This window comes from Streptomyces sp. NPDC048590, from assembly GCF_043199535.1.
Classification (GTDB): Bacteria; Actinomycetota; Actinomycetes; order Streptomycetales; family Streptomycetaceae; genus Streptomyces.
In genome coordinates this window covers 799137-854560 of sequence record NZ_JBICWC010000003.1, presented here as the reverse complement: position 1 = coordinate 854560, position 55424 = coordinate 799137, and the positions used below count along the sequence as shown (strand labels likewise).

Below are 55424 nucleotides of genomic sequence, written 5' to 3'. Positions count from 1 at the left end.
CGGCGCGGGGGTGGGCGCGGGCGTGCGGTTGCGGGGCGCGGGAGGCGTGGTCCCCGACGAACGTGAAGCGGAGGCCGACCGGGCGGCCCGCTCACGGGCCCTGGCCTCGGCCGCCCGGAGACGGTCCGCGGTCTCCTGCTCGACGCGCTCCCGCTCCCTCCGCTCGGCCCCCTGCTGAGCCCGCTTCCGCTCCTTCTTCTCCTGCTTCCGCAGCTGCCGCAGGCGTTCCTCCTCCTGCCGCCGCTCCCGCTCCCGCCGGGCCTCCTCCTGACGCTCCCGGTCCTTCCGGGCCTGCTCCTGCCGGGCGGCCTCCTGCCGGGCCTGCTCCTGCCGGGCCTGTTCCCGCAGCAGCCGTTCGCGCTCGGCCGCTTCGGCCTGCCGGGCCCGTTCGCGCTCCGCCCGCTCGGCCTCCTCGCGCTCCCGCGTGTACTCCTGGGTGTCGCGAGGCGGCGGGAGGACGTCCGTGACCTCCTCGGAGCCCGCGGCCCCGGACCCGGCCGCTCCCGTGCCCACGCCCGCCCCGCGAGCCAGGTCCCGCCCGTGACGCTCGTACGCGCTGATCAGATCGGTCCACCGCTGAGGCAGCCAGCGCCGGCCCCCCTGCGTCACCGGGAGCCCCGCCAGGGACGCCCGGAAACGCGCCAGCATCTCGGCCGGTACGGGCCGGTCCGCCGGATCGGCCGCCAGGCAGGGGCGGATCAGGTCGGTGAGCTCCTTGGGCAGGCCGCCGAGGTCGAGTTCGCCGCGCTGCACCTGCGCCAGCAGGGCGAACGTGTCGCTGCCCGCCCGGTAGGGGGGTCTTCCGACCGCCAGGTGGAAGAGGGTCGCCCCGAGCGAGTACACGTCCGACGCCTCGGTCGACATCTCACCCCGCGCCTGCTCGGGGGAGGTGAAGGCGATCGTGCCCAGGGTGAGGCTCGTACGGGTGAGGTCGTTGGCGTGCGAGATACCGAAGTCGATCACCCGGGGCCCCGGCAGCGGGAGCAGGATGTTCTGCGGCTTGATGTCCCGGTGGATGATGCCCTCGCCGTGCAGGGTGACCAGCGCCTCCGCCGTACCGGCCGCCAGCCACCGCACGGCCGAGCCCGGAAGCACACCGGCGGTACGGACCAGCTCGGTCAGGGAGGGGGCGGCGATGTAGTCGATCGCCATCCAGGGAAGCGCCGCCCGCGGGTCCGCCTCCCGCACCCGCGCCGTGAACGCGCTGTCGATGCGCTGGGCGAGCGCCACCTCGCGTTCGAAGCGGCGCCGGTCGACATCGCTGACCGTGCCGTCGGCGAGCAGCGTCTTCACAGCCACCAGCTGTCCTTCGGCGCTCCTGGCGAGGTAGATCCTCCCCATGCCGCCGGAAGCGAGTCTCCCGAGCAGTTCGTATCTGCCGAGCGCGACCGGATCCCCACTCCCGAGTGGATCAACTTGCGCTCCTGCCATGCCACTTCCCCCGTCCAGCGCACCACCGTCCAGCGCGCCAAGCGTCCCACGGCCGATGGGGGAGTGCACGACCAACGCCTGTCACAGGACATCCACAGCTGTCGGCACCCGGGGTGGGCCTGACGGCGGTACGCCGCGCCCTCTTGTGCGATCCGGAACCATGCGCTTCGTTGATCGGCATGGCGGAGACAAGCAGAACCACAGGGGCGGGCGAGCTGGGGAACCAGCCCCGTAAATCCAGTTGGCGGTACATCGGCCCCGGCATCGTCGTGGCGGCAACCGGCGTCGGAGCGGGCGACCTGGTCGCGACGCTCATCGCGGGCAGCAAGTTCGGCTACACGCTGATGTGGGCGGCGGTGATCGGCTGCCTCGTCAAGATCTCCCTCGCGGAGGCGGTGGGACGCTGGCACCTGGCGACCGGCCGGACCCTCTTCGACGGCTGGCGCACCCTGGGCGGATGGACCACGGTCTACTTCGCGGTGTACGTCGTCATCTGGGGCTTCGTCTACGGCGCCACGGCCATGTCGTCGAGCGCCCTGCCGCTCGTGGCGCTCTTCCCGGACGGGCCCGGCCTCAAGGTCTGGGCGATCATCACCGGGCTGACCGGCCTGGTCTTCGTCTGGTTCAACCGGTACGCCGTCTTCGAGAAGGCCATGACGGTCCTCGTCGGCGTGATGTTCGTCGTCGTGGTGTACGTGGCGATACGGGTCGCCCCGGACATGGGCGCCGCCTTCGCCGGGCTGCTCCCCGTCCTCCCGGACGGCTCCCTCGTCTACACCCTCGGGCTGATCGGCGGGGTCGGCGGCACCATCACCATGGCCGCCTACGGGTACTGGGTGAACGCCAAGGGCTGGTCCGGACCGTCCTGGATGAAGGTGATGCGGATCGACAACCGGATCGCCTACATCACCACCGGCATCTTCGTGGTGGCGATGCTGATCGTCGGCGCCGAACTCCTGCACGCCTCGCAGATCGCCCTCACCAAGGGCGACAAGGGCCTGATCGACCTCGGGGACATCCTGGAGGACCGCTTCGGCGGTGCCACCGCGAAGCTGTTCCTGGTCGGCTTCTTCGCCGCGTCCTTCTCCTCGCTGATCGGCGTCTGGCACGGCGTGAGCCTGATGTTCGCCGACTTCGTCGAGCGGTTCCGTACGGTTCGCGGTGCCCCCGCGGAGGAGGCCGCCACCGTGGAGACGGAGGGCGCCGGGGCGGACGGCGCCGGGAGCGCGAGCACCGAGGCGGTCGTACGGCAGGAGCGCTCCCTGCCCTTCCGGGCGTACCTGCTCTGGCTGACGTTCCCGCCGATGGCGCTGCTGTGGCTGGACGAGCCCTTCGGCCTGGTCATCGGCTACGGCGTACTGGGTGCCTTCTTCATGCCGTTCCTCGCCCTGACCCTGCTCTGGCTGCTCAACTCCAGCCGCACGCCGAGGGAATGGCGTAACGGATGGCTCAGCAACGGAATGCTGGGCGCGGCGGGGCTGCTCTTCGTCGTGCTGTGCGTCCAGCAGGTGCGCGACCTGCCCTGGTGACGTCCGGGCCGACCGGCTGACGGCGGGAGAACGGCCGCGGGAAAACGGCAGCGCCGCCGGGGGAGCGGCGGCGCTGCGGTTTCGGTGGATCTCCGGGGACCGGCTGTCGGCTACGGAAGACCGTGGACGTGCGGGCCGACCGCGTTCGACCAGGCGTTGCCGGCGGTGGCGTCCCAGTTGGTGGACCAGGTCATCGCGCCGCGCAGGTCCGGGTAGGTCCGCGACGGCTTGAAGGAACCGCAGCTGGTGCCCTTGGCCAGGCAGTCCAGGGCCGCGTTCACGATGGACGGGGCGACGTAGCCGCTGCCCGCGCCACGGGTGGAGGCGGGGACACCGAGTCCGACCTGGGACGGGGCGAGGCCGCCCTCCAGCTGGATGCAGGCGAGCGCGGTGAGGAAGTCCACCGAACCCTGCGAGTAGACCTTGCCGTCGCAGCCGAGCATCGAACCGCTGTTGTAGTACTGCATGTTGACGACGGTCAGGATGTCCTTGATGTTGAGCGCCGTCTTGAAGTACTCACCGGAGGTGGACTGCATGTCGATGGTCTGCGGCGCCATCGTGATGACGAGGCCGGAGCCCGCCTTCGACGACAGGGAGCGCAGCGCCTTCGTCATGTAGGTGGAGTTGAGGCCGTTCTCGAGGTCGATGTCGACGCCGTTGAAGCCGTACTCCTGGATGAGCGCGTACACCGAGTCGGCGAACGCGGTGGCGGAGGCGTCGCTGTTGACGGCGACGGACCCCTTCTCGCCGCCCACGGAGATGATCACGTTCTTGCCGGCGGCCTGCTTGGCCTTGATGTCGGCCTTGAACTGGGCGACGGTGTAGCCGTTCAGCCCGGCCGAGTCCAGGTTGAAGGTGACGGCGCCGGGCGTGGAGGTGGCGTCCGCGAAGGAGACGGCGATGATGTCGTAGTTCGCGGGGACGTCGCTGAGCTTCTGGACCGTCGCGCCGTTGTTGAAGTTCTGCCAGTAGCCGGTCACCGCGTGCTTGGGCACGGAGGTCGTCGGCCCGCCGGGCTCGTTCGCCTTGGCCGTACGGCCGGTGACGGTGGCCGACTTCACGGACTCACCCGCGGCGTTGGTCGCGCTCACGGAGAACTGGTACGCGGTGTCCGCGGCCAGCCCGGTCACGGTCGCCGAGGTCCCGGTGGAGGTGGTGGCCTTCGTCCCGCCCCGGTAGACGGTGTAGCCGGTGGCGCCGGAGACCGCGTTCCAGCTCAGGCTGACCGAGGAGGAGGTCGTGGTGCCGACGGTCAGTCCGGCCGGGGCCCCGGGGATCGTGGGCTCCGGGTCGGTGCCCCCGCCGCCGTCGGGACCGCTCACCTGGACGTCGTCGGCGTAGTACGCGGCCTGGCCGTACCAGCCGTGGGTGTAGACGGTCACCGACGTGGTGGAGGGGCCGGTCGTGAAGGAGGTCTTCAACTGGGTCCAGCTGGAGGAGCCCGGGGACCAGGTGGAGACGTCCGTCGTACCGGTGCCGCTGGCTCCGATGTAGGCGTAGCCGCCCTGCACCCAGGAGCTCAGCTGGTAGGTGGAGTTGGGCTTCACGGCCACGGTCTGGGTGCACTTGGCGTTGTCCTGCCCGGCCGGGGTGGCCTTGAGCGCGGAGGTGCCGCCGTGCACGGGGGAGGAGACGGTGGCGCCGCTGCCCCCGGAACAGGTCCAGTTGGCGAGCCCGGATTCGAACCCGGCGTTCTTGGCGACGTTGACGTCGGCCGCCTGGGCGGTGGTCACGAGCCCGGTGACGCCCAGCGCCCCGGCCGCGACGACGGCCACGGTCCCGCCGAGGAGAGGCCGGACCCGGCGTCTTCTGTGCCTGCTGCTGCCTGCGGAACGTTCCACTTGCTGCCTCCGGTGGGGGAGTTGGGGGGTCCTGCGTGTGTCCTGGCGGGAAACGGTGGCCACCGTTGGCCGATAAACTGGTCCAGACCAATCAAGTTGTCAAGACCTCTGGTGGTGCGGATCCCGGGGGAACGGCAGGTCCGGCACCCCGGACCACCTCCGCGCCGCCCGGACCCCCTCTCCGGACTCCCTCTCCGGCGACCGGCGGCCGGTGCCGTCCATCGGTGATCCACTCGCCCGGGTGATCTTGCGGAGGGGGGCCGATCGTGACGGAGTGGAATCCCCGGAGCTCCGGCCGGAAGGCGTCATATCTGTTCTGACGTGGGTGAATGAATTCTTCCGGATTTCAAACATGGAAGCCCGCTGTAACTCTGCGCAGTGGTACAGAAGTTAACGACTCTGCTTTTGTTCCGATATCGCACGGAGATGTCCCGGGCGGGTGTGCCCACATGTCTTCGTACTGGGTTCCGATATCTGTTCTCCGCCCTGTATGACGTGGCTAAAGTGCAGGGGGAACAAGCACGGAGCAGGAGCGATTGCGGCCGAAGTCACCTGTGACGACGGCCGGAAGCGAACGGGGAAGAGCGTGCCGACCGCAATAGCAGTGACCAGTGCTGACCTGGTGCTACCGCCCACCGATCAGCAGACACCCACAGCGGCTCTGCTGCAGGCCCCCGGGGACCAGACCCTCGACCTCGCGATCGCGGACATGAGTGTGCTCCTGGAGCAGCACGGCTATGTGGTCGCGGTCTATCCGGCGGGCATCGCCCCCGCCCATGAACGCCGTCTGCACGCCGTCCGCTCGATGCTGGAGAGCGACCGGATCGCCCTGCTCAAGGTCGATCTGCCGCCCCTGGGCGTGGCCGTGCTGGTGCGGCAACTGCGCCAGCTGTCGATCTGCGACTTCAGCCCCGGGGTGGTCGCATCGGCGGCCCGGCTCCTCGCCTACTACATCCACGCGGGTGCCCTGCTGAACTCGGTGGCCAGACTCGACCGGGTCCCCGTCAGCCTGAAGACCCACGCGAAGTCCTGGGTCCCCGGTTCGCAGTTCCTCGTCCTGGCCGGCCCGAATCCGCAGCTGGTCAAGATCGGAACGGGGGTCGAGCCGCCGGCCGGGCCCGATTTCCTCTCCCATCTCCTGGTGGCAAAGGGCCAGCTGAACTCCGAATGGGTCCAGCAGACCCTCGCTCCCGCCTGGCAGGTCCAGGCGGTCCAGGAGTGCCCGCTGCCCTCCGGTTCGGCGGGGTGGTGGGGGACGGGGAAGCTGATCGAATTCGCCTCCTTCCTTCCGGACATCTCGGTGATCTACCAACTCGTCTCCTCCGTGCGGAGGGAGAACTGCCACTGGTGCGGAATGGAGCTCATCGGAGACCGCTGCGGATTCTGTTCCTCCCCGTTGGCCCCACCGGAGAACCGAACGCACTCCACAGGTGTCCTGACCCAAGGAGCGCCCGCGCCGCCCAGCACCTGACGGCACCGCCCGCTCCCAGACGACACCGCACACCCCTCTCTGTCCGCTGCTCCACGCATCCGATTCGAACGAGGTTGTCCGGCCCATGAACTCCCGCCAGCGCCGCGGCGTGATACTCCTGCTCCTGTCGGTCCTCTGCGCCTTCGGCGCCTTCGCCGGGGTGCTCTCGGTGATCAGCGACGTCAACTCGAAGGTCGGACCGGAGGTCGACGCGTACCGGGTCAAGAGCAACGTGGCGCCCTACACCGCCCTGTCCGGCGGCCAGTTCGAGAAGATCTCCATGCCGAAGCGGTGGCTCTCGGACAACGCGGTCACCGACATCCGCGAGGTCGACGGCAAGATCGCGGTCACCCAGCTGCGGAAGGGGTCTTTGCTCCAGGCCGACATGATGGAGAAGCGGCCCGCGCTGCGGCCCGGCGAGCAGGAGATCGCCATCATGATCGACGCCGCCACCGGTGTGGCCGGCAAGATCACCGCCGGTGCGACGGTCAACGTCTACGCCACGTTCGCGGGTGAGAGGGAAGGGGAGCCCGCACAGTCGAAGGTCATCGTCTCCAACGCCAGGGTGCTCGACGTGGGCAAGCTGACGGCCCTGGAGCCGGACAACGACAACAGGGCGAGCCAGGCCACCGAGGCGGTGCCGATCACCTTCGCGCTCAACACCCTGGACACCCAACGCATCGCCTACGCCGAGTCGTTCGCGGAGCACGTCCGTCTGGCGCTCATCGCCTCGGGCAGCGACAGCACGATCCGTCCGGGCGACCGCACCTACACGCTCGACAAGGACAAGTGAGGATGGGATGACCACCAGGATCCTCCCGGCCGTAGGTGACGCGGACGCAGCCAGATCCGTCACCACCCTGCTCAGCCAGCTCCCCGACGCCGAGCCCGCGACCCCGGTCGGTGACTCCACCCAGCTCATCGACACGCTCGCACGGTTGGCGGGCGAATCCCTCGACGAGCTGCCCGAGGTCGTACTGGTCCACGAACGGATCGGACCCGTTCCGGCTCTGGAGCTCATCCGGGAGGTGTCCCTCCGCTTCCCCGCGGTGGGCGTCGTGCTCATCACCATGGACGCGAGCCCCGGACTCTTCTCGGCGGCCATGGACTCCGGGGCGCGCGGAATCGCCACTCTGCCCCTCAGCTACGAGGAGCTCGCCAACCGGGTCCAGTCCGCCGCCCAGTGGTCGGTCGGGGTGCGGCGGCACCTCGGTTCCGGAGGGGATGTCTTCACCGGCCCGGGCGGCCAGGTCGTGACCGTGACCGGCGCCAAGGGCGGCGTGGGTGCCACGGTGACCGCCGTGCAGCTCGCCCTGGCCGCCCAGAAGTCGGGCAACACCGTGGCTCTCGTCGACCTCGACCTGCAGACCGGCGACGTCGCCTCCTACCTGGACGTCCAGTTCAGGCGTTCCATCGTGGACCTCGCAGCGATCACCGACATCTCCCCCAGGGTCCTCTCCGACGCCGTCTTCACCCACGGCACCGGGATGTCGCTGCTCCTGGCGCCGGGTGAGGGGGAGCGCGGCGAGGAGGTCAGCGACCGCTCCGCCCGGCAGATCGTGAGCGCCCTGCGGTCGCGCTACGAGGTGGTCGTGATCGACTGCGGCAGCCAGATGCACGGCGCGAACGCCGCGGCCGTCGAGATGGCCGACATCGCCCTCCTGGTGACCACCCCGGACGTGGTGGCGGTACGCGGCGCCAAACGCGTCGTACGGATGTGGGACCGCCTCCAGATCCGCAAGGCGGAGGAGACCGTGACGGTGGTCAACCGCTTCAACCGCAGCACCGAGATCCAGCCGCCGCTGATCCAGAAGATCACCGGGACCCGGATGGCGGGGATCGCCGTACCCGCGAACTTCAAGGAACTACAGGGCGCGGTGGACGCGGGCCGGATGCACGAACTCGACGCCAAGAGCGTCGTCAAGCAGTCCCTCTGGGCGCTGGCCGGTGAGCTCGGACTGGTGAAGACCCCGGCGGGAACCGAGGGCAACGGCAAGTTCCGGAACGACCGGGGCTCGATCGGGCGCTCACGCAGACGGCGTGACGGTGGTGCCCAGGGGCGCGGGACGACCGAGGGGGCAGGCTGACCGATGACGACCACAGAGAGAGAACGCCCCGCCATACGGGCGGGCGTCCACACCCTTCCGCGACCCGGTGAGCGGGACCGCGGCCAGACCGCCGTCGAGTTCGTCGGCGTAACCCCGCTCATCATCCTGCTGCTCGTCGCGCTCTGGCAGTGCGCGCTGATCGGCTACACCTTCAGCCTCGCCGGGAACGCCGCCGACGTCGGTGCGCGAGCAGGCACCGGCGCCCGCTGGAACCAGGGCGAGGCATGCAGGACCGCAGCCAAGGAGGACCTGCCGGGCGCCTGGTCCTCGGCCGCGGACGTCTCCTGCACCACGGACCGTGGCCTGTACCGGGCGAAGGTCCACCTCAAGGTCCCCGTCCTCGTGCCGGGCGTACTCGACTTCCCCATGACGGTCACCGGCGACGCCGCCTCGGTGAAGGAGGGCTGAGCGATGACGCGGAACACGAACACACCGCGACGCGACCGGGGCCAGGTCGCCATCGAGTACATGGGCTTCATACCGCTGCTGCTCATCGTGGGCCTCTGCGCCATCCAGCTCGGTGTGGCGGCGTACGCGGCCAACCAGGCCGGCACGGCGGCCCGCGCCGCCGCCCGCACCGCAAGCCTCGACCGCCCCGAGACCTCACCGGAGGACGCGGGGCGGCGGGCCATCAGCGGCTGGCTGGCGGATGAGTCCACCTTCTCGCCCAGCTGGGGCGGCGACCAGGTCACCTACACCGCGCGCGTCAAGGTGCCCTCCGTGATCCCCGGCATGGAGGACGCGTTCGGCTGGGCCGAGCGAAGCTCCACGATGCCCCGCGACTGAGCAGTACGACAGGAACCGGACCCACCCCGCACCACCGGTACGTCCAAGGAGTTGAGGAATGAGTCTGCGGGCCCGCATCACCGCCCCCGAGGAGCAACCCGGCGGGCGGGAGGACGGCCACCTGGTCGCCACCTACCGGGCCAAGCTGCTCGAGGAGATCGACCTCGCGGAGATGTCCTCGCTCGCGGCGGCGGACCGCCGGGCCAGGCTGGAGCGCGTACTCGGCCACATCATCAGCCGCGAAGGGCCGGTCCTCTCGACGGTCGAGCGCTCGCAGCTGATCCGCCGGGTGGTCGACGAGGCCCTCGGCCTCGGCATCCTGGAGCCGCTCCTGGAGGACGCGTCCATCACGGAGATCATGGTCAACGGACCCGACCAGATCTTCGTCGAGCGCAGCGGAAGGGTCGAGCAGCTGCCGATGCGGTTCGGCTCGCACGAGCAGCTCATGCAGACCATCGAGCGCATCGTCTCGACCGTGAACCGACGCGTCGACGAGGCCAATCCGATGGTCGACGCACGGCTGCCCAGCGGCGAGCGCGTCAACGTCATCATCCCGCCGCTGTCACTGACCGGAGCCACGCTCACCATCCGGCGCTTCCCCCGCTCGTTCACGCTCCAGGAGATGATCGGCTTCGGCTCGCTGGACGAGCACATGCTGCTCCTGCTCTCCGGCATGGTGCAGTCGAAGCTGAACGTCATCGTCTCCGGGGCGACCGGCACCGGTAAGACGACCCTGCTCAACGCACTCTCCGGGCTGATCCCGAACCACGAACGCATCGTCACCATCGAGGACTCCGCCGAGCTCCAGCTCCAGCAGAACCACGTGATCCGCCTGGAGTCCCGCCCCGCGAACGTCGAGGGCAAGGGACAGATCACCATCAGGGACCTCGTCCGCAACTCCCTGCGTATGCGCCCCGACCGCATCGTCGTCGGTGAGGTCCGAGGCGGGGAGTCCCTCGACATGCTCCAGGCGATGTCGACCGGTCACGACGGTTCGCTCGCCACCGTCCACGCCAACAGCGCCGAGGACGCCCTGATGCGGCTCCAGACCCTGGCGTCGATGTCCGAGATCAAGATCCCCTTCGAGGCGCTGCACGACCAGATCAACAGCGCCGTGGACGTCATCGTCCAGCTCACCCGCTTCTCCGACGGAGCCCGTCGCGTCACCGAGATCGCGGTGCTGGACTCGCACGGCCGGGACAACTACCGCATCGTGAGTGTCGCCCGCTTCAACGCGCAGCCGATGGGCGCGGACGGTCGGATCCACGGGGAGTTCCAGTACCTCCCGATCCCGCGGAAGGTGGCGGAGCGCCTCTACATGGCAGGCCAGCCCATCCCGCAGGCATTCGGAGTCGCCCGGTCCGACGAACAGCTCGCCACCCGAGAGGCCAAGTAGGTACCGTCCCATGACCAATCTCCCCCTGCTCACCGTCGGCGTCACGCTGCTGTGCTGCGTGCTCGGCGTCATGGGCCTGCACGCCTACTCCGGCGGGAAGGCCGATCGTGAGGCCCTCGTCCAGCGGCTCTCGCACACCGGTCAGATCGGCCCGGATGGCAGGCACCGCCGCTTCCGCGGGGTCGACCGCCGGCTGCGGACCACCGGCCTCGGGCGCAGGATCGAGCTCAAACTCGCCGCCACCGGGCTGGACATCACCCCCGGTGAGTTCTTCGTCTACGCGATCGCGGCGATGGCCGGACTCTGGCTCATCGCCTCGTCCCTGCTGGCCAACTTCTTCGGCCCGGTGGCGGCGCTGATCGGGCTCTGGGGGACCAACGCGTTCCTGGAGTGGCAGCGCACCAAGCGGACCGACCGCTTCATCAACCAGCTCCCCGAACTGTCCCGCATCCTCGCCAACGCCACCCAGGCCGGCCTCGCTCTGCGGACGGCGATCGGCATGGCCGCCGAGGAGCTGGAGAACCCGGCGGGCGAGGAGCTGGCCCGGGTCGCCCGGAGGCTGTCCGTCGGTGAATCCCTCGACGACGCGCTCAGCGAGCTCACCGACCGTCTGCCGTCCCGCGAACTCGTCGTGCTCGTGACGACACTCGTGCTCTCCAACCGGGCCGGCGGCACCGTCGTCAGCTCGCTGCGCAACCTCACCGAGACGCTGGAGGAGCGCAAGGAGACCAGGCGTGAGGTCAAGACCCAGCTGTCCCAGGTGACCGTCACCGCCTACGCCGTCCCTGGATTCGGCATCGGCGCGATGCTGCTGATGAACGCGGTCATGCCCGGCGCCCTCGACCGCATGACGGGCGCCCTCATCGGCCAGGCGGCCGTGGTCGTCTCCATCGTCCTGTACGCGATCGGGTTCATCGTGATCCGCCGCCTGTCCCGTATCGACGTCTGAGACGAGGAAAGCCATGGATCTGCTGCTCGCACTCGTCGTCGGCCTCGCGGTCTACGGGGCCATCGCAGGCATCCGGATGTACCGGGCCGACGCCAAACTGCCCGGCGACCTCGCCATCGCCCTGGAGGTCGGCTCCAGCCGCACCAGTGCGGTCGGATCGGGCATCGACCGGATGGGCATGCGCTGGGCCCCGACCGTACTCCGCCTCATGGGCCCCAAGGCGGTCAACAAGAAGCGCCGCCAGATCGACATGGCGGGCAACCCCGGCGGCCTCACCATCGACCGTTACGCCGCCCGGCGGGCCGTCTACGGGGCCCTGGGCTTCTTCGGAGCCTTCACCACGATCATCAGGGGCCAGATCTTCGTCTCGCTCCTCCTGATCGCCTTCGGGCTGTTCTGGGTCGAGGTCGGCATCTGGTCCGCCGTCCGCGTCCGCAAGGACCACATCGAGCGCACCCTCCCGGACTTCCTCGACGTCCTCGCGGTCGTCGTCTCGGCGGGGCTCGGCTTCCGCCAGGCGCTGGAACGCGTCGCCGAGAAGTACGAGGGACCGTGGGCCGACGAACTGCGCATCACCCTGCGCCAGATGGACATGGGGGTGAGCAGACGGCAGGCATTCGAGGAGCTCCGTAAACGCAACGACTCGGAGCAGGTCGCGATGTTCGTGACAACACTCCAGCAGGGTGAGGAACTCGGCGCGCCCATCGTCGACACCCTGATCCAGATCGCCAACGACATGCGGCGCACCGACGCCCAGAACGCGAGGCGCAAGGCGGCCAAGGCAGTGCCCAAGGCGACGTTCGCGGTGACCTCGTTCCTCCTGCCGGGGACGCTCGTTCTCCTCACCGTCGGCTTCGTCTACGGAGCGGACGTCGACTTCAGCTTCCTCTCGGGCTGATGGCCTGCGGGACCGCGCGGATACGGGAAGGATGGGTGCTGGGCATGACAAGCGAGGGGGGTGAGAGCGCCGGTGTCGTACCTACTGGGAAGCGGCCACACGGGACTGGACGGTGAGGTACGCCAGGCGATCGCCGATCCGGGCGCGCGTCCGGCCTTCGCGATCCAGGTCAACGCGCTTCAGGCGATGTGCAGGCAGGTGTTCGGGTTCCGACTGGCGATGATCGCCATGGCCACCCCGTTCGCCGTCGCCCGCACGGCCCCTGGACTGCCCACCTGGCTCGTCGGCTCTGCGGTCCTGGTCACCTTCATGGGCTCCTACGTGCTCTTCCGGGACTGGGAACGCTTCGGCCCGCTCTTCCTGCGCCACCCGTGGATCCTCGGCGTCGACGCGCTGTTCGGCGCGCTGCTCCTCGTCACCGCGACACCGCAGTCCACCCTCGCCTACGTCACGGTCTGCACCCCGCTGCTGGCGGGACTCGTCTACGGATGGCGCGGGGCCGCAGCCTTCGCCGTGCTCCAGGCGCTGATCATCTCCGGCGTCTACGCCACCGACGTACAGCTGGAGGCGACGCCCGGCAGCGCGCTGCTCCTCCCCGGCTTCTGTGTCATCGCGGGAGCTGTGGGCGTCACGCTGCGGAACCTGCTGCTGCGGTTCGGATCGGCCAGCCAGGCCCTCACCGAGACCCGCGCCCGCCTCGCGGTCAACGAGGCGGTGGAGGGCGAGCGCACCCGCCTCGCACGGGAGATGCACGACTCGGTGGCCAAGACCCTGCACGGTCTCGCTCTGGCCGCCGACGGGCTCGCCGCCTCCTCCGACCGGATGGATCCCCGTACGGTCAAACACCAGGCGGAGCTGGTCGCGCGGTCCGCGCGACGGGCGGCCGCGGAGTCGCGCGAGCTTCTCGCCGACCTGCGCCGGGACTCGGGTCTCGACGGCGGTATCGACGTCATCGCCGAACTCATGGCGCGAGCCGACGACTTCTCGCGTCGGCACCCGCTGACCGCCACTTTCCGCAAGTTGAGCGACCTCCCGGTGCCGCCCGTGCCGGCCCCGGTCGCCCGCCAGCTCCTCACCATCGCCTCGGAAGCCATGGAGAACGCCCACCGCCATGCCCAGCCCACCTACCTCGTCGTCCTCGCGGGCGTGAAGGGCGACGTCCTGCGCGTCACGGTGTACGACGACGGCAAGGGTCTGCCTGCCGGAACGACGCTGGACGACCTCAGGCGGGGCGGCCACTTCGGACTCGTCGGCATGGTCGAGCGAGCCGCCTCGATCGGTGCCCGCATCCGCATCGGCAGGGGCAAGGCCGCCAAGGGCACGGAGGTCCGTATGGAGCTGCCACTGGCCGCCCTCGGCACCACGACCGCAACACCACCCCCCGGCCCTCCCGACCGCCAGGCCGTGCCCGCCGCACCGCCTGGCTGGGGCACGACAGCGGCACCGCCGTCCCCATAGGCCCCGCCGGGTCCATCACCGTCCTGACCGATGAATGACCAGAGAACCGAGAGGAGGTCGCACCATGCCGGACGAAGTCTTCCGTACATCAGGCCAGAACTGGACCGCGCAGAGCCCTGCCTCCCAGCACACGTCCGCGAACGCGAACCCGTATCCCGCCGAGCTCAGCTCTCCCGGATTCCCCGCGCCCCGGGAGCCCGCGGCGGCCGAGGCGATGTCCCCCTTCCCACCCGGGGAGTTCCCTCCCCCGGCCCCCCTGCGGGTCGTCGTGGCCGACGACAATCCGGTCGTACGCGCCGGACTGGGCGTGCTGCTGACCGGGCGAGAGGACATCGAGGTCGTCGCGGAGGCCGTGGACGGCCGGCAGGCCTACGAGATGACCGTGCGGCACCGCCCCGACGTCGTGCTCCTCGACGTCCGGATGCCCGGCGTCGACGGCATCTCGGCACTGCCGCACCTGGTCAAGGTGGCGCCGGTGATGATGCTGACGTACAGCCGGGAGAGCGAGATCGTCCACGAGGCGCTGCGGCTGGGCGCCGGTGGCTACCTCGTGCACGGTGAGTTCACGGCGGACCAGCTCGTGCAGGCGGTCCGGGACACCAAGAGCGGCCGGGCCCACTTCACCGCAACCGCGGCGAACGCTCTGCTCGCCCACATGCGCCAGGGCGACGTGCCGCGAACGGGCCCACTGCCGGACGGGCTCGGATCGGCCCTGACGGCCGGGGCACCGGGGACGCAGGCTGGACCGGGGGCGGTGGGATCTCCGCACGGTGCGCCTGCACATGTGCCGGTTCAACCGCCTCTTCCACCTGCGGCGCGGCACTCCGTACCCGCGCAGGGTCTTTCGCAGATGCAACCAGTTGTGGGACAGTCGTCGCAGGGGAGTGACACCCAAGGGGCTGCCAACTCCGTTCAGCATGGGCTGAGTTCGAGGGAGGTGGAGGTCATGCAGCTGATCGCGTCCGGCATGAGTAATCAGCAGATCGCCGCCACCTGCTTCATCAGCGAGAAGACGGTCAAGAACCACATCAACCGCATCTTCACGAAGCTCCACAGCGGAAGCCGCAGCGAGGCCATCGCGAGATGGCTGGGCACGGCCCCGGGTGGCAGTCCGGGCCTGGGAGGCAGGTAGCCATGGCTGCGCGGGGGAAGCGTCACGCGATCGCACGGGTGTACGCGCCGGAGGGTCACCGGCCGCAGGCCCATGGCCCGAGGGGCAGGGCCCAACTGCTGCATTGGGCCCGTCTTTGGGCCCTGGGACCCTCTCCCGTCCAGGGTCTCCGGCCGTACGTTTCTCATGTCGCAAGCGGCACCGGCCAGGAGGAAGCCGGTTACGAGGGCGGCAACGCAGAAGCGAGTGAGTCGGCCGGCAGTCGGTCGGCCGGACCTGGAGGGGAACACCATGTCGAACATCACCCTGAAGACCGCCGTCCGCGTCAACGGCTGGGCGAACACCGCGGTCAGCGCCATCCAGAAGCGTTACGAGGCCAAGGACCGCGGTCAGACGGCCTTCGAGTACCTCGGCATCATCCTGGTGGTCGTGGCGATCATCGGCGGCATGGTGGCCTCGGGCATCGGCTCGGCGATCACGACCCGCATCACGGGTCTGGTGAGCTCGATCACCGCTGGCTAATGCGACAGCGCCAACGTAGCGAAGCAGGGCAGGCCTTCCCCATCTACATCGTGATGGTGGCGGGCCTGCTCTTCCTCGCGTTCGCGTTCTTTGCGGTCGGCAAGGCATCGGCCACGCGTAACGGAGCCCAGGGAGCCGCAGACGCGGCGGCGCTCGCCGCAGCTCAGGAAGCCCGCGACGAGATAGGGCCCGCATTTCTGGGATCGCTGCTTCTGCCCGGCGGCCTCAACGACTTCTTCGGCAATCACTACATCAGTGGAGCGCCCTGCGCCCAGGCTCAGAGCCTCGCGGCGAACAACAACGCCGATGTGATTGGGGGCTGCGGGTGGCAGTCCCGCTTCCAGCGCGACGAGGTCACGGTCAGAGTCGAAACGCGCAACACGGTGGGCGACACCGTGCTTCCTGGCACGGAGTCGCGGCATGCCACGGCCACAGCCACGGCAGTGATCGAGTTCCGATGCAGTTGGGAAGCCCCCGAGAAGCCGAGTGAGGGGTCGGAGCCTCCCCCGGGAGACGACGATGCTGAGGACGGGAAGCCCGAGAATCCTGGCCCCTTCACGTTTCACTGTGACGGCAGGGACAGATTCGAGATTGACCCTCTTCACCCTGACCCGTGGGAAGAGCTGGGCGAGTCCCTCTTCGCCGTGCACCTGACTGACGACTGACAGCGAACGACGAGTAAAGGAATCTGATCCATGAGCTTTCGGCGCACACTCAGGACTCGAAGGGGCGTAGCGGCTGTCTCGATGGCGGCCCTGATGGCTCTCGTCGTCACCGCGTGCGGTGGCGACGAGGGAGGGGAAGCGAAAGAGCCAGCAGCCTCTGCCTCTTCCAAGCCTGCCGAGGAAGGCAAGGGTCCTGGGGACGACACTGCTGCCGGCGAGAATGTCGACAGAAGCGTCAAGCTGGCCGAAATGCAGGGTCAGAATGACCTCACTCTGGTTATCAACGAGGTCAAGCGCGACTCGGGTGGGTTCGTCACCGTGCAGGGCGAGATCAAGAACGGCGGCGATCAGGGTCGAAACTCTGCTGGTTGGGCGGGGACCGAGAGCGCGGTTGTCGCTGCCAACCCGAACTCCGTCGCAGGTGCGACGCTCGTCGACAAGGTGGGGAAGAAGCGGTACTACGTTCTTCGGGACACCGATGCGCGGTGCCTCTGCACGACTGGCATCCTCCCGCTGCAACCGGGGAAGACGACCGCAGTGTTCATGCAGTTCCCCGCGCCGCCGAACACAACCACCGAGGTCGACTTCACGCTGCCGACGTTTGCCACCGCCTCACTGAAGATCTCTGGGTGAGGCTCGACATGAACCGAATGAGCGCAGGGCTGCCACGGCGAGTCCGCATGGCCCAGGTGGTTGCGGTCACCGTGCTGACGACCAGCTCCACCGTGTTCGGGCTGACCTCGGCGGTTGCCGACGACGGTCCCAGTGTTCCTCCCGGCACCGAGGCCTCAGCAGAGCCGCCGGTCAAGACCGATGGCAACGACCCGGACCTCAAGATGCCGGAGGGCGGCACGCTCGCCCCAGGCAAGGTCCTGGACATCATCCAGGTCGTGGAGGACGAAGGCGGCGAGGAGCGTCGCGAGGACACCAACGCGGACATCAAGTTCGCGCTCCAGGCCGAGGTCCTCTTTGGTAAGGACAGCGCGAAGCTGAGCCCGGAGGCGAACTCGCGTATCGCAGCCATCGCCGAAGAGATCAAAAAGCAGGATGCGGCCAAGGTCAGGGTCTTCGGGTTCACCGACAACCTCGGTTCCTCCGCCCACGGTGACGTGCTGTCCAAGCAGCGTGCCGAAGCGGTGAACGGTGTGCTGTCGAAGCAACTGCCGCCGACCGTCACGTTCGAGATCCGCGGTTACGGAGAGCAGTACCCGATCGCCGACAACAGCACGGAAGAGGGCCGGAAGAAGAACCGTCGCGTGGAAGTCTCCTTCCAGCGCGGTGAGGGATCCTGAGCTTGCTTCAGGACGTCGGGGCCGGCACCGAACGGTGTCGGCCCCGACGCATGTCATAGCAGGTGGTCCGCCTTGCCGGCCTTGATGTCGCGGATCATCTGCTGGAGGGCTTCGCGACTGTCGGTGAGGTAACGATCCTCCGCCCCTGAGATGGCTATGAAACTATTGCCCTGGGTGTCCGTGCCGAGCCGGTAGCAGCTCGCCCCCTCGCCGCAGAACGGCTCTTCCCAGGTGACGTCCTGCATGATGATCTCCTCAAAGTTCTTTTGCGACTGTCTGGATGAGATCTCTTGAACCGGCAGGTGGCAGCGAAATTCGCTCCATCCAGTCCAAGTGAGCGCGGTACTTTGCCAACTGCGCTTCTTCGTAAAGGAATTCCGGGCCGTGCGTACTGTCCACCTGCACAGTGTCCAGCTCCGGCACCGGGCCCTCCGAGTAGTTGACCGTCTGCCCGGAGCCGGGAAAGGCGCCTGCCGAGAAGGGGATGACCCGCAGGTTCACATTGTGGCGCTCCGACATGGAGGCGAGGTGCTTGAGCTGCTGCCGAGCAACCTTCCGTCCGCCGAACTGCATGCGGAGAGCGGCCTCGTGCAGGATTCCGCTGTACCTCTGCGGGGACGACCCCTCCAGCATCTGCTGCCGTTCCATTCGGTGAGCCAGACGCAGGGCGACTTCGTGCTCAGGCAACGGGGGGACGACGACACGGAAGACGGCCAGAGCGTGATCGCTGGTCTGGAGAACTCCGGGCATGTGCACGGAGTGTGCCGTACGCATCCGTGAGGCATGGGCTTCGATCTCCGCGATGTCCAGCAGGCCGGCAGGAAGGCTGCCGCGATAGCGGTTCCACCAGCCGCGCTGTCCGGGAGCGGCCATGGCCACCAGGGCCGTCACGTAGGCATCGTCAGCACAGTGGCAGGCCTGCGCCAAGACGCGTACGCGTTCCTCGCTGATGGCCCGTTGACCCTGCTCGACGTTCGACAGCCTGGAGCGATCAAGGCCGAGAAGACGCGCCACGGCCTCGGCCTGCATGCCGGCCTTCACACGCATCTTCCGGATCTCGCTCCCCAGCCGTCTCTGCCGCTGGGTGGGGGATGTGCGCTCTGCCATGTCTGGGTCCTTCCGAGGGGAGCCGCAATCAAGTCTGCCGTGAGAACGGCGCGCCGGAACACGTAAGGGTGGAATTGCATGGCTTTTGGTGGCCAATATGCCCCCACCGAGACTACCGTCTGTCTTGCAAGCATCACGCTGCGCACAGCCGAAGTGCATCGCGCCGTCCTGCCCGCACCTCCTTCCCTGGGAGGGGCGGGGCGGTGTCAGGGAGACAGGCCACAGCTCTGCCGCAGTGAGTGCGACCGCCGCAATCACGCGGCGACCGTCACCTACGCCACCACCTGGAGTCATTCGTGCACCCGTACACGCCTCCGCCCCAAGCCCCGGCCCTGTGTCCCGCCGTCCCACCGCTCCCGCCGGGGCCGTACCGGACCGCTGCCCGTACCGCCCCCGGTGCGGCGGAACCGCTTCGGGCGCGGCGGGAGGTCGCGCTCAGCCTCACCCTCCCCGGTGATCCCCGTAGCGCGGCGGTCGGGCGACGCGCGGTCGCGTCGGCCCTGCCGGCCTACGGGCTCCGCTCGCACGTCTGGCCCGCCACGCTCGCCGTCACCGAGCTCATCGCGCACGGCGCGGCCCTCACCCCGGGGCGTGAGCTCTACCTCTCCCTCCGGCACCGTGACGCCGCCCTCCGCCTGGTGCTCTGGGACCAGCACCCCGCCCACCCCGACGCGGACGCCCGCGCGCTGTGCGAGGTCTGGCGCAGGCGCGCCCTGTGGCTCCTCGCGGCCGTGGTGGACGACTGGGGTGGTGAGTGGGGGAGTTGCGAGGCGCGGCCACCCCACCAGGGCGTCAAGTCCTGGGTGCTGCTGCCGGAATGAGTAGACCGTCGCGGGGTGGCGTTGTTCACGAGGGCGAGGGCTGGCACGCCCTCTGTGGCGGCGTCACCGCGTGTGAGTGGCAGTCATGGCGTCGGCGAGCTGTGCGACAGGGTCCTCGGCAATCCGGTGACGGGACCGCTGGGTGGGCCAGGTGGAGAACGCGTCGTCCGGCCAGCGAGGGACCACGTGGAAGTGCAGGTGGGGTACTGACTGCTCGGATCCGGGTCCACTGGCGCTCAGGACGTCGACGCCTCCGGCCTTCAAAGCGGTCTGCATCGCCGCGGCCACCTGCTGGACCAGCGCCGTCGTGTGCGCCAAGTCCTCCGGGGGCACGTCGAAGATGCCGGCCCAGTGGGCAGTGGGAATCACCAGGGTGTGACCTGGCGCGAGCGGATTCAGCGGAGCGAACGCGCTGGCCACAGGTCCGCGAGCCACCCACCGTGCGGCATCGTCCCGGATCAGGCGGCAGAAGGTGCAGTCCATGCGTTCTGACCTTGCCGGAACCAGCACCGGCCGGCCACCGCTTCGGCGAGCTTTCCGTGCACCGCCTGCGCGGCCCGCATCAACGCGATGCCGTTGACCGGTCGCCGCGTACCGGTGGGGGTGCCCGCGAGCCGAGGGTGTGTCTCCCGAAGCATCAGGTCCGGATTTGGGCCCCCGGGCCCATGCCCGGAGGCACCGCCCCGTGGTCGGATGAGTGTCGTGGGTGAAATCCCGCGCTGAGACGACTGGTTGGGGGATCAGGGTGTCTGGCACAGGCGGACTCGCGGCTTTCGGCGGCTCCGGATGGATATCGGCGCCCACGGGAAGGGCGTCGCTGCCGCGACCGCTGCACGTGGTCCTGGTCCTCGTCCGGGTCCTGTTCGGGTTCACGGTGGCCGGAGGCGTCAGCGGGCTGATGCTGGCCGCGTCGGCCGGCGGTGTCGACGGCGAGCTGCTGGGACTGCTGCTCTGCGCGGCACTGCCGGGAGCCGTGGGCTTCACCCTCGCCTCGCACGTCCGCACCGGCGACGTCTGGATCTGGCGTGGGCTCCTGGGCGTCCATGTGTGGTTCCTGCTCGGAGCGCTGGCGACGCTGAGCGGCGGGCAGACCGGGCGCGGTCTCACCCAGCTGCTGATCCCGCTGGTCACCCTGGTCCTGCTGTGCCGCCCCAGCTCCCGTGGGTGGTTCGACCTGCGGCCCGAACAGCGCGCTCCGCACCGGCCGTTCAGTATCGCCAGGATGATCACCTGGCGTCGCGACGGCGGTCAGACCGCGCTGGAGTACCTGGGTCTGGTCCTGGTGGTCGTCGCCCTCATCGGCGGCCTGGTGGCCACCGGCATCGGTGGTCAGCTGACCGGCGGGATACGCGGCGCGCTCTGCGAGCTGACCGGAAGCTCGTGCCCTCCGCCCGCCCCAGGCGATGTGGTCGCCGGTGACGGCACCGACGGCGGGGTGACCGGGGGAGAGGACGGTGCGGACGGCGGAAGCAGTACGGGTTCCGACGGGTCCGCCACGGGGGGATCCGGCACCGGGGGCTCCGGTGCGGGCGGCTCGGACACCGGGGGATCCGCCACGGGCGGCTCGGACGCCGGAGGCGCGACCGGCGGAGGCTCCGAAGGAGCGTCGGGCGGCAGCACAGAAGGCGGCACCGGAGGCACATCCAACGGCGCCTCGGGTGGCAGCACCGGAGGAACGACCGGCAGCACCGAGGGCACCACGGGCGGGACCACCGGTGGCAGTACCGAGGGCACCACGGGCGGCGACACCAGTGGAGGGACCGGCGGTACGGAGGCCGACCCCGCCGTCAGCGTGCAGGAGGAGACCGACGAGGAGAAGACCGACGCCGCCGGCGACGAGCCGGGCTGGGAGGACGACGAGGCCGCCGCCGGTGACGACGGCAAGGATGACGACGACGAAGGCTGCTTCTCCGGCTTCGGAGCCTTCTTCTCCTGCGCGGGGGACCAGGTCAAGCAGGTCGGCGAGGGCCTCTTCGTCGACGGCATCTGGGGCGATGTCACCGGCATCTGGGACACCGTCACGGATCTCCCCGGCGCCTGGGACGGCATCAAGGACTACGGAAGCTCCCTCGGCGACGCCTGGTCCGAAGGTACGAAGGACGCCGGCGACAAGTGGAGCAAGGGCGACTACTGGGACGCCCTGACCGACTGGGGCGGCGCCTCCGTCGACACCGGACTGACCGTCCTCGACGACATGTTCATCGGTGACGAGGTCAAGGACCAGTGGAACAACGGCCAGAAGACCCGTGCCGGTGCCAACGTCGTATGGAACATCGGCTCGCTCTTCATCCCCGGGTACGGCGAGGCCAAGATCGTCCAGAAGCTGGGCAAACTCGGCAAGCTCGGCAAGCTCGGTGAGGCGGCCCAGAAGGCGGTCAAGGCCTCCGAGCGGGCGCGCAAGGCCGCGGACAAGGGTGACGTCGACGGGGCGAAGAAGGCCGCCGACGAGGCCCAGGAGCACGCCGACGACGCCGCCGACGAGCTCGCCGAGAAGGGCTGCCTGATCAGCTCGGGCCCCCTGGGCGGTGGCCCGCCCACGCCCTCGTACGCCGGCGGGGTCAACGCTGCGGGCCCGGCGACGGTGGCCTACCGCATCCAGGGCGCACCCGCCGTCCTCACGGAGAAGAAGTGCGACGGCGTCAGCCAGGAGGAGATCGACGCCGCAGAGCAGGCGCAGAAGGAGGCCGACGCGGCCAAGGAGGCCGCGAAGGAGGCCAGTCGCAAGCAGGTCGCCAAGTGGAAGAAGCCGTCCTGGTACGGGGACCTGAAGAACCCCCGCAAGGGGTCCAAGGACGCGGGCGACGGCACGTGGAAGGCCAAGAAGTCCGTGGCGTACTGGCCCAGCATGGAACGCTGGATGCGGTACCAGGAGCAGGTCTCCGGGGTGAAGCGCGGCAAGGAGTACGCCGTCAAGGACCCGAGGACCGGCCGGGACGTCGACTTCGACGGCTGGGACTCCGCGTCCCAGACGTACAAGGAGGCCAAGTTCGGCTACGGCAAGAAGGTCCGGCCCGATGGAACACTCGAACCGGCCCAGGCGGCGAAATTCGTCGAACAGGCGCAACGCCAGGTCCGCGCCGCCGGAGGCAAGCCGGTCGAATGGAACTTCTCCAACCCGAAGGTCGCCGAAGCGGCGCAGAAAGCGTTCGACGACGCCGGCGTGGACGTGATCGTGAAGCACACTGAGGTCAAGAACTGAGCGGCGGCAGCACACGCACAAGGGCGGAGATAGGCAGATGTCCGGCGAACTCGTAGTGAAGGTGTCCTGGGGCCCCCGCCCCGAGTCCCCCGAGGAGCTTGCGGTCCGCTGGCTGGCGGCGCTCGGCAGGCTGACGGAGCTCTCGGCGCCGGAGGTCGTCGAATGGCGCTGGGACACCGAGGACGGCAAGGGCGGTCCTGTCCCCTCCGACGCCAAGGAGTTCGCCCTCACGGTCGAAGCCGGTGGTCCCGAGGAGGACGCCGAGATCATCGGATGGCAGGCCGCCGTCATCGGCACCTGGCCCGACGGCGGATACGCCTACCTCAAAGCCAAGGGCGGCGGCAGCGACGAGTACACGCCGTTCACGGCCACCCTCCAGCTCTTCCCGGCGCCCGGAGCACCCGCCGGGACCGAGCCGCCGCTGTCCGGCCGGCTGCCGGAAGCCCTGGTCGCGCTCGCCGAGACCTGGGGCGCCGACACCGGACTCGTCTACGACCGTCCGCTGTTCAACGCCGTCAGGTCCGCCTTCGGCCTCCGCAACTCCCAGCCCCGCTGCGGCTGGGCGACGTACCTCTCCGCCAACCGCGCCGCCCTCGTGCCCGACGCGCTGCCCGGATCCCGGCACACGACGGGCGACGGAGGGCTCGTCCTGGACTCGGGGCGCTCCACGGAAGCGGTCGAGGCAGCACAGCGTGTCCTGGCGGACGCGGGAGCGCTGGAGAGCCTGCCGGTGTCCGATCCGCGCCCCGTCTGGTGACCGGTCCGCTGGAGTTCACGGCGCGGGTCACGGAGACGACCGCCGCACTGGAGGCCCTGCGGACCGCCCCGTACGCGCCGCCCTGGCCCTGGTGCGCCGACCCCGGCCGCTCGGCCGCCGGTGAGGGCTTCGCGATCGTCGCCCTCCGGGTCAGCGAGGACTTCCCACTGGGGCCGGGTGACGGCGACGAGGGCGAGAGCCTGGACGCCGCTCACGAGGCGTTCGAGACCGAACGCTGGGGAGCAGTGCTCGCGCTCGACGAACGCTGGGGGAGGCACCGGGAGCTGTCCACCACCGAGTACGAGCAGCGGGATACGGACGACGCCGACGTACCGCCGTTCTACGCCGCGCTGATCGAGCTCGGTTACTCCGGGGACCTGCAGATCTGGGACACGGGCGGCCGCACGGTCGGAATCGGCGTGGGGCAGATGGACAAGGAGGAGCCGGTCGTTCTGTACGCCGTCGCCCTGGCCCGGAGTGACGCGCGGGCGCCGGAACACACCGGACGGTGAGCGGCGCGGACTGGTCGGCGTAACTCCGGTGACAGACAACTGAGTACGCTCACATCTTCATCGTGGGTGGTCTGAACAGCCGGTACTACATGGGGAGAAGAGCGTGCGCCAGTCGCAAGGACGTTCCCAGGACAGGCTGTCCGCCAAGACACCCTGTGCCAGGGGCCCGTACGGCCGATGGCCGGCGGATACGGGCACCGTCCCGCTCATGGAGGCAGGTGCCGCGTGAGCACGACGACGCCTCCGGGAACCGGTTCCGTCGGTCTGCCCGGCCCGTTGGCCGGGGTGGACTGGGTGGCCGGGCGGCTGGGGAACCCGGGCCTGGTCCTCTTCGACGCTTCCGTCGGAGCCCACCGCGGGGCTTCCCCACGCATCCCCGGTGCCCGTCCGTTCGACCTCGACGGAGACCTGTCCGACCACACCTCGGCGCTGCCGCACACCATGCCCGACGCCCAGGAGATCACCGAGGCGCTGCGGGCGCTCGGAGTGCACGAATCCGACATGGTCGTCGTGTATGACGCCCAGGGCATCTATTCCAGCGCGCGTGCCTGGTGGATGCTGCGGGCCATGGGGTTCGACCGCGTCGCCGTACTCGACGGCGGACTGCCCGCCTGGATCGCCGCCGGTCACCCGGTCGAAGCCGACGCCGCCGGCTACGACGGCCCGCGCGGTACGTTCACCGCACGGCCCCGGCCCGGACTGGTCGTGGACGCGGACAGTGTCGCCGCCGCGCTCGGCGACCCGCGGGCCGCCGTGCTCGACGCGCGCACCCGGGGGCGTTACACGGGCACCGCCCCCGAGCCACGCCCGGGCCTGCGCGGAGGCCATATGCCGGGCGCTCTCAGTCTGCCCTTCGGGGAGCTCGTGAACGGCGACGGCCTGATGCTGCCGCCGGCCGAGCTGCGCACGACGTTCGAGTCGGTCGCCGGGCAACGGGAGCGGTTGTACTTCAGCTGCGGCTCAGGGGTCACCGCCTGCGTCCTCGCACTCGGCGCGACACTTGCGGGCTACCGCGACCTCGCCGTGTACGACGGCTCGTGGAGTGAGTGGGGCCTGCCCTCGGAGCGCCCGGTGGCCACCGGTGCGGACAGCGGGCCGTGAAGGCGGGACGTCCTCGTCAGCGCCTCGGTGTCTGTGCGACCGGGAGTTCCTCCGCTCGCTGACCGCGCCGGAGGACGACCGGCTGACACCGAGAAGTACCCCCCCCAGGCGGTATGACCAGGACTCGTCAGCCCTCGGGCTCGGCCGGCTCAGAGGGCTTCGACATGCACTTTCTCCCCGCAGAGTTTGATCATGTCGTCCGCGTCCGAGGCGAGGATGATCCGGGGGCCCTGATGGCTCAGCGCGGTGGCGGCCACCACGGCGTCGATCGCGTACTTGTGTCCGTGCAGCCCGGCTTCCCGGAGCAGGGAGATCGCGTTCCACGTGATCGATTCGGTCACCGGCAGCACCTGCAAGCGTGAGACGTACCAGCAGAAGCGATCCATCTGGATCTTGTCGTGCCACGCCTCGATCAGCGTCAGGTCGCTCACCGCGACCAGCATGTCCTTCGACTGGGCCATTTTGACGAACGCGGTCACCTGGGGGTCGGCGCGCACGGTCTTCGACAGGCCCTCGCTGTCGAGCAGGAGGATGCCCTGGCTCAGCCGGCCGCGCGGCCGCGCCACGTCGAGTCCTTCCGGGCGTCCTCGTCCGGGGTGTCCGAGCCACCCCACTCGTCGGATGAGGCCAATGCCTCGGCCCTGCGAAACGCTTCGGTCGCCCGGTCCGACATCGCCTGAGGGATCGGCCCGGTTTCGTCCTCGCTGGCCTGGAGCAGTTCGTCCAGCAGATCGCGCTGAATCTGCCGCTCCACGGCGGCACTGATGTATGCCGAGAAGCCCCGGCTGCCGACGCGGGCCTTGACCGCGGCGATCCGGCTGGCGGGCATCGAGACGCTGACCTTCTGCGCGGGGTCGTCCGCGTGATCGTTCTCCCGGTGAAACTCCATGAGGTCAAGGTAGCAAATGGAGTAGCAAAGCGCTCTCGGTCATGTTTGTGCAGGGACCCCGCCGACGCGGCCCCTCAGCCGCCCAGGCTCGCCGTGAACCCCGCCAGCAGACCCACCGCGAACAGTCCCAGCACCCCCGCGAACAGTGCCGGCATGAGTATCGGCCCCCACGCGCCCGGGCCCGCGACGGTCGCCCGCCGCTCCGGAGCCGCCGGGTCGTACGAGACGCGCACCGGCGCCCCGACCTCGAAGCCGAACGGGCCGGGGGCGTGGTCGGTGAACTCCACCTCCCGGCCGTCCGGGGTGCGGAAGGCGAAGACGTACTCGGTGCGGTACCGGTTCTCCGTGTCGCGGCCCCGGTCGATCACCCGCCGGTCCGAGCAGCGGCCCTCGGCCCGCTCCCCGGACCGCACCAGCCGCAGCACCCGGTTCAGCCTGAGCGCCGAACGGACCGCGAACGCGCCGAGGAACAGGCCGAACAGCAGCAGGAAGGTGGCCGTGCCACCCGGCAGTACGTCCATGAACGAGGCCCCGTCCAGCCTTACTTGACGGTGATCGATTCGACGAAGGAGTCGAGGTCCGCCGTGGACAGCTCGCCCTTCACCGCGTTGATCCGGATGGCGAACGGTACGTCCTTCGAGTCGACGCCCGCCACCACCACCCCCGTCATCCGCGTCCCCTTCACGGGGGTCGACTCCTCGCCGCTGGAGGTGAACTCGTAGTCGATCCTGCGGGCCTCCCGGGCGCTCTCCTCGCCCCCGAGGGTCACGTCCTCGGTGCCCTTGCGGGTCGAACCCAGCCCGATGCCAGCCCCCGCCGCGGCCGCCGCCTCATCGGCGTCGTCCACGCCGGTGGCGAAGTCCAGCTGGACCGAGACCATGCCCGTACGCAGCCCCTTCTCCACCTTCAGGGCGACGGCCGCGTTGGCCTTGCTGCGCTCCGCCGCCGGCTGGGGGGCGTACCCCTGGTCCTTCGGGTAGCCCACGGACACGCTCTTCGTGTCGAGCGTCCCCCAGCCGTCCGGCACGGACGCGGTCTCCGTGCCGCCGCAGCCGGCCAGCAGGGGCAGGCCGAGTGCGGCGGCCAGTGCCGCGCCGAGCAGCGCCTTGGGCTTCGTCAACGTCATCGCCTCTTCGTCGTCCGTCTTCACTGCGCGCAGTAGCTGTAAGGGAGGAGCGTGCGCTTGTCGCCCTGCGGAGCCCCGAGGAACTGTGCGTCCGTCAGGGTCTCGCTCTTGTGCTCGTCGGAGATCGAGAACCCCAGACTCATACCCAACGAGACCTCGAAGCCGAACTCCTGGGCGTCCGTCTCCCCGTGGTACCGCATCGTGCTGGACAGACCGTCCTGGAACATCAGTTGCTCGAAGGGGTCGGTACCGTCCGGCTTCTGCTCCAGGGTGTGGTCGCCGAACATGTACTCGAAAGGTGCGGTGTTGTTGCCGGAGCCGTCGAGCCACTGCTCGGCGATCGTCCGCTTCGCCTCGGTGTCCGGGTCGGTCTCCTTGCCGAAGACGATCGAGTTGGTCTGCACCTCGATACCGGTCTCGCTGGACGAGTCGGTGATGCTGCCCTTGCCGCCGCGCTTGTCGCCGTCCTTCTTCCCGTTGTCGCCGCCCGCCTCGGCCTTGTCGGACGTCGAAGTACCCTCCTGTGTCTGCGTCATGTCGATCCGGACGATCTTCCCGGTCTTCTGGTCGCGGGTGACGGTCACGGCCCCCGTACGGCTGTCCTTGGCGCCGGCCGTGCTGCCCAGCGGGCCCGAGGCGCCGCTCACCTTCCCCTCCAAGTCCAGCTTGGCGGTGTAGGTGTACGACTCGTTGCCGTTGACGTCGTCCTTGGTGATCGTCACCTCGGGCGAGAACTTCGCCTTGCCGCCCAGCTTGGCGCTCAGCTTCGCCTCGTCGGCCGGCTTCAGGGAGAGACCGCCGTCGGCGTACACGTCGAGTCCGATGGTCGAGTAGGAGATCTTCTTGTCACCGATCTTCTCCTCGATGTCCTCCTGCTTCTCCGCCCACTTCATGCCGGAGTACCAGTTGCCCCCGTAGCCGCCGCTGTGGGTCATCGAGGTCTCCCACATCTTCATCTCCTCGATGTCGTCCCGCAGTTTCTGGGCCTCCTCCTCGCTCTTGAAGACCCAGGTGTCGCCGTTGGTTATCTTGATGCCGCCGCCGATGTCGACGTCGGCCTTGCCCAGCTTGCCGAGCTTCACCCCGGGGGTGCTGGCGGTGGCTCCGACGGACGCGGCGTCGGTGAACGTCATGTAGACGAGCTTGTCGTTCTCGTCGACCTTCCCGTCCTCGTTCACATCGGTGTTGGCCTGGGCGACCTTCTGCTGGAAGCCGTACTCCTCGCCCCACTCGAACCAGGCGATCTTGACCTTGCCGCCGGCGGTGTCGGAGACGCTGGAGACCTGGCAGAGCTTGGGCTCGTAGTCGGCGTCCGTCTTCGGCGCCGCCGTGTTCTCGCCCCCGCTCGCGCAGTTCCCGCCGCCGTCCCCCGCGAGCGAGGTGATGGCGCAGCGGATGCGGTCCCCGATCTGCCCGCCGACGCCGGCCATGGACAGGGCCCCGACCAGCGCGACGACCACCACGACGACCCCGAGGTACTCCATGGCGGTGGCACCCTGGTCACGCCAGTCGTAGGAACGCTGGTACGCCGGTGGGGCGGCCTGATCCGAGCCCCGGTCCTCCAGCAGTCGGTCCACGGCCAGCCCGACGGCGGCCCCGGTCACCATCACCACCACCGGCATCAGCAGGCCCTCCGTGCCCACGACGTCCCAGGTGACCGCGTAGCCGTACGCGAGTCCGGCGACGGGGACGGCGAGCGCGGCCGACAGGCGGAGGAGGCGCGACTCCCGCTGCCGGTCGGGGAGAACGCGGGCCGAGGCCAGCACCGTGAGAACCGTGACCAGCACACCCGGCAGGTGGAGCAAGGCGAGTCGCCAGCCGAAGAGTTCGAGCCGCTCGTCGGTGGCCAGCGTCTCCACGAAGGCCTTGGCCACCAGATATCCGGAGGCGACGTAGACGAGAGCGCCGGCTGCCCAGCTACGGGTCAGGGGGAAGAACCAGCCGCCGCCCCCGCCGTCGGCGGCGGTCGGCGGGGCATGGCCCGGGACTCTGCTTCCCCAGTCGCTGCCACCGCTCACGGTTCACCCTCTCGCCGGCCACTGCTCTCCCTGTGAGCCGTGAGCGTAGGGAGGAACCGGCCGGGCGACCTGGGCCCCCGGCCCCAATTCCGGGCCCAAGCCGCCCGCCCCGGAACCGGTTCGCACGTGGTGCCGGTCCCGCGCCCCGGTGGCCGAGCCGTCGGCTACTCCACCGGCAGAGGCTTGGCGGGATAGCTCCGCAGCACCAGTGACGTCATGACCGGGCCGAAGCGGGCCAGGGAGTCCACGACCTGTTCGAGCCTGCCGGCGTCGGCGCAGTGCACGTCGAACAGCAGGCAGTCCTCACCGGTGACCCGTAGGGTCGTGACGACCTCGGGAATCCGGGCGGCCATGGCGAGCGCCCGCGCTAGCAGGGCGTGGGTGGTGCGCAGCCGGACGACGGCGTGGATGTTCAGCCCCAGAGCGGCCGGGGCGACGACGGCCCGGTACCCGGTGATGACGCCCTGCTTCTCCAGACGCTGGATACGGGCGCTCGCCGCGGGCTGCGACAGACCGACCCGCCGTCCGACCTCGGCCCCCGAGAGCCGGCCCTCGGCCTGGAGAAGCTCCAGGATGGCGCGGTCCGTCGCGTCGAGTGATTCCATCGTTTTCCTCCCCGGTTCCTTCGGAATCATCCGCCGGGAGGCAGTGCTGCCGACCCGCCCACCGAGAATCGGCCGTGAGCCCGTCGCGGACGGGCCACGGACGAGGGAAAGGGCGTTGGGCGATGGTCGCGTACGTCATCGTCCCCGGCATCGGGGGCTCGGACGAACGGCACTGGCAGAGCAGGTGGGAAGCCGGATGGGGAGCGTCCGCCACCCGGATCGCCCCGGGTTCCTGGACGGAGCCGGACCTGGAGGACTGGGTCGCCGCCGTGCGGACGGCGTACGAGCGGGCTGCCCGGCAGGCCGACGGGGACGGTGTCGCCCTGGTCGCGCACAGCCTCGGCTGCTGGGCAGCCGCACGCTGGCTGGAGGAGGCGAGGCCCGGAGGGGTCGTGGCCTTCCTGGCGGCACCCCCCGACCCGCTGGGGCCCGCCTTCCCGCACGAGGCGGCGTCGACGTTCCTCGGGGTCACCGCGCGGCCGTTGCCGTGTCCGGGCCTCGTGGTGTCGAGCGATGACGACCCCTACTGCGGGGCCGCCGCCGCGGCCGGACTCGCAACGGGATGGGAGTCACCCCGCACCTCGGTGGGGAAGCAGGGACACATCAACTCCGACAGCGGCCACGGCGACTGGGAGCGGGGCAGGGAACTCCTGCGCGTGCTCCTCGCCAGGACGCCCGCTGTCTGAACCTGGCAGGCATCCAGCCCGGCCACCGACGAGGGGCAGTTGGGTCCATAGGCCCAAGACCCTTTCGGAGCTCGGCCGTTACGGTCCCTCCCATGACTGTTCGGTGGCTTACATGACCAAGGACGCCCGGTCGGCGGACTCCCCGTCCGCCCGGACGGGCGCATCATCCGGGTGCCGCGCCCCGGCCCCCGGCCCCGTGGTCCGGGTGAACGACCTCGTCATCCGCGAGGAGGAATCAGCACCGGGACCACACGGCGGCACGGCCTGGCCGGACCCGCTGCGCGAGCCGGACGCGCTGCGGGAGGCGCAACTACTGGAATGCCGGGTCAGCCAGCTGACGTCCACGGCTTCCCTGCTCTTCGAACTGCGCACCGCCATGCAGATCGACGAGGGCAACGCGGCCCTCCTGGTGATGCGTGGCCTGCGCTCCCTCGACTGGACCGCGGGCACGGCACCCGAAGGCCCGACCGCGCGGACGGTCGTCTCGGGGGTGCCGGGACGCCTCGACGACCTCTTCCGCGCCGAGTTCTCGTTCTTTCCCGATTCGAGGCTGGAGATCCTCGGGGAGAGAGCCGAGTTCTACGTACTCGAGGCACAGGGCATCGGCGACGTTCCGCCCGACTACACGGAGCCCGACGCCACGGGGCCCGGCCGCACGGAGCCCGACGCCCCGGAGCCAGGCCGTTCCGAGAGCGGGACGGCCCCGCCGCGCGGGCTGCTCCCCTCGTGGGATTCCCGCTGCACCGTCCTGCGGGCATCCGGCTCGGACTGAGCGGACCACGCGCGGCGGCGCCGGAGCGCCAGGGTCAGGCGGGGAGGCCCTGCCCGGCGTCGCCCCGCCGCTTCCGGCGGCGGGCGTTGAGCACGACATGGGCGACCACCCCGCACACCAGCCCCCAGAAGGCCGAGCCGATGCCGAAGAGGGTGACGCCGGAGGCCGTGGCCAGGAAGGTGATCAGCGCCGCCTCCCGGTCCTTCTCCTCCCGGACGGCGCCGGTCAGCCCGCCCGCCAGCGCACCGAACAGGGCGACGCCGCCGATGGACGCGACCAGCTCCTCCGGCAGTCCCGCGAAGAAGGCCACCAGGGTCGAGCCGAGAACGCCCACCACCAGGTACAGGACACCGCAGGAGACTCCGGCGACATAGCGGCGCCGGGGATCGCGGTGCGCCTCCGGGCCCGTACAGATCGCGGCGGTGATGGCCGCCAGGTTCACCGCGTGCGAACCGAAGAAGGCGAGGCCCGCCGAGACCAGGCCGGTGGAGCCGACCAGGAGACGGTCGTCGGGGCGGTAGCCGGACGCGGTGAGCACCCCGATGCCGGGGGCGTTCTGCGAGGCCAGCGTCGCCAGGGTGAGCGGCACCGCGATGCCTATGAGCGAGGCCACGGAGAAGGCCGGTGCGGTGAACACCGGCCGGGCGAGGCCGACGTGGTCGATGTGGATGTGCAGCTTCGCGCTCACCGCGCTGCCGATCAGACCGGCCACGAGCGCCAGCAGTACGGCGTACCGCGGCAGCCACCGCTTGCCGAGCAGATAGGCCAGGAGCACGGAGCCGGCGATGAGCGGGGTGTGCTCCAGCGAGGTGAACACGTCCGCGCAGAAGGAGAAGAGGACACCCGCCAGCATCGCCGAGACCACGGCCCCCGGCACCAGGCGCATCAGCCGCCCGAAGATCCCGGTCAGCCCGATCAGGGCGATCACCAGGCCCGACACGACGAACGCTCCGATCACCTCGTCGTACGCGTACGAACCGATGCTGGTGACCAGGAGCGCGGCGCCCGGGGTGGACCAGGCAGTGACGATCGGCATCCGGGTACGCAGACTGAGCGCGATGCAGGTCAGCCCGCTGCCGATGGAGATCGCCCAGATCCAGGACGCGGTCTGCCCGGCGTCCAGGTGCGCCGCTCGGGCCGCGGCGAGCACGATGGCCAGCGGGCCGGAGTAGGAGACGACCACCACGACGAGCCCGGCGAGCACGGCCGACAGCGAGAGGTCACGGAGCAGCCGGGGCCGTGGGCCCGGACCGTCGGACGACCCCTGCGCCGGCGGTTCCTCCGCCGTGGGTTCCTCCGCCGTCGGTACCGATGAACCGGCCGTCATCCGCTGTCGCCTTCCTCCGCGCCGCACACCCCGTACGGGCTGTGCGAGGCCCGAAAACCCTCCCACGACCTGCGGCGCGGCCTCAGCGGGGTCCGGTCCCCGAGACGGCCGGGGCGGTCCGGAAGGCACCCGGGGAGACGGGCTCCCCGGGTGCCAAGTTGGGTCCGTGGGCCCAAGACCGCCGCACCGGACCGCAGTTAGCTTCGAATGCATGACTGGTCCGGGGGATGTACGTCGTCGGTTACGCCGCTGGTCGCGGGAGAAGGTGCCGCGGACCGGGGTACGCATGGTCGGGCTGCGGCGGGGGCAGCGCGGACAGGGCGCCATCGAGTACGTCGGACTGGTCATGGTCGTCGTCGCGATCATCGGAGCCCTGGTGGCGACGGGGGTCGGTGCCGAGCTCTCGGAGAAGCTCGGCCAGCAGGTCTGCCGGATCACCGGCGGCGGTGACTGCGGTGGCGGTGGCGGCGGGGACACCCAGGCGCAGGACTCGCCGGGCAAGGGCGACCCGGCCTCCGACGACGGCACACCGAAGTCACAGGCGCAGATCGACTACGACGCCGCGCTGAAGGAGCTCCAGGACGCCCAGGCGGCGGAGAAGACCAGCTCGGACAAGGCGATCGAGGCGGCCAAGGAACTCGCCAAGATCCTTGCCGAGGAACTGGGGATCACCGACGCGCTCGACTGCATCACCAAGGGCGACATGGGCGCCTGCACGGAGACCCTCATCAACGTCCTGCTCAGCCTCATCGGCGGCGCGGTCGGGAAGCTCGCGGCGAAGTACGGCGCGCCGTGGAAGTGGAAGAAGGCCGCCAAGCTCATCAAGGCCCTGAAGAAGCACGGCGGGGACCTCTACGACGGGCTGAAGAACCTCGTCAAGAACCGCAAGAAGGTCAAGGACGCCGAGAAGAAGCTCGACGACGCGAAGAGGAAGCTCGACGCCGAGAAGAAGGACCCGCCCAAGAAGGACCCGGCGGACGACAAGCCGCCGACGTGTCCTGCCTCCCACAGTTTCCTGCCGGGAACACGGGTGCTGCTGGCGGACGGCCGGCAGGTCGGGATCGAGAAGGCCGCCGCCGGGACGATGGTGACCGCGACAGATCCCGCGACAGGCCTGTCCGGGGCGCGTGAGGTCAAGCGCCTGATCACGACCCACGACGACAAGTACTTCACCCGGCTGCTGTTCCGCACGCCGTCAGGCCCCTCGGCGGTCACCGCGACCGATACGCACCCCTTCTGGTCGGTGGATGCGCGGAGCTGGCTGGACGCCGGAGAGATCCGCCCCGGGGCGAGGCTCCGCACGCCGGACGGCTCCTCCCTGACGGTCGCAGCGGTGACGCGCTACACCCAGCGGCAGACCACCCATGACCTCACTGTCTCGGGTATCCACACGTACTATGTGCTGGCGGGCGAGACGCCGGTGCTGGTTCACAACTCCAACGGCTGCCCCACAATGTCCTCTGCTATCAGCGAGGACCCGGCGCTGGTGAAGGCCGCGCAGCAGGCTGGGAAGAATCAAAAGGTTCAGGCTGACCTGGACAGCTTGTTCCAGCAGCTGTCGCGCGGAAACATGAATCCGGGCCTCGGGAGTAAAGCGTTGTCCGGAACGGACGTCACCTACGCGCGAGGAAGGAACGGCGGCCGCCTTTTCTTCCGCAACGTCGATGGCGGGATTCAGATCGTCGGCAAATCCGACAAGGCGAACGAGTCCAAGGTGATTGCGAGGTTGAGTCAGCTCTATGGTCAGTGACCCGCTCTACCGGGTAGAGAACCAACAGTTCAGCGCGCTCTTCATGCTGGGTGCGGAGGACGACAAGGAAACCGTCGAGAATGTCGACGCAGAACTCCGTCTGTCGGACGGGACGCGATGGAGCGCCACGTTCATGACGCTCCGGGCGATCGAGCAGGTGATGGATCGCTGGCGGGAGACCGGAGAATGTTCTGGAGGGGCATACTTTCAGTGTCCCGATCTCGTGATCCTCCCGAGGGGCGGCGTGGCGGCCATGCTGGATTCCTTCAAGGGCATCATCGAATCAGGTGGACCTGAAGGGGTTTTGCAATTGCTGGACGAAAGCTGACTCACTCATAGATGCTCGCGCAGAGCGACTGGATGCTCCTTTCCTGGACGACGGCCGTGGTGGCGAGTCGTCGGGGGTGTCGGTCGGGTCGAGATGCCGAATGTCGATGGCCTGGCGCCGGAGGCGGAGAACCACCTGGGCGCGTGCGCCGCCCAGTCACGGTGGGCCAGTCCCACCCGGAACGACCTCGACCGAAGGGCCTGTGTGGTGATGGAGATCGAGACGTTTCTCAGGGCTGAGAGCGGAGAGTTCGTCCGGTTGGAGAGCTGCCGCAACCCGCCGCCGGACTCCGACTACATCGAAGGAGCGATCCGGATCTCGGTGGGTGGAGTCGAGGTCATCGGTACGGAGGAGTGGGACTACGTCGACCAACTCTGGTGCTACCTGGCCGACATGGTGACGCAGGTGCGGTCCGCAGGCTATGCGGAGACCTTCTTCCCGGATCAGCCGATCAGGCTGTCCCTTCAGGCCACTGGTTCCCGAATCCTGGTGACCGCCAGGATCGGCGAGGAGGTCAGAAGAGCGAGTGGCGCCTCCGCGGAGCTCCTGGAAGCGCTCAAGGCGGCCGGAACCGTCTTCTTCGCGAAGATGTCGGAGCTGGTTCCCCAGAACTCGTATGCCGAGGCGCGACGGGAGCTGGCGGCGTGAGCGAGCCAGCGGAACATCCAGGTGTCGATGGAACGGCACAGGAACAATGACTGCTGAGCGCCAAACCGGACTCCTGGCGCGCGTCGAGGCGCTGAACGCCACCGTGCGCGGTGAGCCGGCCCCCCACGACGGCGCCCGGTTCCGGGACGACGGCCACGCACGGTGGGAGCTCTACCGCGAGGCAGCCGGGTCCCCGGCCTCGCACGCGCTGCTGCTGGACGCGGTGCGGGCGGAGACCGACGGGCCGCTCGCCTCGGCCGTGGTGGTCCTCGTGCTCGAGACGGCACCCGCGGACGAGCGTGCTCGCTGGGTCGAAGCACTTCCCCCCGAGGTCCGTGACTTCGCGGAGCGGCGAGCCGAGGAGTTCGCCGTGCTCGACGCCCTGGACCGGTGCGACGAGGGCCAGGAGAGCGGCGGCTACAGCGCCCAGGACCTCGACTCCTGGTCGGACTGGCTGCAGCTCCGGGCGGCCCGCCCGGGCCGGCCACGTCGGTTGCTGGACCTGCTGGCCGAGCACGGCAGGACCAAGAGGATCCGACGCACCGCGGCTGAAGCGCGTGCCACCCAGGAGAGAAGCAGTACCCGGGGCGCTCGATGACGACGGTGCGCGGGCCGCACAGACTGATCGGGCGCACGGGCGGTCGTGCGGCGCATCGGCTGCGATGACCTCGTACTCGTTCCTGACGGTCCATCGTCCTGACCCCGATGCGATGCTCTCCGCGTTGGCGGGGATGGTGGGTGTGCGCGAGCGCGACGTCGATATCGCGGGGGAGTCGGACGGGCATCACGACTGGTCGGCCAAGGTGCTCTGCGACTACGAGCCCCTGGCCGGCGATCTGGCACTCGCCTGGGACGTGAGGGTGTCCCCGGAGGTGTCGGCGCCGTCCGAGCGGGAGGCAGCCCGCCGGCTCGCGTCCGCACTGGGAAGCACCGTGTTCCACCCGGCTGCCGGGGTGCGGCCTTCCGCCTACTGGGCGACCACTCCGGAAGGGGTCACGACGAGGGCGCGGGTGCTGGACCTGGACCCCGGTGGGTGCGGAACACCGGACGAGAACGACGACGGTCCACCGGCCCTGTTCGTGGACGCCGCGGAAGCGCCTCTCGCCCAGCTGCCCGGAGCGAGGGTGGAACGCATTCCGGAAGCGGCCGAGGACGCCTGAAGCCCGGGTTGGGCCCCTGGGCCCAAGACGCCCGGGCGGCAGGTCAATAGCGTCTGCGCTGCAGTGATCCGTCGCCCGTCCCGGCGCTCCCCCCACGGCGCCGGGCCGGGCCCGCAATCAGGAGGTGAGGGCGCTTTGCCCACCGCTGAGCAACTGGCGCTGACCGACGAGGAGTGCAGACTCCTCCAGCGAGGACTGATGGAGTGGTGCGGCCCGGCCCGCTGCACCGAGGAGTTCGCCGTGGCCATGGGGTTCGACGGCGCCGAGGACCTGAGCCGCCGCGGCGTGAGCATCCACCACGCCCTCGCGGGCAGGGCGGCGCTCGAACCCATGGACTGGGCGCGGGCGCTGCTCGCGACGGAGGTGGCCTTCGCCAGCGACGTGATCGGCTCGGGGTACGAGTGGTCCACCACGACAGGCTGGCCGGACGACCTGACGGTACGGGTCCTGCGCTCGGTCCAGCTGAAGCTGATCCGCACGGTCGCCCCGCTGGTCGGCCGTGGTCTCGGTACGCGGAGTGAGGTGCGCCCCGAGATCCTGCGCGCCGGGGGAGGGCCGCCGCCGGAACCGGCCTGGTGACCTCGCGCACATCGGAGACCCGCCGGGCCCCGGAGCACGGGGCCGGGCACCCACCGGCGTCATGGCCGCCCCGCCGGCGCCCGCATAATCGGCCGCATGCCCGATCTGCAGACGCGCACCCGCCCGGTGGCGCCCGACCCCGGTGCCGCCTGGCCTCGCGCCGGAGCCGTGCTCGCCCACGCCGCCCCCGCACTGGCGGCCTACGCGGCGGTCAGGGCCGTCGGGCTCCTCGTCCTCGCACTGTGGGCGCCGGCAGCCGGGAAGGACGCCCTGCATCTGCTGGGAGGGCGCTGGGACTCGGTCTGGTACCAGCGGATCGCCGAGCACGGCTACGGCTACACGGCCACGCTGCCCGACGGGGGCGTCCACCCCGATCTCGCGTTCTTCCCGCTGCTGCCCGCACTCGAGCGGGGCCTCGCCGCCGTCACACCGTTCACCGTGGAGGGCGCCGGGATCGCGGTCGCCTGGTCGGCCGGTCTCCTCGCCGCCTGGGGCGTCTTCGCCGTGGGCGCGCACCTGCGCGACCGGCGGACCGGAGTGGTACTGGCCGCCCTGTGGGGCGCGTACCCGACGGGGTTCGTGCAGTCGATGGCGTACACCGAGACCCTGTTCACCGCGTGCGCCGCCTGGTCGCTGTACGCCGTCCTCAAGGGCCGCTGGATCACGGCGGGCGCCCTCTGCGTCCTCGCCGGGCTGACCCGGCCCACCGCCGCCGCCCTCATCGCGGCGCTCGCCGTCACCGCCGTCGCCGTCCTCCTGCGGGAACGGCGGACCGGTGACCGCCGCGGCCTGCTCCGCCGGAACGCCCGGATGCTCCTGGGCGTGTGCCTCGCCCCGCTCGGCTGGCTCGGGTACGTCGTGTTCGTCGCCGTACGGGAGGGCAGCCCGTTCGCGTACTTCGACGTCCAGGCGCGGTGGGGCAACAGCATCGACGGCGGCCGCGCCCTCGCCCTGTTCGTCGCCGGGCTGCCGCTGCCCGCCGCGCTCGGCCTCTGCGCCGCGCTCGGGCTGCTGGGATGGCTGGTCGTCCTGTGCGTGCGGCAGCGGCAGCCGCTGCCCGTGCTGGTGTACACCGTCGCCGTGGTCGTCGTCTCGCTGATCGGCTCCGGCTACTTCGGGTCCCGGCCGCGCCTGATGATGCCCGCGTTCCCCCTGCTCCTGCCCCCGGCCGTCGCCCTCGCCGGGATGCGGACGACAGCGCGCACCGCCGTCACCCTCACCTTCCTGGCCCTCGCCTCCGCGGTCTACGGGGCATGGACGCTGCTCGGATCCGGACCTCCCTGAGGGCTGTCCCGGAGTTGGGCCCACGGGCCCACGCGCCGAGGAGGTCCCCGTTGTTAGCGTGCTGGTCCGGTCTGCGGCGGTCAGGAACGGTGAGCGATGAAGGTACGGAGCACGGCCCTGGCGGCGAGCGCCCTCCTCCTCTGCCTGGCCGCAGCCGGCTGCGGCCAGGCAGAGGACGAGGCCAAGGGGGCCGCGCGTAAGTCCGACGCCTCGGCGGCACCGGGCGAGGAGTCCCGGCCCCCCGCCACCACCGCGAGCCCCGCCCCCGCGGTCACCAGCGACGGCAGGACGCTCACCGAGGCGCGGCTCGCCGGGGTGGCCCTCACCACGGGAGAGGTCCCGGGCTTCGACGTCGCCCCCCTTCCGGGCAGCGACGAGCGCGGCACCGAGGAGTCCGAGGACGAGGCATGCCGCCCCATCACCGCGGTCATCAACGGCTCACCCGAACCCGCGCCCGCCGCCACCGTCTTCCGCACGGCGACGGACACCCGGGAGGAGGGCCGTGATGACCAGACCGTCGTCACCGAGATCCTCACCTCGCACCGCGCGGGCGGAGCCGAGGAACTGATGCGCTCGCTCCGGGAAGCCGTGCGGGCCTGCGCCGGCGGTTTCCGCACCACCGGTGAGGACGGGCCGTCCACCTACACCGACGTCAAGGCGCTGCCCGCCCCCGGGGCCGGCCAGGAATCCCTCGCCTACCAGGTGACCGGCAGCCTGGAAGGCGCCCCGGTGCCGCTCGTCTTCCACCTCGTACGGACCGGCTCGACGGTCGTCACCTTCTACGCGGCGGACTTCCTGACGGGGAAGACCCCCGAGGTCCCTGCCGCCCTGGTCACCCGGCAGGCGGCGAAGCTTCCGTAGCGGGAGCGGGAGCGGGAGCGGGTGCGGCGTCGACCCGCACCCGGGCACCCGGGCGAAGGCCCCACCGCTCCATCGCCCCTGCCTCCGCCTCCACCACATGACGGGCGCGGAGCCTGGGCAGACCGAGCCTCCCGGGCTTCATGGTGCGGACCGCCAGCACCCCGAACTTCCGGTCCAGGTAGGCCACATCGATGGTGAAACGCATCCGGAAGGTGTGCACACTCCCGCACGGAGTGATCAGCAGGGCACCGTCCACGCCGTCCACACCGAGCAGCCCGCGTGCCCGCGCCCGGTAGGACGCCGCTATCCGCAGCGGCACCTCCCGAGCCTCGGCGTCCGAGCCGACCGTCAGTGTCCCGCTGCCGTTGCGCCATTTCCCCATGGGCACCGACCGTAGCCCGCACACCCCCGCACGGGCAGGTAAATCGGCGCCCTCGTGGGCCCCAGGGCCCAAGACCCGGCCGTACGCGCCGGATTAGGGTCGCTGCGTGGACGCCACACTGATTGCGGTCGCCGCCCTCTGGGGCGCCGTCACCGGACTGCTGCTCCCGCGCGCCGCCTACCGCTTCTCCGTCGAACCCGAAGAGCCCTGGAGGGACGCCTGCCCGGACGGGCACGCGCTGACAGGGCCGGCCGGAGGCTGGCTCGGCTCGACGAGATGCCCGGCGTGCGCCGTCGCCGTCCCCGCCGTCGCGCCGGTCGACCACGCCCCGCCGGAACGGCGCGCGCCCACCCGGAGCCGCTACGCGCCGGCCCTCGCGCTCCCGGTGGTCACCGCACTCGTCTGCGCCGCCCTGGCTGCCACCATCGGCACCCGGCCCGAAGGCGTCGCCTGGCTGCTGCTCGCCCCCGTCGCCGTTCTCCTCGCCACCATCGACCGCAGGGTCCACCGGCTCCCCGACACCCTGACGCTGCCCCTCGCCGGGGCCGCCGTACTGCTCCTCGGGGTGGCCGCCCTGCTCCCGGAGCACGGCGGGTCCTGGATCTCGGCGCTCCTCGGCGGGGTGGGGCTCGGCGGCTTCTACTTCGTCCTCTTCCTGATCAACCCGAACGGCATGGGCTTCGGAGACGTGAAGCTCGCCCTCGCCCTGGGCGTGGCACTCGGCTGGTACGGCTGGGAGGTGCTCTTCGTGGGGGGCTTCGCCGGATTCGTGTTCGGCGCGCTCTACGGCGCCGGACTGATGGTGATGCGCCGCGCCGGGCGCAGGACCGGCATCCCGTTCGGCCCGTTCATGGTCGCCGGAACCTTCGTCGGTCTGCTGTTCGGAGGCCTGGCGGCGTGACCCTCACCTGCCGCACTGACGTCCGGACGAGCGGATAACGGGTCGCGTGGCTCCACCGTCGGCTGCGACCCTTTCCGTATGAGCAACTCTCCCGCCCCCCTCGACCCCGCCCACTCCGACGCCCGGTTCGAGGCCCTCGTCGCCGAGGCCGCAGCGGTGTCCGTGGACGGCTGGGACTTCTCGTGGCTCGACGGGCGGGCCACCGAGCAGCGCCCGTCCTGGGGCTATGCGCGCGCCATGGCGGACCGCCTCGCGCGGGCACGGGCAGCCCTCGACATCCAGACCGGGGGAGGGGAGGTGCTCGCCTCCGCCCCCGTGTTCGCCCCGCTCACCGTGGCCACCGAGTCCTGGCCCCCGAACGTCGCGGTCGCCACCGCGCTGCTCCACCCGAGGGGCGCGGCCGTGGTCGCCGACCCGGACGAGCCGCCCCTGCCCTTCGCGGACGGCGCCTTCGACCTGGTCGTCAGCCGCCATCCGGTGGTCGCCTGGTGGGACGAGATCGCCCGTGTCCTGGCCCCCGGGGGTACGTACTTCTCCCAGCAGGTCGGCCCGGCGAGCGTGTTCGAGCTCGTCGAGTACTTCCTGGGCCCCCGAACCGCCGAGGAACGCGGAGCCAGGGACCCGGCACGCGCCCGGGCCGACGCCGAGGCCGCCGGGCTCGTCGTGACCGACCTGCGCTCCGAGCGGCTGCGCACCGAGTTCCTCGACATCGGGGCAGTCGTCTACTTCCTGCGCAAGGTCATCTGGATGGTGCCGGACTTCACCGTCGACGCCTACCTGCCCCGACTACGCTCACTGCACCGGCGGATCGAGTCCGAAGGGCCGTTCGTCGCGCACAGCGCACGCTTCCTGATCGAGGCCCGCAAGCCGGGTTCCACGCCACCCGACCACAGCTGACCCCGTATCACCTGCCCTCTGTGCAACGGCAGTACCCGCTCCGACGTCCTACCCGCGAGTAGTGCGACCCTGGTGGCCGAGCGCACAACGAAGGAGCAGGTCATGCCGTTGGGAAGGGAACTGCCGGGCGAGGAGCTCAGCGCTCCGGCCGGCCGGCCGCGCCACGGAAGGGCCGACTGGCTCACGGGGGCACGGATCACCGCCGTCCACGGCCTGTTCTACCGGCCCGAGGGCCGGGCGGGGGAGCCGGAAGCGGTCGAATTCGTGCTGGAGGGCGGGGAGTCGGTCCTGCTGACCTGCGGCTCCGACCGGACCCTGCGCATCAGCTCGGGCGTGTGGCCCGGCCTCCCCGACTGGTGTGTGCCCGCGGGGCTGTGGCAGTTCGAACAGCTGGGAAGGCTGCCACCGCCCCCGTACGGAGGCGCCTGGACGGTGACCGGAACCCAGGAGCTGCGCGACGGCAACGGCGAGGTGCGTGAAGCGGTGATCCGCTGTGAGAACGGCGACTTCGTGGTCGCCGGCGGCGACACCGTGGCGATCCGGTTCGTGTCCCGCTGAGAGCCCGGACGAGACCGGTTTCCCGCATCCGGGGGCACGGTCGCCGACGCCTCTCACGCCGTGCCCGCAGCGCAGTCCGCCGAATCCGGAGAGTGATTGTTTCGTGGCGTGGCACCCAGCATCACTTACGAAGGGTTATGGTGGAAACCCCCCCTCGGGCCGGTCCGTAACCCCCCCCCACGGACCGGCCCGTTTTTTTGTGCCCACCCCGCGGCGCCGGTGCGCGGGACCCGTGAAGGCCCTCGCGCCGCCCCGGCGGGACCGGGCTCGTCAGCCCCGGTTCGCCCAGATGTTGGTGCTCGCGGTGTCCACGGCGAAGGTGTCGATCTCCTTCAGCTCGTCCGCCCCGAGCGCCGGGGCGCCGAGTGCGGCCACGTTCTCCTCCAGCTGCCGCACGCTCGACGCGCCGATCAGGGCCGAGGTCATGCGGCTGTCCCGCAGGACCCAGTTCAGCGCCAGCTGCGCCAGGGACTGGCCGCGGCCGCGCGCGATGTCGTTCAGCCCGTTCAGCCGCCGCACCATCTCCTTGTCCAGCAGCCCCGGGTCCAGGGACTTGCCCTGGCTGGCCCGCGAACCCTCGGGGATGCCCGTCAGGTACTTCCCGGTGAGCAGCCCCTGGGCGAGCGGTGCGAAGGAGATGCAGCCCATACCGGCCGCCTCCAGCGTGTCGAGCAGCCCGTCCGACTCGATCCAGCGGTTGACCATCGAGTACGACGGCTGGTGGATCAGGACCGGCACGCCCATCTCCTTCAGGATCCGCGCCGCCTCGGCCGTCTGAGCCGCGCTGTAGGACGACACACCCGCGTACAGCGCCTTGCCCTGGGACACGGCGGAGGCCAGCGCCCCCATCGTCTCCTCCAGCGGAGTGTGGGGGTCGAAGCGGTGGGAGTAGAAGATGTCGACGTGGTCCAGGCCCATCCGCCCCAGCGAGGCGTCGAGCGAGGACAGCAGGTACTTCCGGGACCCCCACTCCCCGTAGGGGCCGGGGTGCATCAGGTAACCGGCCTTGGTGGAGATCACGAGCTCGTCCCGGTACGGCGCGAAGTCCTGCCGCAGGAGCTTGCCGAAGTTCAGCTCCGCGGAGCCGGGCGGCGGGCCGTAGTTGTTCGCCAGGTCGAAGTGGGTCACACCCAGATCGAAGGCGCGGCGCAGGATCGCCCGCTGCGTACCGAGGGCGCGGTCGTCGCCGAAGTTGTGCCAGAGACCCAGCGAGACGGCCGGGAGCTTGAGCCCGCTGCGGCCGGTGCGCCGGTATTCCATGGAGTCGTAGCGCGTGCTGTCGGGGAGGTAGGTAAGGGAATCAGTCACGTTTCACTCCTTATCACGGAGTTGTGACAGACCGGGTTGGGCCCTCGTGACCCGTCCGCAGTAATGTGGCCGCTTCGGGACATGCCGGTCCGCGGCGCGCGAGCGAGGTGTGCGGACCGCGCGGAGATCCTCCCGGGGGGCGGCCCCGGACCCCCGCAGAGGGGGAGGGCGGGCCCGGGCCCGCCACGGAACCGAGAGGGTGAACTCAGTGAACTTCCGCGACCTGGTGTACAGGCTCTACGCCCGCCGGGTGGAAGGCCGCCTGGACCACGACCAGGTGCCCAAGCACATCGGAGTCATCCTCGACGGCAACCGCCGGTGGGCGAAGGCGTCCGGCGGCTCCGCCGTACAGGGACACCAGGCCGGGGCGGACAAGATCTCCGAGCTGCTCGGCTGGTGCAGCGAGACCGATGTCGAGGTCGTCACCCTCTGGTTGCTCTCCACCGACAACTTCGACCGGCCCGAGGCCGAGCTCGTCCCGCTGCTGCGCATCATCGAGAACACCGTCCGGCAGCTGGCGTCCGACGGACGGTGGCGGGTCCACCACGTCGGCACCCTCGACCTGCTCCCCGCGCAGACCCAGACCGTCCTCAAGGAGGCCGAGGAGGCCACCGCCGGGGTCGAGGGGATAATCGTCAACGTCGCCGTCGGCTACGGCGGACGTCAGGAGATCGCGGACGCGGTCCGCTCCCTCCTCCTGGATCACTCCTCGCGCGGCACCACCTTCGAGGAGCTCGCCGAGGTCGTGTCCACCGATCTGATCTCCGAGCACCTCTACACCCGCGGACAGCCCGACCCGGACCTCGTCATCCGTACGAGCGGGGAGCAGCGGCTCTCGGGCTTCATGCTCTGGCAGAGCGCCCATTCGGAGTACTACTTCTGCGAGGTCTTCTGGCCGGCCTTCCGCAAGGTCGACTTCCTGCGCGCCCTGCGCGACTACGCCGCCCGCCACCGGCGCTACGGGGCCTGACGGAGGCCGGTGCGGTCATCCGTGCCGGGGACGGCACGGATCAGGGCGCGGCGCACCTTCTCGCAGGCCGGGGCATGGCTTCGCGTGTTCGAGGGAATACAGCTCTCAGGTCGATGTCCGGTCAGTAACCGGGCGGACATCGCATCCAAGTGAGCGGCACCAAGGCCGCTCGCCCGGGAGGCCCTTTGCACACGAAGGACCGCACAGCGTGCGGCCGACGCGGAGGGCCGGTGTCCGGCCCGCGCACAGGGTCCGACTCCGGTCCGTCCTCTCCCTTCGGGAAGTTCCGCGACACCCGTCGCACTCCCCGACCTCGTCCGAGGGGGTACGTCCTTCCGTGGTGACCAGCACAAAGCGCCGCATGCCCGACAGGCGCACCTATGTTCTCGACACCAGCGTCCTGCTGGCTGACCCCAACGCCATGACGCGCTTCGACGAGCACGAAGTCGTGCTGCCGATCGTCGTCGTCACGGAGCTGGAGGCCAAGAGGCACCACCCCGAGCTCGGATACTTCGCCCGCCAGGCGCTGCGCCTGCTGGACGACTTCCGTGTCCGGTACGGCCGGCTGGACGCCCCGATCCCGCTCGGAGATCTGGGCGGGTCGCTCCGTGTCGAACTCAACCATTCCGACCCCGGCGTCCTGCCCGCCGGCTACCGGTTGGGGGACAACGACTCACGGATCCTCGCGGTCGCGCGCAATCTGCAGGCCGAGGGGTACGACGTCACGGTCGTCTCCAAGGACCTGCCGCTCCGGATCAAGGCGTCCTCGGTCGGCCTCCTCGCCGAGGAGTACCGGGCCGAGCTCGCCATCACCGACTCCGGGTGGACGGGGATGGCGGAGCTGTCCCTTGCCGCGGACCAGGTCGACCTGCTGTTCGGAGAGGAGAGCCTCTACATCCCCGAGGCGGCCGACTACCCGGTGCACACCGGGCTGGTCCTCCAGTCGGAGCGCGGCAAGGCGCTCGGACGGGTCACCGCCGACGGCAACGTCCGCCTGGTGCGCGGAGACCGCGAGGCCTTCGGGATCCACGGCCGCAGCGCGGAGCAGCGCATCGCGCTCGACCTGCTCCTCGACCCCGACGTCGGCATCGTGTCGATGGGCGGCCGGGCCGGCACGGGCAAGTCCGCCCTGGCGCTCTGCGCGGGCCTGGAGGCCGTGCTGGAACGCCGGCAGCACAAGAAGGTGATGGTCTTCCGGCCGCTGTACGCGGTCGGCGGCCAGGAACTCGGCTATCTCCCCGGCAGCGAGGCCGAGAAGATGAGTCCCTGGGCGCAGGCCGTCTTCGACACGCTGTCGGCGGTCGCGGGGCGCGAGGTCATCGAGGAGGTGCTGGGGCGCGGGATGCTGGAGGTCCTGCCGCTCACCCACATCCGGGGCCGCTCGCTCCACGACGCGTTCGTCATCGTGGACGAGGCGCAGTCCCTGGAGCGGAATGTCCTGCTGACCGTGTTGTCCCGTATCGGGGCGAATTCGCGGGTGGTGCTCACCCATGACGTGGCGCAGCGGGACAACCTGAGGGTCGGCCGGTACGACGGAGTCGTCGCCGTGGTCGAGAAACTGAAGGGCCATCCGCTCTTCGCCCACGTCACGCTCACCCGCTCGGAGCGGTCGCAGATCGCCGCCCTGGTGACCGAAATGCTGGAGGACGGCCACATCTGACCAGGTACATCCCATACATGCCGCCCGGCGAGCCAAGGAGCTTAGCCGGGCGGCATTGTGCTGCGCCGTCATTTCCGAAAATGTTGTGCGCCAAACGAGGTGTGACCTTTCACACGCGGCACAGAATTGCAACGCCCCGTGTCCTTCCGGCAGAGTCTTGCTTCCGTCAGGCCCCGCATACGGCACTTGGGCACCTCCAGAGGCGCCACGCATCACACAACTCAACAACCGACGTCCGTATGCCGCCCGCGAGTACCACGCGGCACTCCCGTAGAGGAGTTGCCCACCGGGCCCGTGCCTCCCGTGACCCAAGCAGTAGGGAGGCCAGTGTCAAGGGCACGATTGCGCCCGCGAGGTCACCTAAGCGGGCGATGCTGGAAGGACACCGTGTGAGCCGGATCTCGGTCCGGGGGTTCGCAGTGGCATCCGCCACCGCGGTCACCACCGTAGGCGCCGTCGTAGGCGTTGCGTCGGGCAGCACTCCCGCTGCGGACGACAACAACTTCGAGGCGGCCGCAGCCGACACCACGCTGCTCGCAGACATCCCCGCGGGCCGGCAGGCCCAGGTGCAGACCGCTTCGCTGACGCAGCAGGCCGACGCCCAGGCGTCAGCGGCCGACGCGGCCGCCAAGAAGTCCGCCGAGGAGACGGCCCGCGTACAGGCCGCCAAGGACGCCGAGTCGAAGAAGCAGGCGGCCGAGGCCAAGGCGAAGGCCGAGCGCGACGCGAAGAAGAGGGAAGCCGAGCAGGCCGCGAGCCGGTCCTCCGTCCGCGACGCCTCCTCCTTCTCGGCGCAGGGCTCGTACAGCGTCGCCGAAGTGCAGGCGATGGCCCGTCAGATGATGCCGGCCGACCAGTTCCAGTGCTTCAGCGAGATCGTGTCGCGCGAGTCGGGCTGGAACTACAAGGCGCAGAACGCCTCCTCCGGCGCGTACGGACTCGTCCAGGCGCTGCCCGGCTCCAAGATGGCGTCCGCCGGTGCCGACTGGCAGACCAACCCGGCCACCCAGATCAAGTGGGGCCTCAGCTACATGAACAGCGGCCGCTACGGCAGCCCCTGCGCCGCCTGGTCGTTCTGGCAGGCCAACCACTGGTACTAGAACCCGCCAGGTCCAGCGCTCAACTCCGGGAAGCTCCGCACCGTCCTACGGTGCGGAGCTTCTCGCGTGTACGGTCGTCCGGACGGCTCCGGGGGCGTGTGGGGAGCTGATGGGGGAAGGAAAGGTCCATGTCCAGACTTCCGGGGTGGCTAGGCCGCCTGGGTGCCGAACTCACCACGATCGGGGCGCGCCTGGAAGAGCGCCGCGCCGAGTCCGAGCGCCGTGCCGAGGCCGACGCGGCGAGCGTGTCCTCGTCGACGCTGTCCACGGTCGTGGCCGAACGGGTGCCGCGCCCGCCCTCCTACGCTCCTGACGTCCCCGCCCGTCCCGACCCGGTGACCGCCGTCCCCTGGGGGATGCGGGTCGCCGCCGAGGCGGGCTGGCGGCTGCTGGTCCTGGCCGGCACGCTCTGGGTGCTGATGCGGATCATCAGCGCCGTACAGCTGGTCGTCCTGGCCTTCGTCGCCGCCCTGCTGGTGACCGCGATGCTCCAGCCGACCGTCGTACGCCTCCGACGGGTCGGGCTGCCGCGCGGTCTGGCCACCGCGGTCACCGCGGTGCTCGGCTTCGTCATCATGGGCCTGGTCGGATGGTTCGTCGTCTGGCAGGTGATGGACAATCTGGACACCCTCTCGGACCGGGTCCGTGACGGTATCGACGAGCTGAAGCGCTGGCTGCTCGACAGCCCCTTCCACGTCACCGAGTCGCAGATCAACGACATCGCCAAGAACCTCAGCGACACCATCGGCACCAACACCGAGGAGATCACCTCGGCCGGCCTCCAGGGCGTCACGGTGCTGGTGGAGTTCCTCACCGGGCTGCTGCTGGCGATGTTCTCCACGCTCTTCCTGCTCTACGACGGCAAGCGCATCTGGCAGTGGGTGCTCAAGCTGGTGCCCTCGCAGGCCCGGCCCGGCGTCGCGGGCGCCGGACCGCGTGCCTGGCGGACGCTGACCGCCTATGTGCGGGGCACGGTGATCGTGGCGCTGATCGACGCGATCTTCATCGGTCTCGGGATCTACTTCCTCGACGTGCCGATGGCGGTCCCGCTCGCCGTCTTCATCTTCCTCTTCGCCTTCATCCCGCTGGTCGGGGCCGTGGTGTCCGGAGCCCTCGCGGTGGTCGTCGCGCTCGTCACCCAGGGAGTGTTCACCGCTCTGATGGTGCTGGCCGTCGTGCTCGCCGTGCAGCAGATCGAGGGCCACATCCTGCAGCCCTTCATCCTCGGCCGCGCGGTGCGGGTCCATCCGCTCGCCGTGGTGCTCTCGGTCGCGGCCGGCGGCATGGTCGCCGGCATCGGCGGAGCCGTCGTCGCCGTACCGCTGGTCGCCGTGACCAACACGGTGGTCGGCTATCTGCGCTCCTACGGGCACCATCAGGCCGTCGACTTCGACGGGCCCGGACCGCACGGCGCCACTGCGATCTCGGTGGCACCGGTGGAACCGCCCGCCCCGCACCGGCCCGCCGCCGACACCGCGCCGGACCCCGGTGAACCAGCTGATCCGGGCAACGGGCACGGGAAGTGACCACAGGGAAGGGCCCCGTCGACGGTCGGTCGTCGACGGGGCCCTTCCCCTACACGGTACTGCGGTCCGCTACTCCGAGAGCACGGCCTCGGCGTCGAGGGTCACACCGACCGCCTGGATCACCGAAGCGATCTTGACGGCCTCCTGGATCGTCTCGCGGTCGACGCCGGCCTTGCGGAGCACCTGCTCGTGCGAGTCGAGGCACTGGCCGCAGCCGTTGATCGCGGAGACGGCGAGCGACCACAGCTCGAAGTCGACCTTCTCCACGCCCGGGTTGCCGATGACGTTCATCCGCAGGCCCGCACGGAGGTTTCCGTACTCGGGGTCCGACAGCAGGTGCCGGGTGCGGTAGAAGACGTTGTTCATCGCCATGACCGCCGCGGCCGACTTCGCCGCGGTGTACGCCTCGGCGGAGAGGTTGGCCTTGGCCTCGGGCTCCAGCTCGCGCAGCACCTTCGGCGAGCGCGAGGCGATCGCGCAGGCCAGGACGGTGCCCCACAGCTGCTGCTGCGGGAGCTCGCTGTTGCCGATGACCGAGCCGAGGTTCAGCTTCAGGTCCTTGGCGAAGTCAGGTATGGCGGACTTCAGTTCGTTCAGTGCCATGTCGTATCAGCTCACTCGCCGGAGAGGAGGGCGACCGGGTCGAGGGTGTTCTCGCCCTTGGTCCAGTTGCACGGGCAGAGCTCGTCGGTCTGCAGGGCGTCGAGGACCCGCAGGACCTCCTTGGGGTTACGGCCCACGGAACCGGCGGTCACCATCGTGAACTGGATCTCGTTGTTCTGGTCGACGATGAAGACGGCGCGCTGGGCGAACCCGTCCTCGCCCTCGATGCCGAGGTCACGCATGAGCTCGTGCTTCGAGTCGGCCATCATCGGGAACGGCAGGTCGGTCAGGTCCGGGTGGTCCTTGCGCCAGGCGTGGTGCACGAACTCGGAGTCACCGGAGAAGCCCAGAATCTGCGCGTCGCGGTCAGCGAACTCCTCGTTCAGCTTGCCGAAGGCGGCGATCTCGGTCGGGCACACGAAGGTGAAGTCCTTCGGCCACGCGAAGACGACCTTCCACTGACCCTCGTAGGTCTTGTGGTTGATCTGCTCGAACTCCTTGCCGCTCTCCAGCGACACGCAGGCGGTCAGGTCGAACTCGGGGAACTTGTCACCGACAGTGAGCACGCGCACTCCTTGTTGCATAGGAAATCCCTTTTTGGGGGCGTTCCTGGGGGTTGGACTGCCCTCACCCTGGCACAGAGTGCATTGATCGCGGAAATAGCTACACTCGTCCCGGATGATCGGAGGTACCTATCAGTGGCGTACGTGAATCAGGCGAACAGGGTCAAGCAGCCCAGCCTCGCGCAGCTGCGCGCCTTCGCGGCCGTGGCGGAGCATCTGCACTTCCGGGACGCCGCGGCGGCAATCGGGATGAGTCAGCCGGCACTCTCCGGAGCAGTCTCCGCGCTGGAGGTGGCACTCGGTGTCCAGCTGATCGAGCGTACGACGCGCAAGGTGCTGCTGTCGGCGGCCGGGGAGCGGCTCGCGGTCCGCAGCCGGGTCGTGCTGGAGGCCCTCGGTGAACTGATGGAGGAGGCCGAGGCAGTACGGGCGCCGTTCACCGGGATACTCAGGCTCGGTGTGATCCCCACCGTCGCCCCCTACCTCCTGCCCGCCGTCCTCAGGCTCGTCCACGAGCGCTACCCGCACCTGGAGCTCCAGGTGCACGAGGAGCAGACCTCCTCTCTCCTGGAGGGGCTGTCCGCCGGGCGGCTGGACCTGCTGCTGCTCGCCGTGCCGCTCGGGGTCCCCGGAGTCACCGAGCTGCCGCTGTTCGACGAGGACTTCGTCCTCGTCATGGAGAAGCGGCATCAGCTCGCCGGATCCACCCGGCTGCCCCGGGAGGCGCTGCGTGACCTCCCGCTGCTCCTGCTGGACGAGGGGCACTGCCTCCGCGACCAGGCGCTCGACGTCTGCCGGGAGGCCGGCCGCACGCGGGGGGCGCCGGTGACGACGACCGCGGCGGGGCTCTCGACCCTGGTCCAGCTGGTCGCCGGGGGACTCGGGGTGACCCTGCTGCCGCGCACCGCGGTCGCGGTGGAGACGGGGCGCGACGACGCGCTGTCCACCGCCTCCTTCACCGATCCCGCGCCCTCCCGGCGGGTGGCGCTGGCCGTGCGTACGGGCTCGGCGCGGCACGCCGAGTTCGAGGAGTTCGCCGAGGCGCTGCGCGGCGCGATGGCGGCGCTGCCGGTCCGGGTACTCCAGGAGGGGTGAGCGCCCCGGCGCGCTCACCCCTCCCGTCCTCACTCCGCGCGCAGCCCGTCCGGGCGCATCGCACGCCACAGCAGGGGCATCGACAGCAGGGTCACCGCCACCACGAGGGCTCCGCCGGCTCCCGCCAGTGGCACGAACGCGTCCAACCGGGTCACCGTCTTGCCCAGCATCCAGGACATGACGGCACCGAGCCCGGTGCCGCCCACCGCCGCGGCCACGAGTCCGACGACCACGGGCAGCGCGGTCTGCCAGAACACCGACCAGCCGAGGGTGGCACGCCTGGTACCGAAGGCGACCAGGACCGACAGCAGCCGCTTGCGTTCACGGATCTGGGCGAGCTGGGAGATCAGCATCGACGCGGCGATCAGCAGCAGCGTCACCACCGCGCCGATCCGCAGCCCCGTCTGCACGCTCTCGTACTGGCGGTCGCGGGTCGCCGAGGTCAGAGTCGCGACCCGCATCCCGGGGTCGATGCGGGCGGCGGTGTTGCGCACGTACTCGTCGACGTCCGGGACGCTCCTGTCGACCTTGATCAGGGCCACCGTGTGGGCGTGGGGGAGGGCGCGAGGGTCGACGGCCCCGACGGTCGCCATGATGCCCGAGTTGTCGAGGCCGAGCGGGTCGGGCGTGGACATGACGGTCCGGGTGTCCGCCGGCAGGGTCCAGCGCACCGACTTCTCGCCGGGCGCCATGCCGAAGTCCGGGTTGAGCTCGATCTGCTCGCCCTTGCGCGCCGTCTTGTCGACCCAGTCGGACAGCTCCTCGTCACCCCGGGGGTGGACGACGAACACGTCTCCCTCCTTGCAGGAGCCGATCGCGGCCAGCTCCTTCAGGGTGGCGCAGTCGCCGATGCTCAGGGAGCTGGTGGCGGCCGCCTCGTCGTCCGGGTGTGCCTTGGGCGTGGTGACGTACGTCTCGACCGTGCCGATGACGCGCTCCACGCCCCGCGTGGAACGGAACTGCTGGATGGTCCGGGTGGCGGCGTCGCCGCTGACCTTCTCCGAGAAGGTGTGGAACTGGGCGCGCGCGGGGTCCTGGCCCGTCCGCGTCGAGAACTCGTCGCCGACCGCGGCGAACAGCATCTGCAGGGCCACCGCCCCGGCGACCGCCACGGTGATGCCGCTGACCGCTCTGGACGCCGAGGTGCTGGACAGCTGGAGCCGGCGGATCGCGAGCTGCCAGGGCAGCGGGCCGCCGTGCAGCCGGTTCACGACGGCCTCGACGAGCCAGGGCAGCAGCAGGGCAAGACCCAGCAGGACCAGGATCGCTCCGGCCGCCACCGGCAGCGGGTCGGCCGGCCCGAGCCCGCTGACCCGGCCCGTCAGCGCCAGGAGCGCGAAGCCCAGCAGTGGCACCGGCAGGCGCCACCACAGGCGTCGCCGGCGGCTGCCGGCCTCACGGGTGACGCCGAGCGGCTCCACGGCCACCGCGCGCATGGCGACGAGCGTCACGAGCACGGCCGACAGAGGCACCGCGACCGCGACCAGCGCGGCCGACAGCGGCGCGGGTTTCAGGTCGGCGGGAAAGGCGCTGTAGTTCCACACCTCGATGCCGCCGACGAACCTCCGGCTCCCCAGGAAGATCGCCACCCCCGCCAGCAACCCGAGCAGGGAGCCGAACAGCGCCTCGCCTGCCGCGATCCGCCGGGTGGTCGGGATGTCGGTGCCGACGAGGCGGAGGGCGGCGAGCCGCTGGTCGCGTCCGTCGCCGCCGAACCGCACCGCGGTCGCGATGAAGATCGCGACCGGTGCCAGCAGCACCACGCAGATCATGACGACGAGGACGACCAGGAGCGGAGCGAGCGGAGAGCCCCGGGTGTCGTCGCCGTAGCCGGACACCCGGTACCCGCCGGTGGCCTCGGTCAGGGAGCCGCTGCCCACGTAGAAGTACAGCTCGTTCGGGGAGAGCAGCCCGGTGTCGCCGATCGTCGACGTGACGCTGTACGGCAGCCGCTCCTTGAGGAGGGCGCCCTCGGGGGAGGCCAGCAGCCTCTTCAGCGCGGGCGAGGCCGCCATCTCCCCCGGGCCGGGGAACCGCCGGACCCCCGGGGGCAGCACGGGGTGCGCCCCCTCGGCCCGCATCAGGAACCCCCCGACGGTGTGGCTGCGGTACTCCGTCGCCGCGCTCACCCTCAGGACCGTGGAATCGGACTTCGGTATGTCCCCGGCGAGCGATCCCGCCTGTTCCTGGCGGGCCTGGCCGCGCTCGGTGCGCTGGTCCAGCAGGTTCGGCACCGACGAGGCCACCAGCAGCATCGCCACGCCCAGCCCCACCCCGAGGGCGGTGAGCGTGGTCCGTGCCCAGCCCTCCCGGCCGCCGGCGACGGCGAAGCGCATGCCGAGGCCGAGATCGCGCAGCCAGGTCATGAGGCGAACTCCATGTCCCGGCACCGGCCGTCGCGCACGACGACGTCGCGGTCCGAGTACGCGGCGACGCGCGCCTCGTGGGTCACGAGCACCACGGCCGTGCCGGAGGTGCGTGCGGAGTCGGTGAGCAGATCCATGACCCGCTCGCCGTTGAGGGAGTCCAGTGCCCCCGTCGGCTCGTCCGCGAAGACCACCTTGGGAGAGGTGGCCAGGGCGCGTGCCACGGCGACGCGCTGCCCCTGCCCGCCGGACACCTCGCCGGGGCGCTGGGCGTGGAGGTCCTCGACCTCCAGGCGCTCCATCCACTCCCGCGCGGTGCGTTCGGCCCGGGCGCGCCTGACGCCGTTGAGGCGCAGCGGCAGGGCGACGTTCTCCAGGCAGGTCAGTTCGGGGACGAGCCGGCCGAACTGGAAGACGAAGCCGAAGTCGCTGCGGCGCAGGGCGCTGCGCCGGGCGTCGGACATCGCGGACAGCTCCTGCCCCGCGTAGGTCACGGTTCCGGAGTCGGGGGTGACGATCCCGGCGAGACAGTGCAGGAGGGTGGACTTGCCGGAGCCGGAGGGGCCCATGACGGCCACGACCTCACCGGGGTGCACCGAGAACGAGGCGTCGTGGAGAGCGGGGGTCGCTCCGTAGGCCTTGTGGAGCGAGTGGGCGCTGAGCAGGGAGCCGGCGGGGGTCACGGGACGATCACCTCGGCCAGCTTGTCCAGCCGTGCGGCGGTGAGTTCCAGCCACCGGAGGTCTGCCTCGAGGTGGAAGAGCGCGTGGTCGCAGATCAGCTGGTCGGCGAGGTCCCCCTTGCGCTTGCGGTCGGTGAGGACGCGCATCAGGCGCAGGTGCTCGGACCGCTGGGCGTCCAGGAGGCCGGCGGCGCTGCGGCCGGTGAGCAGGGCGAGGACGACCTTCGTGTACAGGGTCGACTGGAGGTACGGCTCGGGCTTCTCGGGCTGTGCGAGCCATGTGGCGACGTCCGTGACGCCGGCGTCGGTGATGGCGTACCGCTTGCGTTCGGGGCCGCCGTCCGTCTCGACGCCGTCGACCTCGACGAGCCCGTTCTTCAGCAGCCGGGACATGGTCGCGTAGACCTGGCCGTAGTGCAGGGGGCGATCCTGCCCGAACTTCTCGTCGAAGGCCCGCTTGAGGTCGTAGCCGTGGCGGGGGCCGGACTCCAGGAGCCCGAGGAGGGTGTGACCGATTGACATGGCTGTGACTGTACACGGTGTGTATAGCTGGAGTGTATAGCGGGTCTCTGCCGGTCATGCGAACGGCCCCGCGCCACCCGTTGCGGGTGGCGCGGGGCCGGGGGAGGCCGGTCAGCCGTGCGGCGGAGGTTGCTCGGGGCGCTCCGGGGTGTCCGGTGGTGCGGCCTTCGGGGGCCGGCCCCTCCGGGGGATCGGGCCCGCCCCGCCCGGCAGCCGCCCCGCCTCCGCCAGTGCGCGACGCAGCAGGAACTCGATCTGCGCGTTGGCGCTGCGCAGCTCGTCCGAGGCCCACCTGGCCAGCGCGTCGTACACGGCCGGATCCAGCCGCAGCAGCATCTGCTTGCGGGCGGAACCCCGCCGGGGTGTCCCGGCGGGAGGAGGGGGCGTGCCGTCCTCGGTCACTGGTAGAGCGTGCCCGTGTTCAGGACCGGCTGCGCCGCGCGGTCGCCGCAGAGCACCACCATCAGATTGCTGACCATGGCGGCCTTCCGCTCCGAGTCGAGCTCGACGATGTCCTGCTCGGCGATCCGGGTCAGTGCCATCTCGACCATGCCGACCGCACCCTCGACGATCTGCTGGCGGGCCGCGACGACAGCGCCCGCCTGCTGGCGCTGGAGCATCGCCGAGGCGATCTCGGGGGCGTAGGCGAGGTGGCTGAAGCGGGACTCGATGATCCGTACGCCCGCCGCCTCCACCCGTGCGGTCAGCTCGGCGGCGAGCTTCTCGGTGATCTCCTCGGCGTTGCCCCGGAGCGAGAGCCCGCCCTCCTCGTGGGCGTCGTAGGGGTACTCGATCGCGATGTGCCGGACGGCTGCCTCGGTCTGGGTGGCGACGAACTCGATGAAGTCGTCCACCTCGAAGAGCGCCTGCGCGGTGTCCTCGACCTTCCAGACGACGATCGCCGCGAGTTCGATCGGGTTGCCGTACGCGTCGTTGACCTTGAGGACGGCCGTCTCGTGGTTGCGGACCCGGGTGGAGATCTTGCGGCTGGAGGTCAGCGGGTTGATCCAGCGCAGGCCGTCCGTGCGGATGGTCCCGACGTAGCGGCCGAAGAGCTGGATGACCCGGGCCTCGCCCGGCGCGACCATCTTCACGCCGGTCATGCAGAAGAACGACGCGATGGCCAGGAGCACCCCGAGGATGATGAGCGTGGCGCCGACGCCGGTGTGCCCGTCGGAGCCCAGAACTCCGCCGACGATGGCCAGGGCCACCCCGGCGAGCACCCCGAAGATGGTCAGCAGGAGCCCGAGGCCACCCGGGATGGAGTGGGCGGTCACCTCTCTGACCTGCGGGGACGGCATCTC

59 protein-coding genes (2 of these 59 cut by a window edge) are annotated in these 55424 nt (G+C 70.3%); 38 read left to right on the top strand and 21 right to left on the bottom strand.

Going from position 1 to position 55424, the window contains the following annotated elements:
- Positions 1 to 1431, bottom strand: the 5' portion of a protein-coding gene (locus tag ACGFNN_RS12180) for a protein kinase (protein ID WP_393555068.1). The gene continues 735 nt to the left of window position 1, outside the view; 1431 of the gene's 2166 nt are visible here — the first part of the coding sequence; it begins with the start codon at positions 1429 to 1431; its stop codon lies off the left edge, out of view.
- A 179-nt stretch (positions 1432 to 1610) separates the two neighbouring features.
- On the opposite strand from ACGFNN_RS12180, the gene ACGFNN_RS12175 reads away from it, so the two are divergent.
- The gene (locus ACGFNN_RS12175) at positions 1611 to 2960 is read left to right on the top strand and encodes an Nramp family divalent metal transporter (RefSeq protein ID WP_393555066.1); all 1350 of its coding nucleotides are present in this window, start codon (positions 1611 to 1613) and stop codon (positions 2958 to 2960) included.
- 110 nt (positions 2961 to 3070) lie between these two features.
- Here the strand turns inward: ACGFNN_RS12175 and ACGFNN_RS12170 are convergent, their stop codons facing one another.
- Positions 3071 to 4801 carry a chitinase gene (locus tag ACGFNN_RS12170; protein ID WP_393555064.1) on the bottom strand — a complete coding sequence of 577 codons (1731 nt, stop codon included), beginning with the start codon at positions 4799 to 4801 and terminating at the stop codon, positions 3071 to 3073.
- A 604-nt stretch (positions 4802 to 5405) separates the two neighbouring features.
- Between ACGFNN_RS12170 and ACGFNN_RS12165 the strand changes: the two genes are divergently transcribed.
- The 14 genes from ACGFNN_RS12165 (at position 5406) to ACGFNN_RS12100 (ending at position 17457) form a co-directional block, all read left to right on the top strand.
- Entirely contained in the window at positions 5406 to 6272 is an 867-nt protein-coding gene (locus ACGFNN_RS12165; protein WP_393555062.1) for a hypothetical protein, read from the top strand.
- Between the two features lie 85 nt (positions 6273 to 6357).
- Positions 6358 to 7065, top strand: coding sequence for a Flp pilus assembly protein CpaB (gene cpaB, locus ACGFNN_RS12160; protein ID WP_393555060.1), 708 nt, complete (start codon positions 6358 to 6360; stop codon positions 7063 to 7065).
- A 7-nt stretch (positions 7066 to 7072) separates the two neighbouring features.
- On the top strand, positions 7073 to 8359 hold the full coding sequence (locus tag ACGFNN_RS12155; RefSeq protein WP_362538974.1) for an AAA family ATPase: 1287 nt from the start codon (positions 7073 to 7075) through the stop codon (positions 8357 to 8359).
- Between the two features lie 3 nt (positions 8360 to 8362).
- Entirely contained in the window at positions 8363 to 8788 is a 426-nt protein-coding gene (locus ACGFNN_RS12150) for a TadE/TadG family type IV pilus assembly protein (protein WP_393555058.1), read from the top strand.
- 3 nt (positions 8789 to 8791) lie between these two features.
- Positions 8792 to 9166: a TadE/TadG family type IV pilus assembly protein gene (locus ACGFNN_RS12145; protein ID WP_393555056.1), complete on the top strand. Its 375-nt coding sequence runs from the start codon at positions 8792 to 8794 to the stop codon at positions 9164 to 9166.
- A gap of 58 nt (positions 9167 to 9224) precedes the next feature.
- Entirely contained in the window at positions 9225 to 10562 is a 1338-nt protein-coding gene (locus tag ACGFNN_RS12140; protein WP_362538980.1) for a CpaF family protein, read from the top strand.
- A 10-nt stretch (positions 10563 to 10572) separates the two neighbouring features.
- The gene (locus ACGFNN_RS12135; RefSeq protein ID WP_393555054.1) at positions 10573 to 11511 is read left to right on the top strand and encodes a type II secretion system F family protein; all 939 of its coding nucleotides are present in this window, start codon (positions 10573 to 10575) and stop codon (positions 11509 to 11511) included.
- A 13-nt stretch (positions 11512 to 11524) separates the two neighbouring features.
- A complete protein-coding gene (locus tag ACGFNN_RS12130) occupies positions 11525 to 12409 on the top strand; it encodes a DUF5936 domain-containing protein (RefSeq protein ID WP_393555052.1) in 885 nt (294 codons plus the stop codon).
- A 72-nt stretch (positions 12410 to 12481) separates the two neighbouring features.
- The gene (locus ACGFNN_RS12125) at positions 12482 to 13867 is read left to right on the top strand and encodes a sensor histidine kinase (protein ID WP_393555050.1); all 1386 of its coding nucleotides are present in this window, start codon (positions 12482 to 12484) and stop codon (positions 13865 to 13867) included.
- A 64-nt stretch (positions 13868 to 13931) separates the two neighbouring features.
- Positions 13932 to 14999 carry a response regulator gene (locus ACGFNN_RS12120; RefSeq protein WP_393555048.1) on the top strand — a complete coding sequence of 356 codons (1068 nt, stop codon included), beginning with the start codon at positions 13932 to 13934 and terminating at the stop codon, positions 14997 to 14999.
- 270 nt (positions 15000 to 15269) lie between these two features.
- The gene (locus tag ACGFNN_RS12115; protein ID WP_362666448.1) at positions 15270 to 15500 is read left to right on the top strand and encodes a hypothetical protein; all 231 of its coding nucleotides are present in this window, start codon (positions 15270 to 15272) and stop codon (positions 15498 to 15500) included.
- Positions 15500 to 16165 carry a pilus assembly protein TadG-related protein gene (locus ACGFNN_RS12110; protein WP_393555046.1) on the top strand — a complete coding sequence of 222 codons (666 nt, stop codon included), beginning with the start codon at positions 15500 to 15502 and terminating at the stop codon, positions 16163 to 16165. The genes ACGFNN_RS12115 and ACGFNN_RS12110 overlap by 1 nt, the downstream gene beginning before the upstream one ends.
- 30 nt (positions 16166 to 16195) lie before the next feature.
- Entirely contained in the window at positions 16196 to 16798 is a 603-nt protein-coding gene (locus ACGFNN_RS12105; RefSeq protein WP_393555044.1) for a hypothetical protein, read from the top strand.
- A gap of 47 nt (positions 16799 to 16845) precedes the next feature.
- A complete protein-coding gene (locus ACGFNN_RS12100; protein ID WP_393555042.1) occupies positions 16846 to 17457 on the top strand; it encodes an OmpA family protein in 612 nt (203 codons plus the stop codon).
- Positions 17458 to 17510: 53 nt separating this feature from the next.
- Here the strand turns inward: ACGFNN_RS12100 and ACGFNN_RS12095 are convergent, their stop codons facing one another.
- Both ACGFNN_RS12095 and ACGFNN_RS12090 read right to left on the bottom strand, forming a co-directional pair.
- On the bottom strand, positions 17511 to 17702 hold the full coding sequence (locus ACGFNN_RS12095) for a hypothetical protein (protein ID WP_365524669.1): 192 nt from the start codon (positions 17700 to 17702) through the stop codon (positions 17511 to 17513).
- 10 nt (positions 17703 to 17712) lie between these two features.
- Complete coding sequence (locus tag ACGFNN_RS12090) at positions 17713 to 18564, bottom strand: helix-turn-helix domain-containing protein (RefSeq protein WP_393555040.1); 852 nt, start codon at positions 18562 to 18564, stop codon at positions 17713 to 17715.
- 296 nt (positions 18565 to 18860) lie between these two features.
- Between ACGFNN_RS12090 and ACGFNN_RS12085 the strand changes: the two genes are divergently transcribed.
- Complete coding sequence (locus tag ACGFNN_RS12085) at positions 18861 to 19385, top strand: ATP-binding protein (RefSeq protein WP_393555039.1); 525 nt, start codon at positions 18861 to 18863, stop codon at positions 19383 to 19385.
- A 63-nt stretch (positions 19386 to 19448) separates the two neighbouring features.
- On the opposite strand, the gene ACGFNN_RS12080 is transcribed toward ACGFNN_RS12085, so the two are convergent.
- Entirely contained in the window at positions 19449 to 19868 is a 420-nt protein-coding gene (locus ACGFNN_RS12080; protein WP_393555037.1) for an HIT family protein, read from the bottom strand.
- Positions 19869 to 20130: 262 nt separating this feature from the next.
- Between ACGFNN_RS12080 and ACGFNN_RS12075 the strand changes: the two genes are divergently transcribed.
- From ACGFNN_RS12075 to ACGFNN_RS12060, 4 genes are all read left to right on the top strand, one after another.
- Positions 20131 to 22584 (top strand): Tox-REase-5 domain-containing protein, encoded by a 2454-nt coding sequence (locus ACGFNN_RS12075; protein WP_393555035.1) that lies wholly within the window; start codon positions 20131 to 20133, stop codon positions 22582 to 22584.
- A 37-nt stretch (positions 22585 to 22621) separates the two neighbouring features.
- Complete coding sequence (locus ACGFNN_RS12070; protein ID WP_393555033.1) at positions 22622 to 23341, top strand: hypothetical protein; 720 nt, start codon at positions 22622 to 22624, stop codon at positions 23339 to 23341.
- The gene (locus tag ACGFNN_RS12065; protein ID WP_393555031.1) at positions 23338 to 23853 is read left to right on the top strand and encodes a hypothetical protein; all 516 of its coding nucleotides are present in this window, start codon (positions 23338 to 23340) and stop codon (positions 23851 to 23853) included. The genes ACGFNN_RS12070 and ACGFNN_RS12065 overlap by 4 nt, the downstream gene beginning before the upstream one ends.
- Positions 23854 to 24078: 225 nt before the next feature.
- The gene (locus ACGFNN_RS12060; RefSeq protein ID WP_393555029.1) at positions 24079 to 24954 is read left to right on the top strand and encodes a sulfurtransferase; all 876 of its coding nucleotides are present in this window, start codon (positions 24079 to 24081) and stop codon (positions 24952 to 24954) included.
- Positions 24955 to 25103: 149 nt separating this feature from the next.
- Here ACGFNN_RS12060 and ACGFNN_RS12055 read toward each other — a convergent pair whose 3' ends face one another.
- The 6 genes from ACGFNN_RS12055 to ACGFNN_RS12030 form a co-directional block, all read right to left on the bottom strand.
- On the bottom strand, positions 25104 to 25520 hold the full coding sequence (locus tag ACGFNN_RS12055; RefSeq protein WP_393555027.1) for a DNA-binding protein: 417 nt from the start codon (positions 25518 to 25520) through the stop codon (positions 25104 to 25106).
- Positions 25496 to 25843: a hypothetical protein gene (locus ACGFNN_RS12050; RefSeq protein ID WP_393555025.1), complete on the bottom strand. Its 348-nt coding sequence runs from the start codon at positions 25841 to 25843 to the stop codon at positions 25496 to 25498. Before ACGFNN_RS12050 ends, ACGFNN_RS12055 begins: the two co-directional genes overlap by 25 nt.
- A 74-nt stretch (positions 25844 to 25917) precedes the next feature.
- Positions 25918 to 26364 carry a DUF3592 domain-containing protein gene (locus tag ACGFNN_RS12045; protein WP_393555023.1) on the bottom strand — a complete coding sequence of 149 codons (447 nt, stop codon included), beginning with the start codon at positions 26362 to 26364 and terminating at the stop codon, positions 25918 to 25920.
- A 20-nt stretch (positions 26365 to 26384) separates the two neighbouring features.
- Positions 26385 to 26969, bottom strand: coding sequence for a hypothetical protein (locus ACGFNN_RS12040; protein ID WP_393555021.1), 585 nt, complete (start codon positions 26967 to 26969; stop codon positions 26385 to 26387).
- 20 nt (positions 26970 to 26989) lie between these two features.
- Positions 26990 to 28987, bottom strand: coding sequence for a hypothetical protein (locus tag ACGFNN_RS12035; RefSeq protein ID WP_393555019.1), 1998 nt, complete (start codon positions 28985 to 28987; stop codon positions 26990 to 26992).
- A gap of 164 nt (positions 28988 to 29151) precedes the next feature.
- Positions 29152 to 29592: an Lrp/AsnC family transcriptional regulator gene (locus ACGFNN_RS12030; RefSeq protein ID WP_393555017.1), complete on the bottom strand. Its 441-nt coding sequence runs from the start codon at positions 29590 to 29592 to the stop codon at positions 29152 to 29154.
- Between the two features lie 122 nt (positions 29593 to 29714).
- Here ACGFNN_RS12030 and ACGFNN_RS12025 point away from each other — a divergent pair, with 122 nt between their 5' ends.
- Both ACGFNN_RS12025 and ACGFNN_RS12020 read left to right on the top strand, forming a co-directional pair.
- On the top strand, positions 29715 to 30278 hold the full coding sequence (locus ACGFNN_RS12025) for an RBBP9/YdeN family alpha/beta hydrolase (protein ID WP_393555015.1): 564 nt from the start codon (positions 29715 to 29717) through the stop codon (positions 30276 to 30278).
- A gap of 205 nt (positions 30279 to 30483) precedes the next feature.
- Positions 30484 to 31050, top strand: a complete 567-nt coding sequence (locus ACGFNN_RS12020; protein ID WP_393555013.1) for a hypothetical protein — start codon at positions 30484 to 30486, stop codon at positions 31048 to 31050.
- 34 nt (positions 31051 to 31084) lie between these two features.
- On the opposite strand, the gene ACGFNN_RS12015 is transcribed toward ACGFNN_RS12020, so the two are convergent.
- Positions 31085 to 32377, bottom strand: coding sequence for a benzoate/H(+) symporter BenE family transporter (locus ACGFNN_RS12015; protein ID WP_393555011.1), 1293 nt, complete (start codon positions 32375 to 32377; stop codon positions 31085 to 31087).
- A 211-nt stretch (positions 32378 to 32588) separates the two neighbouring features.
- Here ACGFNN_RS12015 and ACGFNN_RS12010 point away from each other — a divergent pair, with 211 nt between their 5' ends.
- From ACGFNN_RS12010 to ACGFNN_RS11975, 8 genes are all read left to right on the top strand, one after another.
- A complete protein-coding gene (locus ACGFNN_RS12010; protein WP_393555009.1) occupies positions 32589 to 34127 on the top strand; it encodes a Hint domain-containing protein in 1539 nt (512 codons plus the stop codon).
- Complete coding sequence (locus tag ACGFNN_RS12005) at positions 34117 to 34455, top strand: hypothetical protein (protein WP_393555007.1); 339 nt, start codon at positions 34117 to 34119, stop codon at positions 34453 to 34455. The genes ACGFNN_RS12010 and ACGFNN_RS12005 overlap by 11 nt, the downstream gene beginning before the upstream one ends.
- 93 nt (positions 34456 to 34548) lie before the next feature.
- The gene (locus ACGFNN_RS12000) at positions 34549 to 35103 is read left to right on the top strand and encodes a hypothetical protein (RefSeq protein ID WP_393555005.1); all 555 of its coding nucleotides are present in this window, start codon (positions 34549 to 34551) and stop codon (positions 35101 to 35103) included.
- Positions 35104 to 35149: 46 nt separating this feature from the next.
- Positions 35150 to 35701 (top strand): hypothetical protein, encoded by a 552-nt coding sequence (locus ACGFNN_RS11995; RefSeq protein ID WP_393555003.1) that lies wholly within the window; start codon positions 35150 to 35152, stop codon positions 35699 to 35701.
- Positions 35702 to 35765: 64 nt separating this feature from the next.
- A complete protein-coding gene (locus ACGFNN_RS11990; protein ID WP_393555001.1) occupies positions 35766 to 36263 on the top strand; it encodes a hypothetical protein in 498 nt (165 codons plus the stop codon).
- Positions 36264 to 36398: 135 nt separating this feature from the next.
- A complete protein-coding gene (locus ACGFNN_RS11985; RefSeq protein WP_393554999.1) occupies positions 36399 to 36842 on the top strand; it encodes a hypothetical protein in 444 nt (147 codons plus the stop codon).
- Between the two features lie 96 nt (positions 36843 to 36938).
- Positions 36939 to 38126: a hypothetical protein gene (locus ACGFNN_RS11980; protein WP_393554997.1), complete on the top strand. Its 1188-nt coding sequence runs from the start codon at positions 36939 to 36941 to the stop codon at positions 38124 to 38126.
- Positions 38127 to 38222: 96 nt separating this feature from the next.
- A complete protein-coding gene (locus ACGFNN_RS11975; RefSeq protein ID WP_393554995.1) occupies positions 38223 to 38987 on the top strand; it encodes a hypothetical protein in 765 nt (254 codons plus the stop codon).
- Here ACGFNN_RS11975 and ACGFNN_RS11970 read toward each other — a convergent pair.
- The gene (locus tag ACGFNN_RS11970; protein ID WP_393554993.1) at positions 38959 to 39369 is read right to left on the bottom strand and encodes a DUF192 domain-containing protein; all 411 of its coding nucleotides are present in this window, start codon (positions 39367 to 39369) and stop codon (positions 38959 to 38961) included. The two genes, ACGFNN_RS11975 and ACGFNN_RS11970, sit on opposite strands and share 29 nt — an antisense overlap.
- Before the next feature lie 106 nt (positions 39370 to 39475).
- Here ACGFNN_RS11970 and ACGFNN_RS11965 point away from each other — a divergent pair, with 106 nt between their 5' ends.
- From ACGFNN_RS11965 to ACGFNN_RS11955, 3 genes are all read left to right on the top strand, one after another.
- Positions 39476 to 40270: a prepilin peptidase gene (locus ACGFNN_RS11965; protein ID WP_393554991.1), complete on the top strand. Its 795-nt coding sequence runs from the start codon at positions 39476 to 39478 to the stop codon at positions 40268 to 40270.
- Between the two features lie 78 nt (positions 40271 to 40348).
- Positions 40349 to 41167, top strand: coding sequence for a class I SAM-dependent methyltransferase (locus tag ACGFNN_RS11960; RefSeq protein ID WP_393554989.1), 819 nt, complete (start codon positions 40349 to 40351; stop codon positions 41165 to 41167).
- Between the two features lie 102 nt (positions 41168 to 41269).
- Complete coding sequence (locus ACGFNN_RS11955) at positions 41270 to 41725, top strand: hypothetical protein (protein WP_393554987.1); 456 nt, start codon at positions 41270 to 41272, stop codon at positions 41723 to 41725.
- A 270-nt stretch (positions 41726 to 41995) separates the two neighbouring features.
- Here ACGFNN_RS11955 and mgrA read toward each other — a convergent pair whose 3' ends face one another.
- Complete coding sequence (mgrA, locus tag ACGFNN_RS11950) at positions 41996 to 43033, bottom strand: L-glyceraldehyde 3-phosphate reductase (protein ID WP_393554985.1); 1038 nt, start codon at positions 43031 to 43033, stop codon at positions 41996 to 41998.
- 208 nt (positions 43034 to 43241) lie between these two features.
- On the opposite strand from mgrA, the gene ACGFNN_RS11945 reads away from it, so the two are divergent.
- The 4 genes from ACGFNN_RS11945 to ACGFNN_RS11930 all read left to right on the top strand — a co-directional run bounded on the left by ACGFNN_RS11945 (position 43242) and on the right by ACGFNN_RS11930 (position 48289).
- Positions 43242 to 44003, top strand: coding sequence for an isoprenyl transferase (locus ACGFNN_RS11945; protein ID WP_362666502.1), 762 nt, complete (start codon positions 43242 to 43244; stop codon positions 44001 to 44003).
- A 337-nt stretch (positions 44004 to 44340) separates the two neighbouring features.
- On the top strand, positions 44341 to 45663 hold the full coding sequence (locus ACGFNN_RS11940) for a PhoH family protein (RefSeq protein WP_362539042.1): 1323 nt from the start codon (positions 44341 to 44343) through the stop codon (positions 45661 to 45663).
- Between the two features lie 389 nt (positions 45664 to 46052).
- A complete protein-coding gene (locus ACGFNN_RS11935) occupies positions 46053 to 46763 on the top strand; it encodes a lytic transglycosylase domain-containing protein (RefSeq protein ID WP_393554982.1) in 711 nt (236 codons plus the stop codon).
- Positions 46764 to 46891: 128 nt separating this feature from the next.
- A complete protein-coding gene (locus ACGFNN_RS11930; RefSeq protein ID WP_393554980.1) occupies positions 46892 to 48289 on the top strand; it encodes an AI-2E family transporter in 1398 nt (465 codons plus the stop codon).
- Positions 48290 to 48358: 69 nt separating this feature from the next.
- Here the strand turns inward: ACGFNN_RS11930 and ACGFNN_RS11925 are convergent, their stop codons facing one another.
- Together ACGFNN_RS11925 and ACGFNN_RS11920 are read right to left on the bottom strand one after the other, a co-directional pair.
- Positions 48359 to 48892, bottom strand: coding sequence for an alkyl hydroperoxide reductase (locus ACGFNN_RS11925; protein WP_362539048.1), 534 nt, complete (start codon positions 48890 to 48892; stop codon positions 48359 to 48361).
- 11 nt (positions 48893 to 48903) lie between these two features.
- Complete coding sequence (locus ACGFNN_RS11920) at positions 48904 to 49458, bottom strand: peroxiredoxin (protein WP_362539050.1); 555 nt, start codon at positions 49456 to 49458, stop codon at positions 48904 to 48906.
- Positions 49459 to 49590: 132 nt separating this feature from the next.
- Here ACGFNN_RS11920 and ACGFNN_RS11915 point away from each other — a divergent pair, with 132 nt between their 5' ends.
- On the top strand, positions 49591 to 50550 hold the full coding sequence (locus ACGFNN_RS11915; protein WP_393554978.1) for a hydrogen peroxide-inducible genes activator: 960 nt from the start codon (positions 49591 to 49593) through the stop codon (positions 50548 to 50550).
- Between the two features lie 29 nt (positions 50551 to 50579).
- Here the strand turns inward: ACGFNN_RS11915 and ACGFNN_RS11910 are convergent, their stop codons facing one another.
- The 5 genes from ACGFNN_RS11910 to ACGFNN_RS11890 form a co-directional block, all read right to left on the bottom strand.
- Complete coding sequence (locus ACGFNN_RS11910; protein WP_393554976.1) at positions 50580 to 52916, bottom strand: ABC transporter permease; 2337 nt, start codon at positions 52914 to 52916, stop codon at positions 50580 to 50582.
- Positions 52913 to 53599 carry an ABC transporter ATP-binding protein gene (locus ACGFNN_RS11905; RefSeq protein WP_393554974.1) on the bottom strand — a complete coding sequence of 229 codons (687 nt, stop codon included), beginning with the start codon at positions 53597 to 53599 and terminating at the stop codon, positions 52913 to 52915. The genes ACGFNN_RS11910 and ACGFNN_RS11905 overlap by 4 nt, the downstream gene beginning before the upstream one ends.
- The gene (locus tag ACGFNN_RS11900) at positions 53596 to 54120 is read right to left on the bottom strand and encodes a PadR family transcriptional regulator (RefSeq protein WP_393554972.1); all 525 of its coding nucleotides are present in this window, start codon (positions 54118 to 54120) and stop codon (positions 53596 to 53598) included. The genes ACGFNN_RS11905 and ACGFNN_RS11900 overlap by 4 nt, the downstream gene beginning before the upstream one ends.
- 111 nt (positions 54121 to 54231) lie before the next feature.
- On the bottom strand, positions 54232 to 54522 hold the full coding sequence (locus ACGFNN_RS11895; RefSeq protein WP_393554970.1) for a hypothetical protein: 291 nt from the start codon (positions 54520 to 54522) through the stop codon (positions 54232 to 54234).
- Positions 54519 to 55424, bottom strand: the 3' portion of a protein-coding gene (locus ACGFNN_RS11890; protein WP_393554968.1) for an SPFH domain-containing protein. It continues 66 nt past the right edge of the window; only the last 906 of its 972 coding nucleotides appear in the window; the start codon falls outside the window, past its right edge; it ends in the stop codon at positions 54519 to 54521. The genes ACGFNN_RS11895 and ACGFNN_RS11890 overlap by 4 nt, the downstream gene beginning before the upstream one ends.

Excerpts from the sequence above, each read along its gene's own strand:
- ACGFNN_RS12175 (WP_393555066.1), top strand. The coding sequence starts at position 1,611 with ATGGCGGAGACAAGCAGAACCACAGGGGCGGGCGAGCTGGGGAACCAG.
- cpaB (WP_393555060.1), top strand. The coding sequence starts at position 6,358 with ATGAACTCCCGCCAGCGCCGCGGCGTGATACTCCTGCTCCTGTCGGTC.
- ACGFNN_RS12155 (WP_362538974.1), top strand. The coding sequence starts at position 7,073 with ATGACCACCAGGATCCTCCCGGCCGTAGGTGACGCGGACGCAGCCAGA.
- ACGFNN_RS12150 (WP_393555058.1), top strand. The coding sequence starts at position 8,363 with ATGACGACCACAGAGAGAGAACGCCCCGCCATACGGGCGGGCGTCCAC.
- ACGFNN_RS12145 (WP_393555056.1), top strand. The coding sequence starts at position 8,792 with ATGACGCGGAACACGAACACACCGCGACGCGACCGGGGCCAGGTCGCC.
- ACGFNN_RS12140 (WP_362538980.1), top strand. The coding sequence starts at position 9,225 with ATGAGTCTGCGGGCCCGCATCACCGCCCCCGAGGAGCAACCCGGCGGG.
- ACGFNN_RS12135 (WP_393555054.1), top strand. The coding sequence starts at position 10,573 with ATGACCAATCTCCCCCTGCTCACCGTCGGCGTCACGCTGCTGTGCTGC.
- ACGFNN_RS12130 (WP_393555052.1), top strand. The coding sequence starts at position 11,525 with ATGGATCTGCTGCTCGCACTCGTCGTCGGCCTCGCGGTCTACGGGGCC.
- ACGFNN_RS12120 (WP_393555048.1), top strand. The coding sequence starts at position 13,932 with ATGCCGGACGAAGTCTTCCGTACATCAGGCCAGAACTGGACCGCGCAG.
- ACGFNN_RS12115 (WP_362666448.1), top strand. The coding sequence starts at position 15,270 with ATGTCGAACATCACCCTGAAGACCGCCGTCCGCGTCAACGGCTGGGCG.
- ACGFNN_RS12110 (WP_393555046.1), top strand. The coding sequence starts at position 15,500 with ATGCGACAGCGCCAACGTAGCGAAGCAGGGCAGGCCTTCCCCATCTAC.
- ACGFNN_RS12105 (WP_393555044.1), top strand. The coding sequence starts at position 16,196 with ATGAGCTTTCGGCGCACACTCAGGACTCGAAGGGGCGTAGCGGCTGTC.
- ACGFNN_RS12100 (WP_393555042.1), top strand. The coding sequence starts at position 16,846 with ATGGCCCAGGTGGTTGCGGTCACCGTGCTGACGACCAGCTCCACCGTG.
- ACGFNN_RS12095 (WP_365524669.1), bottom strand. The coding sequence starts at position 17,702 with ATGCAGGACGTCACCTGGGAAGAGCCGTTCTGCGGCGAGGGGGCGAGC.
- ACGFNN_RS12090 (WP_393555040.1), bottom strand. The coding sequence starts at position 18,564 with ATGGCAGAGCGCACATCCCCCACCCAGCGGCAGAGACGGCTGGGGAGC.
- ACGFNN_RS12080 (WP_393555037.1), bottom strand. The coding sequence starts at position 19,868 with ATGGACTGCACCTTCTGCCGCCTGATCCGGGACGATGCCGCACGGTGG.
- ACGFNN_RS12070 (WP_393555033.1), top strand. The coding sequence starts at position 22,622 with ATGTCCGGCGAACTCGTAGTGAAGGTGTCCTGGGGCCCCCGCCCCGAG.
- ACGFNN_RS12050 (WP_393555025.1), bottom strand. The coding sequence starts at position 25,843 with ATGGAGTTTCACCGGGAGAACGATCACGCGGACGACCCCGCGCAGAAG.
- ACGFNN_RS12045 (WP_393555023.1), bottom strand. The coding sequence starts at position 26,364 with ATGGACGTACTGCCGGGTGGCACGGCCACCTTCCTGCTGCTGTTCGGC.
- ACGFNN_RS12040 (WP_393555021.1), bottom strand. The coding sequence starts at position 26,969 with ATGACGTTGACGAAGCCCAAGGCGCTGCTCGGCGCGGCACTGGCCGCC.
- ACGFNN_RS12030 (WP_393555017.1), bottom strand. The coding sequence starts at position 29,592 with ATGGAATCACTCGACGCGACGGACCGCGCCATCCTGGAGCTTCTCCAG.
- ACGFNN_RS12025 (WP_393555015.1), top strand. The coding sequence starts at position 29,715 with ATGGTCGCGTACGTCATCGTCCCCGGCATCGGGGGCTCGGACGAACGG.
- ACGFNN_RS12015 (WP_393555011.1), bottom strand. The coding sequence starts at position 32,377 with ATGACGGCCGGTTCATCGGTACCGACGGCGGAGGAACCCACGGCGGAG.
- ACGFNN_RS12010 (WP_393555009.1), top strand. The coding sequence starts at position 32,589 with ATGACTGGTCCGGGGGATGTACGTCGTCGGTTACGCCGCTGGTCGCGG.
- ACGFNN_RS12005 (WP_393555007.1), top strand. The coding sequence starts at position 34,117 with ATGGTCAGTGACCCGCTCTACCGGGTAGAGAACCAACAGTTCAGCGCG.
- ACGFNN_RS12000 (WP_393555005.1), top strand. The coding sequence starts at position 34,549 with ATGCCGAATGTCGATGGCCTGGCGCCGGAGGCGGAGAACCACCTGGGC.
- ACGFNN_RS11995 (WP_393555003.1), top strand. The coding sequence starts at position 35,150 with ATGACTGCTGAGCGCCAAACCGGACTCCTGGCGCGCGTCGAGGCGCTG.
- ACGFNN_RS11990 (WP_393555001.1), top strand. The coding sequence starts at position 35,766 with ATGACCTCGTACTCGTTCCTGACGGTCCATCGTCCTGACCCCGATGCG.
- ACGFNN_RS11980 (WP_393554997.1), top strand. The coding sequence starts at position 36,939 with ATGCCCGATCTGCAGACGCGCACCCGCCCGGTGGCGCCCGACCCCGGT.
- ACGFNN_RS11975 (WP_393554995.1), top strand. The coding sequence starts at position 38,223 with ATGAAGGTACGGAGCACGGCCCTGGCGGCGAGCGCCCTCCTCCTCTGC.
- ACGFNN_RS11970 (WP_393554993.1), bottom strand. The coding sequence starts at position 39,369 with ATGGGGAAATGGCGCAACGGCAGCGGGACACTGACGGTCGGCTCGGAC.
- ACGFNN_RS11960 (WP_393554989.1), top strand. The coding sequence starts at position 40,349 with ATGAGCAACTCTCCCGCCCCCCTCGACCCCGCCCACTCCGACGCCCGG.
- ACGFNN_RS11955 (WP_393554987.1), top strand. The coding sequence starts at position 41,270 with ATGCCGTTGGGAAGGGAACTGCCGGGCGAGGAGCTCAGCGCTCCGGCC.
- ACGFNN_RS11930 (WP_393554980.1), top strand. The coding sequence starts at position 46,892 with ATGTCCAGACTTCCGGGGTGGCTAGGCCGCCTGGGTGCCGAACTCACC.
- ACGFNN_RS11925 (WP_362539048.1), bottom strand. The coding sequence starts at position 48,892 with ATGGCACTGAACGAACTGAAGTCCGCCATACCTGACTTCGCCAAGGAC.
- ACGFNN_RS11910 (WP_393554976.1), bottom strand. The coding sequence starts at position 52,916 with ATGACCTGGCTGCGCGATCTCGGCCTCGGCATGCGCTTCGCCGTCGCC.
- ACGFNN_RS11900 (WP_393554972.1), bottom strand. The coding sequence starts at position 54,120 with ATGTCAATCGGTCACACCCTCCTCGGGCTCCTGGAGTCCGGCCCCCGC.